At 67.0% G+C, this 54,389-nt stretch carries 55 protein-coding genes and 3 tRNA genes (2 of these 58 cut by a window edge); 23 read left to right on the top strand and 35 right to left on the bottom strand.

Annotated features, from left to right (window positions below; translation table 11 throughout):
- On the bottom strand, positions 1-589 hold the 5' end (the start) of the coding sequence (locus CFB24_RS06840; RefSeq protein ID WP_158255114.1) for a tetratricopeptide repeat protein. It extends 1,073 nt beyond the left edge of the window; 589 of the gene's 1,662 nt are visible here — the first part of the coding sequence; its start codon is at positions 587-589; its stop codon lies beyond the left edge, outside the window.
- A gap of 115 nt (positions 590-704) precedes the next feature.
- On the opposite strand from CFB24_RS06840, the gene CFB24_RS06835 reads away from it, so the two are divergent.
- Positions 705-1,055: a RidA family protein gene (locus CFB24_RS06835; RefSeq protein WP_088520110.1), complete on the top strand. Its 351-nt coding sequence runs from the start codon at positions 705-707 to the stop codon at positions 1,053-1,055.
- A gap of 29 nt (positions 1,056-1,084) precedes the next feature.
- On the opposite strand, the gene CFB24_RS06830 is transcribed toward CFB24_RS06835, so the two are convergent.
- Together CFB24_RS06830 and CFB24_RS23580 are read right to left on the bottom strand one after the other, a co-directional pair.
- Entirely contained in the window at positions 1,085-1,912 is an 828-nt protein-coding gene (locus CFB24_RS06830; RefSeq protein ID WP_244593077.1) for a HesA/MoeB/ThiF family protein, read from the bottom strand.
- Positions 1,909-2,499 carry a 2-hydroxychromene-2-carboxylate isomerase gene (locus CFB24_RS23580; protein ID WP_244593078.1) on the bottom strand — a complete coding sequence of 197 codons (591 nt, stop codon included), beginning with the start codon at positions 2,497-2,499 and terminating at the stop codon, positions 1,909-1,911. Before CFB24_RS23580 ends, CFB24_RS06830 begins: the two co-directional genes overlap by 4 nt.
- A 165-nt stretch (positions 2,500-2,664) precedes the next feature.
- On the opposite strand from CFB24_RS23580, the gene CFB24_RS23575 reads away from it, so the two are divergent.
- Both CFB24_RS23575 and CFB24_RS06815 read left to right on the top strand, forming a co-directional pair.
- Positions 2,665-3,333 (top strand): phosphatase PAP2 family protein, encoded by a 669-nt coding sequence (locus tag CFB24_RS23575; protein ID WP_244593079.1) that lies wholly within the window; start codon positions 2,665-2,667, stop codon positions 3,331-3,333.
- A gap of 4 nt (positions 3,334-3,337) precedes the next feature.
- On the top strand, positions 3,338-4,525 hold the full coding sequence (locus tag CFB24_RS06815) for a urate hydroxylase PuuD (RefSeq protein ID WP_158255116.1): 1,188 nt from the start codon (positions 3,338-3,340) through the stop codon (positions 4,523-4,525).
- Positions 4,526-4,551: 26 nt separating this feature from the next.
- Here CFB24_RS06815 and CFB24_RS06810 read toward each other — a convergent pair whose 3' ends face one another.
- Positions 4,552-5,208, bottom strand: a complete 657-nt coding sequence (locus CFB24_RS06810; RefSeq protein ID WP_088519827.1) for a glutathione S-transferase family protein — start codon at positions 5,206-5,208, stop codon at positions 4,552-4,554.
- A 293-nt stretch (positions 5,209-5,501) separates the two neighbouring features.
- On the opposite strand from CFB24_RS06810, the gene CFB24_RS06805 reads away from it, so the two are divergent.
- Positions 5,502-6,719: a polyhydroxyalkanoate depolymerase gene (locus CFB24_RS06805; protein WP_088519826.1), complete on the top strand. Its 1,218-nt coding sequence runs from the start codon at positions 5,502-5,504 to the stop codon at positions 6,717-6,719.
- A gap of 1 nt (position 6,720) precedes the next feature.
- Here CFB24_RS06805 and CFB24_RS06800 read toward each other — a convergent pair whose 3' ends face one another.
- On the bottom strand, positions 6,721-7,416 hold the full coding sequence (locus CFB24_RS06800; RefSeq protein ID WP_088519825.1) for a carbonic anhydrase: 696 nt from the start codon (positions 7,414-7,416) through the stop codon (positions 6,721-6,723).
- 282 nt (positions 7,417-7,698) lie between these two features.
- Here CFB24_RS06800 and CFB24_RS06795 point away from each other — a divergent pair, with 282 nt between their 5' ends.
- From CFB24_RS06795 to CFB24_RS06780, 4 genes are all read left to right on the top strand, one after another.
- Complete coding sequence (locus tag CFB24_RS06795) at positions 7,699-8,580, top strand: HpcH/HpaI aldolase/citrate lyase family protein (protein ID WP_088519824.1); 882 nt, start codon at positions 7,699-7,701, stop codon at positions 8,578-8,580.
- A gap of 85 nt (positions 8,581-8,665) precedes the next feature.
- Positions 8,666-10,540: a hypothetical protein gene (locus tag CFB24_RS06790; RefSeq protein WP_088519823.1), complete on the top strand. Its 1,875-nt coding sequence runs from the start codon at positions 8,666-8,668 to the stop codon at positions 10,538-10,540.
- A 28-nt stretch (positions 10,541-10,568) separates the two neighbouring features.
- On the top strand, positions 10,569-12,134 hold the full coding sequence (locus CFB24_RS06785; protein ID WP_088519822.1) for a heme biosynthesis protein HemY: 1,566 nt from the start codon (positions 10,569-10,571) through the stop codon (positions 12,132-12,134).
- Positions 12,135-12,351: 217 nt separating this feature from the next.
- Positions 12,352-12,861, top strand: a complete 510-nt coding sequence (locus CFB24_RS06780) for a L,D-transpeptidase (RefSeq protein ID WP_088519821.1) — start codon at positions 12,352-12,354, stop codon at positions 12,859-12,861.
- Between the two features lie 175 nt (positions 12,862-13,036).
- On the opposite strand, the gene CFB24_RS06775 is transcribed toward CFB24_RS06780, so the two are convergent.
- The 8 genes from CFB24_RS06775 to trxA form a co-directional block, all read right to left on the bottom strand.
- Positions 13,037-14,551 (bottom strand): ammonium transporter, encoded by a 1,515-nt coding sequence (locus tag CFB24_RS06775; RefSeq protein ID WP_088519820.1) that lies wholly within the window; start codon positions 14,549-14,551, stop codon positions 13,037-13,039.
- Positions 14,552-14,617: 66 nt separating this feature from the next.
- Complete coding sequence (locus tag CFB24_RS06770; RefSeq protein ID WP_088519819.1) at positions 14,618-14,956, bottom strand: P-II family nitrogen regulator; 339 nt, start codon at positions 14,954-14,956, stop codon at positions 14,618-14,620.
- 236 nt (positions 14,957-15,192) lie between these two features.
- Positions 15,193-16,080, bottom strand: coding sequence for an acyl-CoA thioesterase II (tesB, locus tag CFB24_RS06765; RefSeq protein WP_088519818.1), 888 nt, complete (start codon positions 16,078-16,080; stop codon positions 15,193-15,195).
- 89 nt (positions 16,081-16,169) lie between these two features.
- The gene (locus CFB24_RS06760; protein ID WP_088519817.1) at positions 16,170-17,480 is read right to left on the bottom strand and encodes an ammonium transporter; all 1,311 of its coding nucleotides are present in this window, start codon (positions 17,478-17,480) and stop codon (positions 16,170-16,172) included.
- 17 nt (positions 17,481-17,497) lie between these two features.
- Complete coding sequence (locus CFB24_RS06755; RefSeq protein WP_088519816.1) at positions 17,498-17,836, bottom strand: P-II family nitrogen regulator; 339 nt, start codon at positions 17,834-17,836, stop codon at positions 17,498-17,500.
- A 132-nt stretch (positions 17,837-17,968) separates the two neighbouring features.
- Complete coding sequence (locus tag CFB24_RS06750) at positions 17,969-18,217, bottom strand: Trm112 family protein (RefSeq protein WP_088519815.1); 249 nt, start codon at positions 18,215-18,217, stop codon at positions 17,969-17,971.
- A gap of 8 nt (positions 18,218-18,225) precedes the next feature.
- Positions 18,226-18,897, bottom strand: coding sequence for an LON peptidase substrate-binding domain-containing protein (locus CFB24_RS06745; protein ID WP_088520108.1), 672 nt, complete (start codon positions 18,895-18,897; stop codon positions 18,226-18,228).
- 11 nt (positions 18,898-18,908) lie between these two features.
- Entirely contained in the window at positions 18,909-19,808 is a 900-nt protein-coding gene (trxA, locus tag CFB24_RS06740; RefSeq protein WP_088519814.1) for a thioredoxin, read from the bottom strand.
- A gap of 208 nt (positions 19,809-20,016) precedes the next feature.
- On the opposite strand from trxA, the gene CFB24_RS06735 reads away from it, so the two are divergent.
- Both CFB24_RS06735 and CFB24_RS06730 read left to right on the top strand, forming a co-directional pair.
- Positions 20,017-20,091 (top strand) — tRNA-Gly (locus tag CFB24_RS06735).
- A 236-nt stretch (positions 20,092-20,327) separates the two neighbouring features.
- A tRNA-Gly gene (locus CFB24_RS06730) sits at positions 20,328-20,402 on the top strand.
- 78 nt (positions 20,403-20,480) lie between these two features.
- Here the strand turns inward: CFB24_RS06730 and cysQ are convergent.
- Entirely contained in the window at positions 20,481-21,290 is an 810-nt protein-coding gene (gene cysQ / locus CFB24_RS06725) for a 3'(2'),5'-bisphosphate nucleotidase CysQ (protein WP_088520107.1), read from the bottom strand.
- Positions 21,291-21,482: 192 nt separating this feature from the next.
- On the opposite strand from cysQ, the gene cysD reads away from it, so the two are divergent.
- Together cysD and cysN are read left to right on the top strand one after the other, a co-directional pair.
- Positions 21,483-22,385 (top strand): sulfate adenylyltransferase subunit CysD, encoded by a 903-nt coding sequence (gene cysD / locus CFB24_RS06720; protein ID WP_088519813.1) that lies wholly within the window; start codon positions 21,483-21,485, stop codon positions 22,383-22,385.
- A complete protein-coding gene (cysN, locus tag CFB24_RS06715; RefSeq protein ID WP_088519812.1) occupies positions 22,385-24,232 on the top strand; it encodes a sulfate adenylyltransferase subunit CysN in 1,848 nt (615 codons plus the stop codon). The genes cysD and cysN overlap by 1 nt, the downstream gene beginning before the upstream one ends.
- Positions 24,233-24,257: 25 nt before the next feature.
- On the opposite strand, the gene lepA is transcribed toward cysN, so the two are convergent.
- Together lepA and CFB24_RS23010 are read right to left on the bottom strand one after the other, a co-directional pair.
- A complete protein-coding gene (gene lepA, locus CFB24_RS06710; RefSeq protein ID WP_088519811.1) occupies positions 24,258-26,063 on the bottom strand; it encodes a translation elongation factor 4 in 1,806 nt (601 codons plus the stop codon).
- A gap of 87 nt (positions 26,064-26,150) precedes the next feature.
- A complete protein-coding gene (locus CFB24_RS23010; protein WP_104469609.1) occupies positions 26,151-26,582 on the bottom strand; it encodes a hypothetical protein in 432 nt (143 codons plus the stop codon).
- A gap of 173 nt (positions 26,583-26,755) precedes the next feature.
- Between CFB24_RS23010 and rph the strand changes: the two genes are divergently transcribed.
- Positions 26,756-27,466, top strand: coding sequence for a ribonuclease PH (rph, locus tag CFB24_RS06700; RefSeq protein WP_088519810.1), 711 nt, complete (start codon positions 26,756-26,758; stop codon positions 27,464-27,466).
- Positions 27,463-28,086 carry an RdgB/HAM1 family non-canonical purine NTP pyrophosphatase gene (rdgB, locus tag CFB24_RS06695; RefSeq protein ID WP_088519809.1) on the top strand — a complete coding sequence of 208 codons (624 nt, stop codon included), beginning with the start codon at positions 27,463-27,465 and terminating at the stop codon, positions 28,084-28,086. Before rph ends, rdgB begins: the two co-directional genes overlap by 4 nt.
- Before the next feature lie 26 nt (positions 28,087-28,112).
- Here the strand turns inward: rdgB and CFB24_RS06690 are convergent, their stop codons facing one another.
- The 5 genes from CFB24_RS06690 to CFB24_RS24050 all read right to left on the bottom strand — a co-directional run bounded on the left by CFB24_RS06690 (position 28,113) and on the right by CFB24_RS24050 (position 30,916).
- Positions 28,113-28,346 (bottom strand): hypothetical protein, encoded by a 234-nt coding sequence (locus CFB24_RS06690; protein ID WP_088519808.1) that lies wholly within the window; start codon positions 28,344-28,346, stop codon positions 28,113-28,115.
- A 169-nt stretch (positions 28,347-28,515) separates the two neighbouring features.
- The gene (locus CFB24_RS23570) at positions 28,516-28,839 is read right to left on the bottom strand and encodes a hypothetical protein (RefSeq protein WP_244593080.1); all 324 of its coding nucleotides are present in this window, start codon (positions 28,837-28,839) and stop codon (positions 28,516-28,518) included.
- Positions 28,840-28,900: 61 nt separating this feature from the next.
- On the bottom strand, positions 28,901-29,113 hold the full coding sequence (locus tag CFB24_RS06680) for a cold-shock protein (protein WP_088519806.1): 213 nt from the start codon (positions 29,111-29,113) through the stop codon (positions 28,901-28,903).
- 610 nt (positions 29,114-29,723) lie between these two features.
- Positions 29,724-30,617 carry a tRNA glutamyl-Q(34) synthetase GluQRS gene (gene gluQRS / locus CFB24_RS06675; RefSeq protein ID WP_088520106.1) on the bottom strand — a complete coding sequence of 298 codons (894 nt, stop codon included), beginning with the start codon at positions 30,615-30,617 and terminating at the stop codon, positions 29,724-29,726.
- Positions 30,618-30,664: 47 nt separating this feature from the next.
- Positions 30,665-30,916 (bottom strand): DUF1674 domain-containing protein, encoded by a 252-nt coding sequence (locus CFB24_RS24050; protein ID WP_088519805.1) that lies wholly within the window; start codon positions 30,914-30,916, stop codon positions 30,665-30,667.
- Between the two features lie 88 nt (positions 30,917-31,004).
- On the opposite strand from CFB24_RS24050, the gene CFB24_RS06665 reads away from it, so the two are divergent.
- From CFB24_RS06665 to CFB24_RS06645, 5 genes are all read left to right on the top strand, one after another.
- Positions 31,005-32,423: an RsmB/NOP family class I SAM-dependent RNA methyltransferase gene (locus CFB24_RS06665; RefSeq protein ID WP_088519804.1), complete on the top strand. Its 1,419-nt coding sequence runs from the start codon at positions 31,005-31,007 to the stop codon at positions 32,421-32,423.
- Between the two features lie 76 nt (positions 32,424-32,499).
- Positions 32,500-34,212, top strand: coding sequence for a heparinase II/III family protein (locus CFB24_RS06660; RefSeq protein WP_088519803.1), 1,713 nt, complete (start codon positions 32,500-32,502; stop codon positions 34,210-34,212).
- Positions 34,213-34,426: 214 nt separating this feature from the next.
- A complete protein-coding gene (locus tag CFB24_RS06655; RefSeq protein ID WP_158255117.1) occupies positions 34,427-36,112 on the top strand; it encodes a methyl-accepting chemotaxis protein in 1,686 nt (561 codons plus the stop codon).
- 121 nt (positions 36,113-36,233) lie between these two features.
- Complete coding sequence (gene purH, locus CFB24_RS06650; protein WP_088519801.1) at positions 36,234-37,823, top strand: bifunctional phosphoribosylaminoimidazolecarboxamide formyltransferase/IMP cyclohydrolase; 1,590 nt, start codon at positions 36,234-36,236, stop codon at positions 37,821-37,823.
- A 198-nt stretch (positions 37,824-38,021) separates the two neighbouring features.
- Positions 38,022-38,450, top strand: a complete 429-nt coding sequence (locus CFB24_RS06645; RefSeq protein ID WP_141098378.1) for a hypothetical protein — start codon at positions 38,022-38,024, stop codon at positions 38,448-38,450.
- Positions 38,451-38,582: 132 nt separating this feature from the next.
- Here CFB24_RS06645 and CFB24_RS06640 read toward each other — a convergent pair whose 3' ends face one another.
- Genes CFB24_RS06640 through CFB24_RS06625 form a run of 4 tightly spaced genes read right to left on the bottom strand, consistent with a single transcriptional unit; the run spans position 38,583 to position 41,991 of the window.
- Complete coding sequence (locus tag CFB24_RS06640; protein ID WP_088519799.1) at positions 38,583-39,587, bottom strand: adenosine kinase; 1,005 nt, start codon at positions 39,585-39,587, stop codon at positions 38,583-38,585.
- A 51-nt stretch (positions 39,588-39,638) separates the two neighbouring features.
- Entirely contained in the window at positions 39,639-40,220 is a 582-nt protein-coding gene (locus CFB24_RS06635) for a Smr/MutS family protein (protein ID WP_244593081.1), read from the bottom strand.
- Between the two features lie 5 nt (positions 40,221-40,225).
- Positions 40,226-41,347, bottom strand: a complete 1,122-nt coding sequence (mltA, locus tag CFB24_RS06630; RefSeq protein WP_088519798.1) for a murein transglycosylase A — start codon at positions 41,345-41,347, stop codon at positions 40,226-40,228.
- A complete protein-coding gene (locus CFB24_RS06625) occupies positions 41,344-41,991 on the bottom strand; it encodes a Tim44/TimA family putative adaptor protein (RefSeq protein ID WP_158255118.1) in 648 nt (215 codons plus the stop codon). Before CFB24_RS06625 ends, mltA begins: the two co-directional genes overlap by 4 nt.
- Positions 41,992-42,107: 116 nt before the next feature.
- Here CFB24_RS06625 and CFB24_RS06620 point away from each other — a divergent pair, with 116 nt between their 5' ends.
- Positions 42,108-42,569: an FxsA family protein gene (locus CFB24_RS06620; protein WP_158255119.1), complete on the top strand. Its 462-nt coding sequence runs from the start codon at positions 42,108-42,110 to the stop codon at positions 42,567-42,569.
- 162 nt (positions 42,570-42,731) lie between these two features.
- Positions 42,732-43,199 (top strand): protein-export chaperone SecB, encoded by a 468-nt coding sequence (gene secB / locus CFB24_RS06615; protein ID WP_088519795.1) that lies wholly within the window; start codon positions 42,732-42,734, stop codon positions 43,197-43,199.
- 95 nt (positions 43,200-43,294) lie between these two features.
- Here the strand turns inward: secB and CFB24_RS06610 are convergent, their stop codons facing one another.
- A complete protein-coding gene (locus tag CFB24_RS06610; RefSeq protein WP_244593082.1) occupies positions 43,295-44,650 on the bottom strand; it encodes a M48 family metalloprotease in 1,356 nt (451 codons plus the stop codon).
- Between the two features lie 132 nt (positions 44,651-44,782).
- Positions 44,783-45,577: a thermonuclease family protein gene (locus CFB24_RS06605; RefSeq protein ID WP_088519793.1), complete on the bottom strand. Its 795-nt coding sequence runs from the start codon at positions 45,575-45,577 to the stop codon at positions 44,783-44,785.
- Between the two features lie 102 nt (positions 45,578-45,679).
- Between CFB24_RS06605 and CFB24_RS06600 the strand changes: the two genes are divergently transcribed.
- A tRNA-Arg gene (locus CFB24_RS06600) sits at positions 45,680-45,756 on the top strand.
- A gap of 135 nt (positions 45,757-45,891) precedes the next feature.
- Here the strand turns inward: CFB24_RS06600 and CFB24_RS06595 are convergent.
- From CFB24_RS06595 to CFB24_RS06575, 5 genes are all read right to left on the bottom strand, one after another.
- On the bottom strand, positions 45,892-47,067 hold the full coding sequence (locus CFB24_RS06595; protein ID WP_088519792.1) for a carbohydrate porin: 1,176 nt from the start codon (positions 47,065-47,067) through the stop codon (positions 45,892-45,894).
- Between the two features lie 278 nt (positions 47,068-47,345).
- Positions 47,346-48,053 (bottom strand): MgtC/SapB family protein, encoded by a 708-nt coding sequence (locus CFB24_RS06590; protein WP_088519791.1) that lies wholly within the window; start codon positions 48,051-48,053, stop codon positions 47,346-47,348.
- A 37-nt stretch (positions 48,054-48,090) separates the two neighbouring features.
- Complete coding sequence (locus tag CFB24_RS06585) at positions 48,091-48,993, bottom strand: cation diffusion facilitator family transporter (RefSeq protein ID WP_088519790.1); 903 nt, start codon at positions 48,991-48,993, stop codon at positions 48,091-48,093.
- Positions 48,994-49,272: 279 nt separating this feature from the next.
- Positions 49,273-49,779, bottom strand: a complete 507-nt coding sequence (locus CFB24_RS06580) for a DUF1269 domain-containing protein (protein ID WP_088520104.1) — start codon at positions 49,777-49,779, stop codon at positions 49,273-49,275.
- 136 nt (positions 49,780-49,915) lie between these two features.
- Positions 49,916-50,305 (bottom strand): helix-turn-helix domain-containing protein, encoded by a 390-nt coding sequence (locus CFB24_RS06575; RefSeq protein ID WP_088519789.1) that lies wholly within the window; start codon positions 50,303-50,305, stop codon positions 49,916-49,918.
- A gap of 159 nt (positions 50,306-50,464) precedes the next feature.
- Here CFB24_RS06575 and CFB24_RS06570 point away from each other — a divergent pair, with 159 nt between their 5' ends.
- A complete protein-coding gene (locus CFB24_RS06570; RefSeq protein ID WP_088519788.1) occupies positions 50,465-51,619 on the top strand; it encodes a PQQ-dependent sugar dehydrogenase in 1,155 nt (384 codons plus the stop codon).
- Here CFB24_RS06570 and truB read toward each other — a convergent pair whose 3' ends face one another.
- The 3 genes from truB to infB form a co-directional block, all read right to left on the bottom strand.
- Complete coding sequence (gene truB / locus CFB24_RS06565; RefSeq protein WP_088519787.1) at positions 51,620-52,525, bottom strand: tRNA pseudouridine(55) synthase TruB; 906 nt, start codon at positions 52,523-52,525, stop codon at positions 51,620-51,622.
- Positions 52,522-52,935 (bottom strand): 30S ribosome-binding factor RbfA, encoded by a 414-nt coding sequence (gene rbfA / locus CFB24_RS06560; RefSeq protein ID WP_088520103.1) that lies wholly within the window; start codon positions 52,933-52,935, stop codon positions 52,522-52,524. Before rbfA ends, truB begins: the two co-directional genes overlap by 4 nt.
- Before the next feature lie 167 nt (positions 52,936-53,102).
- Positions 53,103-54,389: the 3' end of a translation initiation factor IF-2 gene (gene infB, locus CFB24_RS06555; protein WP_088519786.1), read on the bottom strand. 1,428 nt of this gene lie beyond the right edge of the window; 1,287 of the gene's 2,715 nt are visible here — the last part of the coding sequence; the start codon falls outside the window, past its right edge; the stop codon is at positions 53,103-53,105.

The raw sequence follows: 54,389 nt of genomic DNA, 5'->3' as shown, positions 1-54,389 counted from the left end.
CCTCGTCGTAGCGTTTCAGCTCTTTCAGAACGATGCCGCGATTGTTGAGCGCGTCGGCGAAGCCGGGCCGCGCGGCGCAGGCGCGCTCGAAACTCGCCAGCGCCTCGTCGATCCGGCCGAGATGCTTTAACGCCAGGCCGCGATCGTTCCAGGCCCCGGCGTGGTCCGGCGCCCGCGCCAGCACGGCGTCATAGGCGGCGAGCGCCGCCTCCCAGCGTTCCGCCGCCAGCAGGGCGATGGCCCGGTTGTTGAGAATGGCCGGCGAGAACGGGTCGAGCGCCAGCGCGCGGTCAAAATCGGCCAGCGCCGCGTCATAGCGCCGCAACTCCTTGAGAATCACCCCGCGATTGTCGAGCGCGATGGGGTGGTTGGGCTGCAACGCCAGCGCCTCGCCCAGCAGAGCCAGCGCGCGGGCGCGGTCGCCCTTTTGCGCCGCCAGCACGCCCATCAGCCGCGCCAGTTCGGGATGCGGGCCGAAGTCGCGCCGCAGCGATTCATAGGCGCGCGCGGCGCCGGCGAGATCGCCTTGCACATGGCGGGCCACGCCCTGGTTGAAGCGGCTGGGAAAGCCGCCGGCGGCATGCGGCATGGCAAGCTCCCGAAGGTGAGACAATGCGGCCGACTTTCGCTCGTCCGGCTTTCTCCAACCTTGTGCGGCGGCGCGCCTTGGTCTATCGCGGGCGCCGACGGAAAAGGAGAGTTTGATGAGCCTCAAGAGACTGCACCCGGGAAAACGCATGAGCCAGGGCGTCGTGCGCGGCGACATCGTGTTCCTGGCCGGCCAGGTGGCCGAGACCAAGGGCGGCGCGCCGGTGGCCGAGCAGACCAAGGAAGTGCTCGGCCAGATCGACAAGCTGCTCGCCGAAGCCGGCACCGACAAGACCAAGATCATGATGGCGACGATTTATCTGGCCGACATCAAGACCTTCGCCGAAATGAACTCGGCCTGGGACGCTTGGGTCCCCCAGGGCGCCACGCCGGCCCGCGCCACCGTCGAGGCCAAGCTGGCCGCGCCGGAATACAAGGTGGAAGTGGTGATCGTCGCGGCGATCTGATCGGGCGGGCGTCCGAACGGACGCCCGGCTTACGCCTGACGGGTCGGGGCGTTTGACGCGCCCTTGCCGTTGAGGGGATTGTCCTCGTCCCAGCCGTAGCTCACGGTTTCGAACCGCATGGCGGCGAGGTCGAACAGAGCGAGGCGCCCCACCATCGAGCGGCCGAAGCCGACGATCTCGCGGATCGCCTCCAGCGCCATCAGCGCCCCGACCATGCCGGTCAGCGCCCCGAGCACGCCGGCCTCGGCGCAGGTCGGAATCGCGCCCGGCGGCGGTTTTTGCGGAAACAGGCAGCGATAGGTCGGGTTCGGCGTTCCGTCCGGCGCGGTCTCGAACGGCCGCAGCGTGGTGAGCGAGCCGTCGAACTGGCCGACCGCCGCCGTCACCAGCGGCTTCTTCGCATAATAGCAGGCGTCCGACACGAGATAGCGGGTGTCGAAATTGTCGGAGCCGTCGGCGACCACATCGCAGTCCTCGATCAGCGCCCTGACATTGTGCTGCGTCAGCCGCACCGCCTCCACCTGACAGACGACATTGGGATTGAGTTTTTGCACCGCCGCCGCCGCCAGGGCCGCCTTGCCCGCGCCCACGTCCTCGTCGGCGAACAGGATCTGGCGTTGCAGATTGGACAGCGACACCTTGTCGTCGTCGATGATTTTCAGCCGGCCGACGCCCGCCGCCGCCAGATACAGCAGCAAGGGCGCGCCCAGCCCGCCGGCGCCGACCACCGCCACCGAGGCGGCCTTGAGTTTGCGCTGGCCGGGGCCGCCGATGTCGCGCAGCAGGATGTGGCGCGCATAGCGTTCGATTTCTTCCGGGGTGAGTTCGGGCAAGTCGGTCATGCCCGAAAAAGTCATGGCCGCCTGGCCCAGTCAAGCGCCTGTTCGAGCCGGTCGTCGCCCCAGAACAATTCGCCGTCTTCCGTCACGAAGCTGGGCGCGCCGAACAGGCCGAGTTTGCGCGCCGTCTCGGTCTCCTCGCGCAAGCGTTCGCGAATCGGATCCGATTGGGCCTGTTCCAGCAGGTCGGCCGGCAAGTCGAGATCGCGCAGGATGCCGGCGAGCACGGATTCGTCGGAAATCACCTGTCCGCGCGCGAATTCCGCCAGGAACACCTCGCGCGAAAAGTCCGGCCGCGCCGCGTCCCCGACCGCCAGCGCCAGCCGCGCCGCTTTCACCGAATTTTGCGGAAAGCCGGCCGGACGTGTGAAGGGGTGTCCGCGCGCGGCGCAATTGCGTTCGAGATCGCGCCACATATAGCGCCCCTTGGCGGGGAAAATGTTGAAGGGCGAATTCATCCAGCCCTGAGCCGTGAAAATCGGCCCCAGCAGAAACGGCCGCCAACGCAGCTCGACGCCCGCCGCTTGGGCCAGAGTCTCGACGCGGTGGATCGTAAGATAGGAATAGGTGCTTGCAAACTCGTACCAGAAATCCAATCGGGGCAATGTCGTCTCCGCAAACAAGGACGGCGGGTTCGCTGCGGGGCCGCGCGAAAAAGCGGACCCATCGGTCAGTTTCGGCGGTTTGAGGCGTTCCGGGGTGGAGCTTGGCTCAAAACACCGATAAACGCTAGTCGTTCCGGTTCCGGCAAAAAATCGAGGCTCCCGCGCGTGTCGCCAAAATCGACCCTTGTTCTCGTCGCCTTTCTCACTCTGGCGGGTCTGGCGCTGTTCGCCTGGGCGCCCGAGCTCGATCTCGCCGTCGCCGGGCTGTTTTTCAAGGACGGCGCCTTTGTGGCCGCCTCGACGCCGGCGGGCGACGTCTGGCGGCGGGTGTTCTGGGACGCGCCCTATGCGGCGCTCGCCATCTGCCTCGTCGGCTACGTTCTGCGCCGCTCCGGCCGTTCTATGCGCGGGCCGGACGGCAGGGCTACGATCTTTCTGATCGCCACGCTGGCGCTGGGGCCGGGCCTGCTGCTGAACGGCGTGCTCAAGGAGCATACCGGGCGGCCGCGCCCGGTGCAGACCGATCAATTCGGCGGGGACTGGACGTTCCGCCCCTATTACCGCATCGACGGGGCCTGCCCGAGCAATTGCTCGTTCGCTTCCGGGGAGGCCGGAACCTCCGCCTGGACGCTGGCGCCCGCGCTGCTGGCGCCGACGCCGGCGCGGCCCTATGCGGTCGCCGCCGCGCTGGCGCTGACGGCGGCGACCGGGGCGTTGCGCATGGCCTATGGCGGACACTATCTCTCCGACGTCACGCTCGCCGCGCTGTTCACCATTCTCGTCGTTCTCGGCGGCTATTGCTGGTATGCTCGCGGCGGCTCCCGCTGGATCTGACCTGATGCAATTCGACCTGCTGCTTGACGACGCCGCCTTTTTGCTGCGCTGGCTGCATGTGGTCGCGGCGATGGTGTGGGTCGGCTCGGCCTTCGCCTTGCTGCGGCTCGACCTCGCGATGCGGCCGCGCGCGGGAGATGGCGCGGCCCAGAGCCTGTTTTTGAACGGCGGCGCCGCCTTCCGGCTGGCGCGCACGGCGGAGGCCGATCCCGGCGAACCCGCCCTGCATTTCAAATTCGAGGCCTACGCCACCTGGTTCAGCGGCTTCGCCTTGATCTGCCTGATCTATTGCGCGGAGCCGCGCCTGTTCCTGATCGACCCGCAGCTGTGGGACGCCCCGCCCTGGGCCGCGATCACGCTCGCTTTGGCGCTGCTGCCGGGCTTCCTGCTGATTTATGAGATGTTCTTCCGGCGGACCCGGCTGGAGGGCGACGCCGCGCTGTGGGCTTTGTTCGGCCTTTGCGCCGCGCTTTGCGCCGGCCTGTGCCTGCTGTTCGCCGGCCGCGCCGCCTTTCCGCTGATCGGGGCCAATCTTGCGACGCTGATGGCGGGCAATATCGCCCATGCGCTGTCCCCGGCGCAGCGCCGCCGCCTCGCCGCCCTGCGCCGGGGCGAGACGCCCGACGAGGCCGAGGCCAAACGGGTGGCGGGGCGCGCGCTGCACAATCAATATCTCGTTCTGCCCGTCGTTTTCTTCATGCTGTCCGGCCATGCGCCGCTGCTGTTCGCGGGGCCGCAGCGCATCGCGGTCGCCGTGCTCGCGGTCGCCGCGGGCTTTCTGATCCGCCGGCTGTTTCTGCAACGGGCGCGGGGTCTGGGCTGGAACGGGCGCCTGATCGCGGCGGCGGCCGTCGCGCTGGCGGCCCTGTTGGCGCTGGCCTGGCCGAAGCCGCCCGAGGACAGACGCGCGGAAACGGCGGGACAGGCGATCGCCCAGCTGATCCGGCCGGGACCGGCGGCGGCGCAGGCGCTGATCGACACGAAATGCGCCTATTGCCACGCCGCCGCGCCGCTTTGGCCCGGCCTTTCGCGCGCCCCGGCCGGACTCGATTTCACCGACGGCGCGGGTGTGGCGGCTCATGCGGCGGAGATTTTACGCGCGGCCGCGCTCACCTCGGCCATGCCGCCGCCGGGCGCCGCGCCGCCGCTCGACGACGAGGACAAAGCCCTGTTGTGGCGGGCGTTGCGCTAGCGCGGAGTCCCGAAAATCATCGCGCCCTAGAACTCGACGTCGAGCTCCTCCATTTCGTCCGGCTCGACCCGGGCCGCTTCGGCCCATTCCACCATGGGCGCCCAGTTGAGGATGTGATCGCGATAGCCGGCGGCGTCGGAATCGAGCGCCACGCGATAGGTGGCGAACCGCGAGCAGACCGGCGCGAACATGGCGTCGGCCAGGGTGGGGCGGGCGCCGAACAGGAACGGGCCGCCATATTGGTCAAGGCACTCGCGGAAAATCTGCACGACGCGCGCGATGTCGGGCCGGGCGCCCGACCAGATGCGGAAATTGGGAAATTCCGCCTTGATGTTCATGGGCAGGGCCGAGCGCAGATTGGCGAAGCCGGAGTGCATTTCGCCGGACACCGAGCGGTTGTGGCTGCGCCCGGCGCGGTCGGCCGGCAGAATCCCCGCCGAGGGACAGATTTCGGCGAGATATTCGGCGATGGCCAGCGTATCCCAGATATGCAGGCCGTCATGGTCGAGCGCCGGCGTGCGGAACGAGGGCGACAGCAGCAGCAGTTCGGCGCGGGCGCTGGCGTCCTCGATCGGCAGGAGCCGCTCCTCGAACGCGATTCCCGCGATTTTGCACAACAACCAGCCGCGCAGCGACCAGGACGAGTAATTCTTGCTGCTGATCGTCAGGACCGCCTTGGCCATCGTTTCGCTCCCAAAGCAGGATCGCCGAAGTGCGGCCGCCGATTTTTCGGTCGAAAATCCTGCTGCAACAGAGTATGCCAACCATGAATGGGTCGAAAGTGCGCCTATTCACGCGTGCGGGCCGAGGTTAGCACTCCCCGGCTTCAAGGCAATGCGCAAATTTTCAACTTGCAAGCCATGCTTGCCTATTCGCCCTAGCCAAAAGTATGCGACCATCTGTCCATCGTGACAGTTTTGACATAATACAAAAATGCTAAGCTCCTCATCGCCGGGGCGCGCGAAGGGGACCGCGAATGCTGTATCATGCTTATCAAGCCCAATCGGACCTGATGGCGCCGGTCAAGGCCTACGCGCGGCTGGCCGCCCAGATGCTGAACGGGTCGATCGGGCCGCTGCGCGACACGCTTCTGGTCCGCAACATGTCCGCCGCCTACCAGATGGTGGACCGCGTCGGCCTGACCCATCAGCGGCCGGCCTATAATATCAAGAGCGCGCCGGTCGGCAACGAGCAGGTGGAGATCGTCGAGACCGCCGCGCTGACCACGCCCTTCGCCACCCTGCTGCACTTCAAGAAACATGTCGCGACGCCGCAGCCGCGCGTGCTGGTGATCGCGCCGCTGTCCGGCCATTTCGCCACGCTGCTGCGCGCGACCGTGCGCACGCTGCTGGCCGACCATGACGTCTTCATCACCGACTGGCACAACGCGCGCGACGTCAGCCTGGCCGACGGCGCCTTCGGCTTCGACGATTATGTCGCCCATGTCATCCGCTTTCTCGAACATATCGGCCCGGGCGCGCATATTGTCGCGGTGTGCCAGCCCTGCGTGCAGGCGCTGGCCGCCGCCGCCGTGATGGCCGAGGACGACAATCCGGCCCAGCCCGCCTCGATGACGCTGATGGCCGGGCCGATCGACACCCGCATCGCGCCGACCAAGGTCAACGAGCTGGCCAAGGAAAAGCCGATGTCCTGGTTCGAGTCCAATCTGATCGCCCGCGTGCCGCTGCGCTACAAGGGCGCGCGGCGGCGGGTCTATCCCGGCTTCATCCAGCTCTCCGCCTTCATGGCGATGAACATGGACCGCCATGTGAAGGCGCATGTCGAGCTGTTCCACCATCTCGCCGGCGGCGATGTGGCCAAGGCTGACCAGACCAAGGCGTTTTACGACGAATATTTCGCGGTGCTGGACCTGCCGGCGGAATTCTATCTGGAAACCGTGCGCTGGGTGTTCCAGGAGCATCTGCTGCCGCTGGGCCTGCTGAAATATCGCGGCCGAACGGTCGATCCCAAGGCGATCCGCAAGACCGCGCTGCTGACGGTGGAAGGCGAGCGCGACGACATTTGCGCCGTCGGCCAGACCATGGCGGCGCATGATCTCGCCGCCAGTCTGAAGCCTTATCGCCGCAAGCACCACATGCAGGCCGGCGTCGGCCATTACGGCGTGTTCAGCGGCCGCAAATGGGAAAACCAGGTCTATCCGATCGTCCGCAACATGATCCTGCAGAACGATTGAGTCAGAACCTCGGGGCGTCGGCGAACAGGTCGCGATAGGCCTCGGCGGCGATCTGGTGGAACTGGCCGGTGGCCTCGTTCAGCACCAGCAATTCCCCGGTGGCGACGCCAAAATAGGCGCCGTGCAGGCTGAGCCAGCCGCGCGCTTCGAGCGTGGCGATATAGGGGAAGCTGCGCAGGTTGGCGAGGCTCGCCTTGATCGACTCGTGGTTCAGCCGCTCCGACCAGTCGCTCAACGGTTCGCTCGGCGCGCCCAGGCCTTCGGCCGCCGGGGCGAGCAGCCGAATCCAGCGGCCGATGAAATCGCCCGGCGCCAAGGGCCGCATATACGGATCGGCCTCCATTTCGGTATAGGCGCGCACGCCGCCGCATTGGGCGTGGCCCATCACCACGATATGCTTGACCTTCAAGCCCATCACAGCGAATTCGATGGCCGCGGAGGTGCCGTGATAATCGTCGTTCGGCTTGTAGGGCGGGGCGAGATTGGCGACATTGCGCACCACGAACAATTCGCCCGGCCCGGCGTCGAAGATCACCTCCGGCGGGACGCGCGAATCGCAGCAGCCGATCAGCAGGGTGTCCGGGTTCTGTCCCTGTTCGGCCAGTTCCTGGTAGCGCGCGCGCTCCCGTCCGAAACGCCCCTGAAGGAAGCTTTGATAGCCTTCAGCCAGCCGTTTCGGGAAAATCTGCTCGCTCATCGCAAATGCCTCCGCGCCGCTTGGGCGGCAACCGGGCGCATGTATTGCCGGATTGCGGCGGCGGGGGCAAGCCGCCGGATGCGCGCGGCGTCCCGACGAAAGTCGCGGCGTCCCGCCAAATTGCCGATGGCGCGAACGGGGGCGAGCGATTATGCTCGCCCGCACAAGCTTGGACGCCGGGGCGGGCCGCTGAAACGCGGCCGGCGCGGCGACGCTTTTATTCAACGCGTCCGAACGCGAGCGGTCCGCTCGCATGTTTCGCGGCGCCATTGAGGAGAACGCATGACCAGCCTTCGTCCCCGCCGCAGCGTGCTCTACATGCCCGGTTCGAACGCCCGCGCGCTGGAAAAGGCCAAGACGCTCGCCGCCGACGCGTTGATCCTCGATCTGGAGGACGCCGTCGCGCCCGACGCCAAGGAGGCTGCGCGCGATCAGGTCATGGCCGCCGTCAAGGCCGGCGGCTTCGGCCGCCGCGAGGTGGTCATCCGCGTCAATGGAACGCATACGCCCTGGGGCAAGGCGGATCTCGCCGCCGCCGCCGCCGCCGGCCCGGACGCCATTCTGATTCCGAAGGTTTCGACCCCCGGCGACATCACCCTCACCGCCAAGGCGATCCGCGATTTCGGCGCGCCCGAGCACACCAGGCTCTGGGCGATGATGGAAACGCCGACCGCCATTCTCAACGCCGATTCCATCGTGCGCACGGCGCTCGATCCCGCCGCGCGGTTGTCCGTGCTGGTGATGGGCACCAACGACATCGCCAAGGAAACCCGCGCGCGGCTGACGAAGGGGCGGCTGTCGATGCTGGCCTATCTGTCGATCTGCGTCGCCGCCGCCCGCGCCCACGGGGTCGATATCGTCGACGGCGTTTACAACGATTTCTCGGACGAGGCGGGATTCCGCGCCGAATGCGAGCAGGGCCGCGATCTCGGCATGGACGGCAAGACGCTGATCCATCCGAAGCAGGTGGAGATTTGCAACGAGGTGTTCGCCCCGGCCGAGGCCGAAATCGCCTTCGCGCGCCGGGTGATCGAAATCTTCGATCTGCCCGAGAACCAGTCCAAGGGCGCGCTGCAGGTCGACGGCAAGATGGTCGAGCGTTTGCACGCCGACATGGCGCGGCGCACCGTCGCGATCGCCGAGGCGATCTCCGCTCAGACTTGAGAGAAAATGCCGGTCGCGTGTCGAACTGGGGTTTTCCCGATCCGCGCGGCCGCTATAATGCCGCGGAACGGCAGGGAACCGCAGAATGAACGCGCAGAACGGACAAGGCGAGGATCACCAGACCCCTGCGAAGGCCGCCACCCCCGCGGAGCCTGCGGCTCCCGGCGCGGCGCCGCAGCCTTCGCCCAAGGGACAAGCCACGCCGGCGGTCAATCCGTCGCTAGCCAAGCCCGAATCGTCCCCCGCGCCCGCGCGCCCCGCCGCCGCGAGCGTAGTGACCGGCAAGAAGACCGAAGCGCCCGCCGCCAAGCCTTCGGTTTCGCCTTTAGCTTCGGTTTCGCCCGCGCAGGCCGTCGCGCCGAAGAAGGCTGAGGCGCCCGCAGCCCCCGCCAAACCTGCGCCCGCCAGCCCAGCCGCGCCGGCTGTGGCCGAAAAGAAAATTGAAACGCCTGCCGCCAAGCCTGTGGCTGCGCCCGCGCCGGCCGTTGTGGAAAAGAAAACGGATGCGCCCGCCGCCGCCAAGCCGGCGCCCGTGAGCCCAGCGACGCCGCCTGCGGTGGAGAAGAAAGCCGAAGCGCCGGCGCCCGCCAAACCCGCCGCCGAAAAGAACGATCCGCCGCCCCCCTTCCGAACCGCTCCGGCCCAGCCTACGGCTGCGCCTTCCACCCCGGCCAAGCCTTCCACGCCAGCCACGCCGGCCAAGCCTTCGACGCCGGCCAAGCCCGTCACGCCGGCCAAGCCCGTCACGCCGGCCAAGCCGGGGCCGTTGGGCGGCGCGCGTCCGCCGTCCGAACCCCAGCCCGAACAGCCCGCGAAGCCGAAGAGAACCGGTCTGCGTCTGGTCGCCTTGCTGGGCGTGGCGGCGCTCGGCGGCGGATATTATCTGTCGACCCAGAATGGCGCGCCGGATCTGCTGTCTCCGCCCGCCGACACCGACGCCGCCAAGCCTGCGGCGAAGACCGCCGCCCCGCCGCCGGAGGGCGAATCCGCCGGCGCCAAGGGCGGCAAGAACGAAGCCGCGGATTCGGAGAGCGGCAAGGCCGCGACCGCCGAGTCCGAGAAACCCGCCGTGGAGACCGAAAAGCCGGCCGCTTCTGCCGAGCCGACCGCGCCGTCTCAGGCGGAAGCGCCCGCCGCCCCGAGCGAAGCGCCGGCGCGTCAGCCGGCCGCCGAGCCTCCGGCCACGGCCGCGCCTGACAAGGCTGGAGCGGGCGACGGGCCGAGCCTGCGCGAACGCGAACTGGTCGAGCATCTGGTGGAGACGCGGACGGAACTGTCCGACACCCAGGCGCAGGTGGCGCAGGCGCAGACGCAATTGTCCGAATTGACGCGCCGTCTGGCCCAGGCCGAGGCGAAGCTCGCCGCTCCGCGAGAGACGCCCAGGGCCGCGCCGGAATCGAAGCCGGCCGAGGCGGCGGCGCGGCTGCTGATGGCGGAATCGGCGCTGGCCGCGCTGCGCCAGGGCGCGGATATCGCCGCTTTCGCCGGCGCGCTCGAACATCTGGGCGGCGACGCCGGCCGCGTCGCGCAAATGCGGGCGGGCGCGAAGGCGCCCGGCCTCGTCAGCCTCGCCGCCGATTTTTCGGCGCTGTCGCCGAAAATCGCCGCCGCCGCCGCACCGCCGAAACCGGCCGGGACCGAGGCGAAAACCACCGGCGAGAAGGTGATCGCCTATCTCGAAACCCATGTCGGCAAGGTGGTCAAACTGCGGCCGGCGGGCTCGGCCGCGCCCCCCGCTTCGCCGGAGGATCAGGCCGCCGCGCATGCCGAAAAGGCGCTCAAGCTTTTGAAGGCCGGTGATCTCGCCGGCGCGGTCGCCGAGGAGGCGCTGCTGCCGGAGGCTTCGCGCGCGGTGACGGCCGATTGGGCCAAGGCCGCCGGCTTGCGCCTCGCGGCTGAAAACGCGGCCAAGGCTGAATTTGAAGCCGCGTTGCAGAACGTGGATAAAGTTAACAATTGACGTTTCTCTGTCATTTCGGGCGTCTCCCATGATCAAAACGCTGCTGTTTCTCGCCTTGATCGCCGCCGCCGCCTGGGGGCTCGGCATTCTCATGGAGACGCCCGGGTCGCTCGCGGTCGAGTGGTTCGGCTACCATATCGACACCTCGCCGCTGGTGGGCTGCGCCTTCATCCTCGCGACGGCCGTCGTCCTCGGTCTGGTTTGGAGCCTGATCCGCTTCCTGTTCAACATTCCCTCGTTCATGGCGCTGGCGCGCCGCGCCCGGGGCCGCGAGCGCGGCGTCGAGGCGCTGTCGCGCGGCATTGTCGCGGCCGGCGCCGGCGACCTGCAGCGCGCGCGGCGCGCCAGCCAGGAAGCCAAGCGGCATCTGCCGGAGGAGCCGCTGACGCTGCTGCTTGAGGCGCAAACCGCGCAATTGGCGGGGGACCGCGCCCGCGCGGAGGAGGCGTTCCGCGCCATGTCTCTGCGCGCCGACACCAAATTGCTCGGCCTGCGCGGCCTGCACGCCGAGAGCCTGCGCCGCGGCGATCAGGAGGCCGCGCACGCGCTGGCGCTCCAGGCCCAGGACACGCGTCCCCTCAGCTGGACGGGGCAGGCGGTGTTCGACCGCTATACCGCGACCAAGGACTGGGAGGCCGCCCAGCGTTGCGTCGCCCAGAACATTCGCGCCAAAATCGTCGATCCCGAGACGGCGCGCCGCCAGCGGGCCGTGCTGGAGACGGCCATTGCGATGGACGTCGAGCAGACCGATCCGGTGCGCGCCATCAAGCTGCTGCGCGCGGCCCTGCAGAAGGAGCCGGCGCTGACGCCGGCCGCCGTCCTGCTGGGACGGTTGCTGTCGCGCAAGGGCGATCTGCGCGCCGCCTCGAAACTGCTGGAGACGGTTTACGCCCGGGCGCCGCATCCCGAACTCGCCCGCGCCTATCTCGAGGTGCGCTCGGGCGATTCGGCCGCCGACCGCCTCAGCCGCGCCAAGGCGCTGGCGCGCTGCGCGCCCGAGCATCCCGAAAGCGCCATGCTGGTCGCGGTGGCCGCCATTGGCGCCCGCGAGTTCACGCTGGCGCGCAAGTCCATGGCGCCTCTGGTGGCCTCGGGCCAGCGTCCGACCGCGCGCATGTGCGTGATCATGGCGGAACTGGAAGATCGCGAGCACGACGCGCAGGGGCTGGTGCGCGAATGGCTGTCCCGCGCGTCGCGCGCGCCGCGCGACGCCATGTGGTTCGCCGACGGCCATTGGTCGAAGCATTGGGCGCCGATTTCTCCGGTCACCGGCAAGCTCGACGCCTATGTCTGGGCCGAGCCGCAAGAGGAATTGACCGGCCCCGTCGAGGATCCGCCGCCTGCTTTCGCGGCGTCCACGCTCAATGGAGCGGCGCCCACCTCGCTGCAGGGACCCTCCGATACGCCGCAACCGCCGTCCGCCGCCGCGCCGCCCGCGCCCCCCGCCGCGGACGCGCCGGCGAAGGCCGGCGAGTCGGCCTCCGCTCAGCGCCATTCGCCGCAGCCGGTGGTGTTCCCGCTGGCCTCGCCGCCGGACGATCCCGGCCCGAAGCCCAAGCCCGTCGGCGCGGCGGCGCCCGCGCGCATGTTCTGAGCCGCGCGCGACGCGCGATGATTTGACGAGCGGCCCGGCGAACCTCGCGTTCGCCGGGCCGTTTTGCGTTAACGGATGATTATGCGTTAACGCCCTGTTAGCGCTCGTGACCAAATTTTCCGTGACTGTGGCGCCGGCGCCCTAGCTCCGCGCGTTTCCTGGCGGCATTTTCAAAGCTCTACCTGCTCCGCTCCAGCCCGCCGCCCAGGAGTCTTTCATGCGCTCGCTTGCCTTCGCCGCCTTCGCCGCTCTCGCCGCCGCCGCGCCGCTACCCGCCGTCGCCAGCACCCATCTGGTCAATTTCCGCCCCGGTTACGATGCGGGAACCGTGGTCATCAGCATGAGCGAGCGCAAGCTCTACTACGTGCTCGACGACGGCCGCGCCATCCAATATCCCGTGGCGGTCGCCAAGCCCGGCAAGGAATGGCTGGGCTCGGCCCGCATCGAGGGCAAGTATTTCCGTCCCGACTGGACGCCGCCGGCGGTGGTCAAGCGCGACCACCCGAACCTGCCCGATTTCGTGCCGGGCGGATCGTCGCGCAACCCGATGGGCGCCGCCGCGCTCACGCTGGACCGGTCCGAGATCGCCATTCACGGCACGTCCCCGACCATGCGCGGGTCGATCGGATCGCGCGCCTCCTACGGCTGCATCCGCATGCTCAACGAGGACGTGTCCGATCTTTACAGCCGGGTCAGCGTCGGCACGCCCGTGGTGATGACGCCCTGAACGGCGGAGGCTCGCCGGGAAGCCGGCGCGGACTTGGGATCAACCCCGTCGGTTCGGCGGGGTTTTTCTTTGCGGCGCGGTTCCGTACGTAAAAAAAGCCCCTGGCTTGCGGCCAGGGGCTTTTCTATTCGGTGCGGACGGCGGGTTTCCCCGCCGCCCTCGATCCGGGATCGGATCAATAATTGTAGGCGCGTTCGCCGTGATCGGTGACGTCGAGGCCTTCGCGCTCGTGATCCGGGGCGGGACGCAGACCGACGACGAGATCGACCAGCTTGTACAGGATCGCGGAGCCGACGCCCGACCACACCAGGGTCGTGCCGACCGCCTTGGCCTGGATGATGAGCTGGGCGATCATGTCGAACGGCGCGGTCGAGGCGTTGCCGTTGGCGAAGTTGGTGTAGTCGGTCAGGCCGACGCCGCCGAGGGCCGGGCTCACCAGGATGCCGGTGGCCAGAGCGCCGACGATGCCGCCGATGCAGTGCACGCCGAACACGTCGAGCGCGTCGTCATAGCCGAACGTGTTCTTCACGGTGGAGACGAAGAACAGGCACAGCGGCGAGACCGTGAGGCCGAGCACCAGCGAGCCGATCGGGCCGGCGTAGCCGGAGGCCGGAGTGACCGCGACGAGGCCGGCGACGGCGCCCGACACCAGGCCGAGCAGCGAGGGCTTGCCCTTGACGGCCCATTCGACCAGCAGCCACGACAGGGCGGCGCCGGCGGTGGCGACCATGGTGTTGACGAAGGCCAGGGCGGTCACGCCATTGGCTTCGAGGTTGGAGCCGGCGTTGAAGCCGAACCAGCCCACCCACAGCAGGGCGGCGCCGATCATGGTCATGGTCAGCGAGTGGGGCGGCAGAGCCTCGCGGCCGTAGCCGATGCGCTTGCCGACGATCAGGGCGCCGACGAGGCCGGCGATGCCCGCGTTGATGTGCACCACGGTGCCGCCCGCGAAGTCGAGCGCGCCGGACTGGAACACGCGGCCCGCGTCGAGGTTGACGGCGTCGAGCTTGGCCTGCGCGGCCGCCTTGGCGGTCTCGTCAACGGCCTTGGCCAGTTCCTTGGCGGCGTCGCCGATCGCGTCCGGGCCGGCCCAGTACCAAACCATGTGGGCGATCGGGAAATAGATCACGGTGACCCACAGCAGCACGAACAGCATGACCGCGGAGAACTTCATGCGTTCGGCGAACGCGCCCACGATCAGCGCCGGCGTGATCATGGCGAAGGTCATCTGGAACACGAAATAAGCGAGTTCCGGCACCACGACGCCATTGGAGAAGGTGGCGGCGGTGGAGCTGGCGGTCACCCCGTTCAGGAAGATTTTCGAGAAGCCGCCGACGAAATCATTGGCGATGCCGCCATTGGTGAAGGCCATCGAATAGCCGTAGAGCGTCCAGACCACGCCGACCAGCGCGACGATGGCGAACACCTGGGTGAGCACCGACAGCATGTTCTTGGTGCGGACGAGACCGCCGTAGAACAGGGCGACGCCGGGAATGGACATCATCAGCACCAGCACGCTGGACACCAGCAGCCAGGCGGTGTCGCCCTTGTTGGGAACGGGCGCGGCCGCGGCGGTCGCCGCGGCGTCGGGCGCCGGCGTCTGGGCGTAGGCCGCGCAAGCGCAAACGGCCACGCCCGCAAGGGCGAGGCCGAGCGCTTTCAGCCCGGTCTTGGTGGGAACACAATTCATTCTCTAACTCCTGGACACATGAAGTCGTGCGCGGGGCGCTCGGGGGAGGCCATCGCGGGGGAGGGATCAGAGCGCGTCGGAATCGCGCTCGCCGGTGCGGATGCGAATCGCCTGCTCCAGCGGGCTGACGAAAATCTTGCCGTCGCCGATCTGGCCGGTGCGGGCGGCGCTGGAAATGCCATCGACCGCCGCCGCGACGAGATCGGCGGGCACGGCCACTTCGATTTTCAGCTTGGGCAGGAAGCTCACGGCATATTCCGCGCCGCGATAAATTTCAGTGTGGCCCTTCTGGCGGCCGTAGCCCTTCACTTCCGTCACCGTGAGGCCGTGCACGCCGACCGCGGTCAGCGCATCGCGGACCTCGTCCAGTTTGAACGGTTTGATGATCGCCGTTACGATTTTCATCTGATGATCCCTGTTTTTTGGCGAAATGAACCATTTCGCTTCTTGGGCGGGCCGGCCGGGCGCAGCCGGCGGCCTCCTAAGCCTTAACAAGGACCGTGCCAAAGACGCAGGCGCCGTGAGTCCTTGGGGAATCGTCGCAATTTTACCCGAATGGGCGGGAAGGCCGCCTGTTGAACAGGCATATGGCTAAAATCTGGGCGGCAATGGTTGACGGCTATGCGGCGCTGCCTGTTCCCTCACCATTGCTCCAGGCCGGCGCCGGGGTCGCGCCGCAACCGGATCAGGCCCTCCTGCGCCACCGAGGCGATCAGCGCGCCGTCGCGGCTGTAGAGGGCGCCGCGGCTGAAGCCGAGGCCGCCGCGCGCATTGGGGCTGTCCTGCACGTAGAGCATCCATTCGTCGGCGCGGAACGGGCGATGCAGCCACAGCGCGTGGTCGAGGCTGGCCGCCTGGATGTCCGGGTGGAACACCGAGCGGGCGTGGGCGATCAGCGCGGTGTCGAGCAGGGTCATGTCGGAAAAATAGGCCAGCGTGGCGCGATGCAGCGCCGGATCGTCGGGCAGCTTGCCGGTGGCGCGCACCCAGACTTTTTGCACGGGGTCGTCCTGTTTGCCGCGCGCAATGAAGCGTCCGGGATCGACCGGGCGCATTTCGATCGGACGCTCGCGCTGGAAATAGCGCCGCACCGGTTCGGGCATTTTTGCGCCATAGGCTTCGATGAAGGCGTTCTCGTCGGGCAGGGATTCGGGCGGCGGGACGTCCGGCGGCGAAAAGGCGTGTTCGAGGCCTTCCTCCGAATTGAAGAAGGAGGCGGCCAGGGTGAAGATGACCCGGCCATGCTGGATCGCGTGGCAGCGGCGGGTCGAAAAACTGCGGCCGTCGCGCAGTCTTTCGACCTGATAGACGATGGGGGTCGCGGGGTCGCCGCCCAGCAGGAAATAGGCGTGCAGCGAATGGGCCGGCGCCTGCGGAACGGTGCGCTGCGCCGCCACCAGCGCCTGCGCGATCACCAGCCCGCCGAACACGCGCTGCCAGCCGACCTGCGGGCTGCGGCCGCGAAACAGATTTTCCTCGATCTTTTCGAGATCGAGAATGTCCAGCAAGTCCGTGACCGCGTGCGTCATGATGCCGCCCCATGAAAAAGCGCCGCGGCCTGGGCCGCGGCGCGATGGTTTACAGTTGAACGCCAGGGGCGCGTCAGGTCAAGCCGGCGTCAGGCGTGCAGCGTCTCGCCATGCAGGGCGAGGTCGAGGCCCTCGCGCTCCTGATCCGGGCTGGCGCGCAGGCCGATCAGCACATCGACGATCTTCAGCACGAGCGCCGTGCCGAGCGCGCACCACAGGCCGACGACGACTACGCCGATCCCCTGGACCGCCAGTTGGTGGGCGTTGCCTTCGATCAGGCCGGAGATCCCCGGCTGGCCGTCGGCGGCGCTCACCGAAGCCGTGGCGAACACGCCGGCCAGCAGCGTGCCCAGAAAACCGCCGACGCCGTGAACGCCGAACACGTCGAGCGAATCGTCGTAGCGCAGCCGCATTTTCAGCACGGTCGAGGCCCAGAAGCAGATGATTCCCGCCGCGACGCCGATCACCGCGCCATGCCAGGGCAGCACATAGCCGGAGGCCGGGGTGATCGTGCCCAGGCCTGCGACGGCGCCGGAAATCAGGCCGAGCACCGAGGGCTTGCCGCGCTGCGCCCATTCGAGTCCGCCCCACACCAGCGCGCCGGCGCAGGCGGACAGATGCGTGGCGGTGATGGCGTAAACGGCGCGCGGGCCGGCCGCGAGGGCCGAGCCGCCGTTGAATCCGAACCAGCCGACCCACAGCAGGCCCAGGCCGACGAACGCCATCGACAGGTCGTAGGGCGACAGGTTTTCGCGGCCATAGCCCATGCGGTTGCCGACCATCAGCGCCGCGACGAGGCCCGCCACGCCCGCGTTGATATGCACGACGGTGCCGCCGGCGAAGTCGATCACGCCGAGGCTTTGCAGGAAGCCGCCGCCCCACACCCAATGCGCGGTGGGGATATAGACCACGAACAGCCAGAGGATGGCGAACAGGGTGAAGGCCGAGAATTTCATGCGGTCGGCGGCGGCGCCGCCGACCAGCGCCACCGTGATGACGGCGAACGTCATCTGATAGGCGCAGAACAGCAGTTCGGGGATGGTTTTCGCCAGCGTGCTGATCGACTCAAGCCCGATTCCGTTCAGGAAAATGGCGGAAAAATCGCCGATCCAGGCGTTGTCGCCGCGAAACGTCAGGCTGTAGCCGATTCCGAACCACAGCAGCGACACCAGCGCCGTCGCCATCAGGCTTTGCGCCATGGTGGCGAGGACGTTCTTCTTGCGCACCATGCCGGCGTAGAACAGCGCCAGGCCGGGCAGGGTCATCATCAGCACCAGCGCCGTGCACAGGATCATGAAGCCGGTGTCGGCGGGGTCGATCTTGCCCTCGGCCGCGAAGGCGGGGCTGGCGCAAAGCGCGAACGCCCCGGCGAAGCCGAGGCGGGAGAGAAGGGATTTCATGGGAGCCTCGCGCGGCGTCAGACGGCGTCGTTGTCGGTTTCGCCGGTGCGGATGCGCACGGCGCGTTCGACCGGGCTGACGAAGATCTTGCCGTCGCCGATCTGGCCGGTGCGCGAGGCCGCCTGGATGGCGTCGAGCGCGATATCGACCTGTTCGTCGCGCACGACGATCTCGACGCGCAGTTTCGGCAGGAAGCTGACCATATATTCGGCGCCGCGATAGATTTCGGTGTGGCCCTTCTGGCGGCCGAACCCCTTGGCCTCGCTGACGGTCATGCCGTCGATCTTGAGGTCGAGCAGGCGCTCGCGGACTTCATCGAGCTTGTAGGGTTTGATGATGGCGGTGATCAGCTTCATGACGGGACCGTAGGTTATGCTCACAGACGTCGCGAAGCTGTGCCATTTCCAGGCAGTCCGCACAAGATGCGGTCAGGCGATCCGAGCAAACTTTGATCGATGCGATCAATTGTCGCACAAATCGCCTATTTTTCAAGCAGCGTCATCCTCCAGGCGCCTTGCCTCTTCCGGCAGCATGATCGGAATGCCGTCACGGATCGGATAGGCGAGGCGCGCCGCCAGCGACACCAGTTCATTGCGCTCCGAATCATAGCGCAGCACGGTCTTGGTCAGCGGGCAGACCAGAATTTCCAAAAGGCGCGGATCGATTCCGGCGGCGGCGGCCACGGATTTGGGGGCGCCCGCCTCGGGCGCGGTGTCTTGGGGTGTGTCCTGTGTCATGGCGGATCCTATTGCAACGGACGATCGGAATGGGTGGCGCGCGAAAGGGCGAGTTCGGCCAGCGCCAGCAGCAGGTCGGCGCGGCCCGCCAGCCCCGAGGCTTCCAGCAAGGCCTGCTTCTCCGACGGGCTGAACGGCCCGATCATGGAGAACACCGAAATCATGTCGAAATCCGGCATGGCCTCGATGTCCTTGCGCGCGATTTCCAGCTTGAGCGCCTTGGAGAGATCGAAGGCGACGACGTTGAGCACGTCGCGCCGATCCGACGAGATGGTCTCCTCCGGCGCGAAATCGTCGGAAAAATCCGAGAAATCGACCCGCGCCCGGCGATAGGGGGCCTCGACCGGCAGTTCCTCCACCAGCCGGAAACGGGCCACGCCGCTCAGCACCACGAAATAGCGGCCATCGCCGGTCTCGGACAATTGCGTGATGCGGCCGGCGGCGCCGATGGCGCGCAGCGGCGGCGTTTCGCCGGGCGCGCCGTCGCGGTCGTCGCTCGGCTGAATCATGCCGATCAACCGTTCGCCCTTCATGGCGTCGTCGAACATGGCGAGATAGCGCGGCTCGAAAATGTTGAGCGGCAATTGGCCGCCGGGCAGGAGAATGGCGCCGGTCAGCGGAAACAAGGGCAGTTCGGCGGGCAGTTCCGCGGGCGCCCGATAAGGCTTGTTCATCGACATGCGGGAGCCCATCAGGAAAACAACAATGCGGACAATTGCCGGCGCGCGGCGCGCGTGGCGGCGTCGGTCGGCCCCCAGCCCTCGAAGAACTCCAGCAGCAGCTTGCGCGCGGCCTCGTCGTTCCATTTACGGTCCTGCTTGACGATCACCAGCAGCTCCTGCGCCGCCGCCTCGCGCTTGCCGGCCGCATTCAGGGCGACCGCGAGATCGTAACGGGCCTGATGGTCGTGCGGGGCGCTCTCCACCCGCGCCAGCAGCAGGGCCATATCGCCGACGGAATTGGCTTTTTCCTCCAGCGCCAGCAGGGCGCGGACGGCGGCGACCGCCGGATTGCTGGCGTGCTTTTCGGGAATTTGCGCGAGAATCGCCTGGGCCTGTTCCGAATCGCCCTGCGCCAGCGCGCAACGGGCGAGTCCGGCGAGCGCGCCAGGATGTTCGGGGTCGATCTGGAGAATCTGGGCGAATCCGGCTTCCGCCACCGCGATCTGGCCGGCTTCGACCAAAGCCTGCGATTCGGCCAGCAGCGCGTCGATATCGGCGCCCTCCGGCCCGAGCAGGCGCTGGATGAAGGCTTTGATCTCGCTCTCGGGCAAGGCGCCGGTGAAGGCGTCGGCCATCTGTCCCTGCACGAAGGCGACCACGGCGGGCACGGACTGGACGCCCATTTTCTGCGCGATCTGCGGGTGCTCGTCGATATTCATCTTGGCGAGGCGAATCTTGCCGCCAGCCTGTTTGACGAGCTTTTCGAGACGCGGCGTCAGCTGCTTGCAGGGGCCGCACCAGGGCGCCCAGAAATCCACCAGCACGGGACGGCTGAGGGATTCCTGCATCACCTCCGCACGGAAGCTCTGCAAAGTGACATCGACGATGTCGGGGCCGGAAGCGGGGAGCGAAGGGGAAGGCTCAGGCATGACGCATCCAATGGCGCGGGACGAATTTGCCCTAAAATGGCGGTCGCGCCGGGCTTTCGCAAGCATTTCGCCGAGGCAGGCCCCGGAAAATATCGCTCAGGTCGAGCCCGATGACATTTTTACAAAAAAAGTCGTTTCCCCATGTTGCAATGCCGGAAGGTTTGCGGCATATAGCCGTCACGCCGCGCCGAGCGGCGGCTTGACGGAAGCGGGTGTAGCTCAGGGGTAGAGCACAACCTTGCCAAGGTTGGGGTCGAGGGTTCGAATCCCTTCGCCCGCTCCAGTTCAAGCAAAAGCGCATCTCCGGGGCCGGTTGTTTCGACAACCGGCCCCGCGCATTTTGGGGTGCCTTCGCCCCCGCAAGCCATCACATCGCTCCGTTCCGGTCCGCCCCCGCCAGCGGCCAACCCTTGGCTTGTGGAAACAGGAAAGACGCGCGATGAGAGCCTCGCCAGTTGCAATGCCGGAAAGTTTGCGGCATATAGCCGCCACGCCGCGCCGAGCGGCGGCTTGACGGAAGCGGGTGTAGCTCAGGGGTAGAGCACAACCTTGCCAAGGTTGGGGTCGAGGGTTCGAATCCCTTCGCCCGCTCCAGTCAAACCAGGCGCATCTTCGGGGCCGGTTGTTTCAACAACCGGCCCCGCGCGTTTTGGGGCCGTTCAATCCTTCGGTTCAGCCGTTTTTCGGCTTGCCGCGCGCGATAAAACCGGGATTGGCGTAGCCGTCGCCGGATTTGCCGTAAACGAAGGGCGCGCCCTCGACGGTTTCGGTGCGCCCCCCGGCCGCGCGCAAAATGGCGTCGCCCGCCGCCGTGTCCCATTCCATCGTGCGTCCGAAGCGCGGGTAGAGGTCGGCCGCCCCTTCCGCCAGCAGGCAGAATTTGATCGACGAGCCGGAGGGGGAGGCGTCGCAGCCCGTGCGGGCGATCCAGTCCTGCGTCTCCCGGTCGAGATGCGAGCGGCTCACCACGGCGACGGGCTTGTCGGCCTCGGCGCGGCAGCCGATGACGGTCCAGGCGATTTCGGCGGGGTCGGTCGCGCCGACCCGGATCGCGCCGCTGCGGGCGCGATCCGGCCAGCCGGCCCAGATGCGGCCCAGCGCCGGCGCGAAAACCACGCCGCAGACCGGCGCGCCGTCGCGAATCAGCGCGATATTCACGGTGAACTCCTCGGCGCCCTTGAGGAATTCCTTGGTGCCGTCGAGCGGGTCCACCAAAATGAAATTGTCCGCGCCTTGGGCGGCGGCGGGCGCGTCAGCTTCCTCGGAGACGATGGGAATGTCGGGCAGGGCGCGCGACAGACGCTCGAGAATCACCTGATTCGCCGCGAGATCGGCCGCCGTCACCGGGCTGCCGTCCGATTTCGACCGCGCCGGGGCGTCGTTGCGCCAATAGGGCAGAATCGCGGCGCCGGCGTCGAGCGCGGTCGCGACGAACAGATCGGCGAGCGCCGGCAGTTTCAGGGAAGTGTCCGATTCGGCCATGGCGCGCCCTTGCGAGGAGTTGGGGCCGCCGATGCGAACGGCCGCGCCGGCAGCAAAGACTCCGACCGCGCCCGCGTCAAGCCAGCCGGGCGAGAGAGAACAAATCTCCACCGCCTCGGACGAAGCAAGAAGGGTTTTCTAGACAAGCCGGCGCGTCCGGGCCTAACCTTGGCGGGAGGGAACGCGCGTTTCATGCCTTTGACCGAACATTTGCGCCGCCTGGAGGCCGAATCGATTTTCATTCTCCGCGAAACTGTCGCAGAGTTTCAAAACCCGGTTCTGCTCTATTCGATCGGCAAGGATTCCAGCGTCTTGCTTCATCTTGCGCGCAAGGCGTTCTATCCGGCCAAGCCGCCGTTTCCGCTGCTGCACGTCGATACCACCTGGAAATTCCGCGACATGATCGCCTTCCGCGACGAGACAGTGGCGCGGCTCGGCCTGGATTTGCGGATTCACGTCAACCAGGAGGGGATTTCGCGCGGCGTGTCGCCCGTTGCGTCCGGCTCCGCGCTGCATACCCAGGTGATGAAGACCGAAGGGCTGCGCCAGGCGCTGGACAAATGGGGATTCGACGCCGCGCTCGGCGGCGCCCGCCGCGACGAGGAGAAAAGCCGCGCCAAGGAGCGCATTTTCTCGCATCGCACCGCCGCCCAAGGCTGGGACCCGAAAAACCAGCGGCCGGAATTGTGGCGCGTGTTCGACACGCGCCTCGCGCGCGGCGAATCCATGCGCGTGTTTCCGCTGTCCAACTGGACCGAGCTGGACGTGTGGCGCTATGTCGCGGCGGAGAACATTCCCGTCGCGCCGCTCTATTTCGCGCGGCCGCGCCCGGTGGTGCGCCGCGACGGCGCGCTGATCATGGTCGATGACGACAGATTGCCGCTGCGCCCCGGCGAAAAGCCGGAATGGCGCAGCGTGCGCTTCCGCACGCTCGGCTGCTACCCGCTGACCGGCGCCATCGAGTCCGAAGCGGCCGACGTCGCCGCGGTGATCGCCGAAATGCGCGCCGCCACCACCTCCGAACGCCAGGGCCGGCTGATCGATTTCGACGAATCCGGCTCAATGGAGCGGAAAAAACGCGAGGGCTATTTCTGATGGCGCCGCCCGCCCTGCGCTTTCTCACCTGCGGTTCGGTCGACGACGGCAAGTCCACCCTGATCGGCCGGCTGCTTTACGAGCGCAGCCTGATTTGCGACGACCAGCTCGCGAATCTTGAACGCGATTCGAAGAAATTCGGCACGACCGGCGCGGCGGTGGATTTCGCGCTGCTGGTGGACGGGCTGGAGGCCGAGCGCGAGCAGGGCATCACCATCGACGTCGCCTATCGCTATTTTTCGACCGACAAACGGTCCTTTATCGTCGCGGACTGCCCTGGCCACGAGCAATACACCCGCAATATGGCGACCGGCGCGTCCCATTGCGATCTGGCCGTGCTGCTGGTGGATGCGCGCAAGGGGCTGCTGGCGCAAACCCATCGCCACGCCAATATTGTGGCGCTGCTCGGCGTGCGCCATGTCGTTCTGGCGGTCAACAAGATGGATTTGGTCGATTACGACCGGGCGGCGTTCGCGCGCATTGTGGCGCAGTTCGAGGCGGCGCGCGCGGCGCTGAATTTTTTGAGCGTAACGCCGATTCCGCTTTCGGCGCGCCATGGCGACAATGTTTGCCGCCCCTCCGCCAACATGCCCTGGCATGACGGGCCGGACCTGCTGGGTTTTCTCGAAACCGTCGATGTCGAGGACCGCGCGGCGCGGCCGCTGCGTTTCCCGGTGCAATGGGTCAATCGCCCCGACGCCGATTTTCGCGGGCTGGCCGGGACGCTGGCTTCGGGCTGCGTCGCAAAGGGCGATGAAATCGTGGTGGCGGCCTCGGGCGGCAGGAGCCGGGTGGCGCGCATCGTCGCCATGGGCGGCGATCTCGACCGCGCCGAGGCGCCGGACTCCGTCACTTTGGTCTTCGCCGACGAGATCGACGCCTCGCGCGGCGACCTTTTGTGCGATCCGCGCCATCGGCCTGAGGTGGCCGACCAGTTCGCGGCCGATCTGATCTGGATGAGCGAGGAGGCGCTCTATCCCGGGCGCTCCTATCTGTTGAAATGCGGCGGAAATTGCCTGCCGGCCAGCGTCACCGAGATCAAGTATCGGCTCGATGTCGAGACCCAGGCGCAGATCGCCGCCAAAAAGCTCGGCCTCAACGAGATCGGATTCTGCAATCTGGCGCTGTCGCGGCCGATCGCCTTCGACGCCTATGCCGACAACCGCGTCACCGGCGGCTTCATCCTGATCGACCGCGCCACCCATGGCGTGGCGGCGGCGGGGGTGATCCGCTTCGCCCTGCGCCGCGCCCAAAACGTGCATCCGCAGGCGCTGTCGCTCGACAAGGCCCGGCGCGCCGCCCTCAAGCGGCAGAAGCCGGCGCTGCTGTGGTTCACCGGCCTGTCCGGCGCCGGCAAATCCACCATCGCCAATCTGGTCGAGGTGGCGCTGGCGCGGCGCGGCGTCCACACCGCGCTGCTCGACGGCGACAATGTCCGCCACGGCCTGAACAAGGATCTGGGCTTTACCGAAGCCGACCGGGTCGAGAACATCCGCCGCGTCGGCGAGGTGGCCAAGCTGATGCTGGACGCCGGGCTGATCGTGCTATGCGCGTTCATCTCGCCGTTCGCCGCCGAGCGGCGCATGGCGCGGGAGCTGGTCGCGCGCGACGAATTCGTCGAGATTTTCATCGACACGCCGCTGGCGACCTGCATCGCCCGCGATCCCAAGGGTCTGTATCAAAAGGCGCTGGCCGGACAGATCAAGAATTTCACCGGCGTCGATCAGGCTTATGAGCGGCCCGAGGCGGCGGACATCGTCATTGGCGCGGATTGCGTGGAGGCGCAGCAGGCGGCCGACCGGATCGTCGGCTGGCTCGACGCGCGCGGATTTCTCGCGCCGGATTGACCGGCGCGGCCCACAGGCTCGCGGCTCAGCTGTCCATCTTCAGCGCGGCGATGAACGCTTCCTGCGGAATGTCCACCTTGCCGAACTGGCGCATCCGCTTCTTGCCTTCCTTCTGCTTGTCCAGCAGCTTGCGCTTGCGCGACACGTCGCCGCCGTAGCACTTGGCGGTCACGTCCTTGCGCAGCGCGCGGATGGTCTCGCGGGCGATGATTTTCGCGCCGATGGCGGCCTGAATCGGGATCTGGAACATATGCTGCGGGATCAGCTCGCGCAGCTTTTCGCACATGGCGCGCCCGCGCGATTCGGCGCGGGTGCGATGCACCAGCATCGACAGGGCGTCCACCGGCTCGGCGTTGACCAGCACCGACATTTTCACCAGATCGCCGGCGCGATAGTCGACGATGGTGTAGTCGAACGAGGCGTAGCCCTTCGAGATCGACTTCAACCGGTCGTAGAAATCGAACACCACTTCGTTGAGGGGCAGTTCATAGACCACCATGGCGCGCTTGCCGACATAGTTCAGGTCGACCTGAACGCCGCGCCGGTCCTGGCAAAGCTTCAGCACCGCGCCGAGATATTCGTCGGGGGTCAGGATGGTGGCCTTGATCCAGGGCTCCTGAATTTCGGTGATTTTCACGACGTCGGGCATGTCGGCGGGATTGTGCAGCTCGATCACATCCCCGTTGTTCATATAGATCTTGTAGATCACCGAGGGCGCGGTGGCGATCAGGTCGAGATTGAACTCGCGCTCCAGCCGCTCCTGAATGATTTCGAGATGCAGCAGGCCCAAAAAGCCGCAGCGGAAGCCGAAGCCCAGCGCCGCCGAGGATTCCATTTCGAAGGAGAAGCTGGCGTCGTTGAGCCTGAGCTTCCCCATCGCCGCGCGCAAATCCTCGAAATCGGCGGCGTCGACCGGGAACAGGCCGCAGAACACCACGGGTTGCGCCGGCTTGAAGCCGGGCATGGCCTCGGCGCAGGGTTTTCTTTCGTCGGTGATGGTGTCGCCGACGCGGGTGTCCGCCACCTGCTTGATCTGGGCGGTGATGAAGCCGATCTCGCCGGGGCCGAGCTTTTCGACATCCTGCATTTTCGGCCGGAACACGCCGATGCGGTCCACCTCGTAATGGGCGCCCGTGCCGAGCATCTGGATTTTCTGGCCCTTTTTCAGGGCGCCGTCGAAAATGCGCACCAGCACGACCACGCCGAGATAGGCGTCGTACCAGGAATCCACCAGCAGAGCCTTCAGCGGCGCGGTTTCGTCGCCTTTGGGGGCGGGCAGCTTCTTGACGATGGCTTCGAGCACGAGGTCGATGCCGATGCCGGTTTTGGCGGAGATCGGCACGGCTTCGGAAGCGTCGAGGCCGATCACTTCCTCGATCTGCGCCTTGATGCGGTCCGGCTCGGCGGCGGGCAGGTCGATCTTGTTGAGCACCGGCACGATCTCGTGGCCGGCGTCGAGCGCGTGATAGACATTGGCGAGCGTCTGCGCCTCCACGCCCTGCGAGGCGTCGACCACCAGCAGCGAGCCTTCGCAGGCGGCCAGCGACCGCGACACCTCATAGGCGAAATCGACGTGCCCGGGCGTGTCCATCAGGTTGAGAATATAGGTCTGCCCGTCCTGCGCTCGATATTCGAGGCGAACCGTTTGGGCCTTGATGGTGATGCCGCGCTCGCGCTCGATGTCCATGGAATCGAGCATCTGCTCGCTCATGTCGCGCGCCGCCACCGTGCCGGTGTCCTGGATCAGCCGGTCGGCGAGCGTGGATTTGCCATGGTCGATATGGGCGACGATGGAAAAGTTGCGGACGTTGTTAATGCTATGGGCGGTCATTGCCCGCAGATAGCAGGCGGATCAAGCGAAAGGAAGGGCGAAGCGCAAAAATTCGCTTCGCCCGACCCCACCTTTTAGCTGGGGCGGTCAGTCGCACCAGGCGCGGCGATAGCCGACCACATCGCCCCATTCGTCGTAAACCGGCCGGCGGCAGCGATAGCGTTGCGAGGCGGCGCCCGCCGCGATGGCCGCGCCGAGCACGCCAAGGCCGATGGCGGCCCCGACTCCCGCGCCGCCGCCGCCGTGATGACGATGGCCGCCGCCGTAATAACCGCCGCCGCCTCCGCCGCCGTAACGGCCTCCGCCGCCGCCATAGTGTTGGCCGCCGCCGCCGTAGTGCTGGCCGCCGCCGCCGCCGCCATAGTGCTGGCCGCCTCCGCCGCCGCCTTGGCGTTGGCCGCCAACGCCGGCGAAGCCGCCCTGCTGGGCATCCGCCGCCGTGCTGGCGAGGGCGAAGGAAAGCGCCGCCGCCAGGGCGACGATCTTGCCGAAGCTGCGTCCATGAGGCTGCTTGACCATTTACGTCTCCTTGTGTGTTGGCGTCGCCAAATCCAGCCCAATGCTAAACCTCCGCCCGCGCGGGCGCAATTCGACGCTCGGCTGCGGCGCCCGATTGCAACGGCGCCGTTTTGCGGTTTTGTAAAAGGCTTGGTATCAGAGCGGCCGACCGAACTCTGTTCCAGGAAAAAAATATGCGTCCGTCCAAACGCGCGCCCGATGCGATGCGCACTGTCTCCCTCGAGCGCAACGTCACGCGCTATGCCGAAGGCTCCTGTCTGGTGAAATTCGGCAATACGCATGTGCTGTGCACGGCCTCGCTGGAGGACAAGCCGCCGCAATGGCTGCGCGGCCAGGGCAAGGGCTGGGTCACCGCCGAATACGCCATGCTGCCGCGCGCCACCCACACCCGCACGCGCCGCGAGACCGCCAAGCCGTCGGGCCGCACGCAGGAAATTCAGCGCCTGATCGGCCGCTCCCTGCGCGCCGTCACCAATCTGCAGGCGTTGGGCGAGCGCCAGATCACCGTCGATTGCGACGTGATCCAGGCCGACGGCGGCACCCGCACCGCCTCGATCACCGGCGCCTGGGTGGCGCTGCACGATTGCCTGAAATGGATGCGCGACCGCTCCATGATCAAGGACATGCCGCTGAAGGACCATGTCGCCGCCGTGTCCTGCGGCATTTATCAGGGCTTTCCGGTGCTCGACCTCGATTATGACGAGGATTCCGTCGCCCATACCGACGGCAATTTCGTCATCACCGGAACCGGCGGGCTGGTCGAAGTGCAGGCGACCGCCGAGGGCGCGGTGTTCTCCGAGGAGGAGCTGATCAAGCTGCTCGGTCTCGCGCGCAAAGGCGTGTCGGAGCTGGTGCTGCTGCAGAAGCAGGCGCTCGGCGCATGACTCGGAAACTCGCCGGCGAAATCGTCATCGCCACGCATAATCCGGGCAAGTTGCGCGAAATGCGCGAATTGCTCGCGCCCTATGGGGTGGAGGCGGTTTCCGCCGGCGAATTGGGATTGGACGAGCCGGAGGAAACCGGCTCGGACTTTTTGAGCAACGCCCTGATCAAGGCGCGCGCGGCCGCCAAAACGGCCAATCTGCCTGCTTTCGCCGACGATTCCGGCCTGTGCGTCGAGGCGCTCGGCGGCGCGCCGGGGATTTATTCGGCGCGCTGGGCGGGCGAGAGCAAGGATTTCGCCGCCGCCATGGCGCGGATCGAAGCGGAGACGAACGCGTCGGGATCGCCGTCGCGCCGCGCCCATTTCGTTTCCGCGCTGGCCGTGGTCTGGCCCGACGGCGAAGAAGCGACGTTCGAGGGCAAGGTTTTTGGCGAGCTGACGTTTCCGCCGCGGGGGACGGCCGGTTTCGGCTACGATCCCTGCTTCACGCCGGACGGCCACAGCCGCACGTTCGGAGAAATGACGGCGGAGGAAAAGCACGGCCTTCCCGCCGATGGGTCGGAAGCCCTGTCGCACCGGGCGCGGGCGTTCCAGATGTTGGCGAAAGCGTTGTTGGGGTAGGGCCCGCCGCAGGGCGCGCTCAGGCCTCAGTCGCGATAGGGGGGAACCTGCACCAAAGTGCCGATCAAGCGCAGCAAGGCCTGGTGTTCAGGCCCGTTGGCGTTGGCTTTCAGGAACGCGGCCAGTTCGATATGCGACAACCGGCCGCCCGAGGGCGCGTTGGGCTGGTGAATGATGAAAGCGCGCCCATCGGCGGGCTCGCGCGCCAGAAACCACGTGTCCCCGTTGGGGCTCCGGTATAATTCGCGCCTGTCTGACATTTTGGCTGCTCCCTTGATTTTCGTTCCCGCCGGCCTGGGGCGATGATCCGCGCGATTTCCCGATCTTGCGCATCAAGACAGGCCAGGGCGGGCGCCTCGCCAAGGTTTCAGATGTCCGACCCGCGGAGGATGTGACGGCTCGAATGGAAAAGTCGCGCGGTGGTTTCGGTCACCCGCGAGCCGCTGTCAGCAGTCTTTCGACCACGACGCGTTCATAACCTTCCTGCTCGTTCTTGATTCTATATTGAAGGCCTGATCCTCCGTCGGGGAGGAGCCTTGTGATCTTGAACACGGCGCCGTCGGATTTTCCATCGAGGAGCACCTGGGCGTTGAGCGCGAATTTGTGCTTCGCAGTCGCGGCCATCGGCCTTGCGTGGGTTGAACTCTGCGATTTGTCGCGCACGATACGTCCTTTCGATCGCCTGTCCGAATATCTGTCAAACAGAAAACTGAATAAAAAGAAAAAGCCTCGGGTATAGGCCCCGAGGCTCATTGATCTCGCAACGCATCGCGCCAGTACATCCGTGGACTGCGACGCGTTTGCGAGAAAGAACTTATTCGACCGCTTGCAGGCGCGAGGCGGACGTCTTGCCCGTGCGGCGATCCGCCATCAGCTCGTAGCTGAGCTTTTGGCCTTCGTTGAGGCCAAACATTCCGGCCTGTTCAACGGCGCTGATGTGCACGAACACATCTTTGCTTCCGTCGTCGGGCTGGAGAAAACCAAAGCCTTTTTGGCCGTTGAACCACTTCACAATGCCGGTTGCCATGCTGAGACTCCTTAGCGCAGGCTTAAACAGGCCCATCGTCGGGCGATGCGCCATTTTCATCGATATTTTTGGAGGAGGTCGTCAGCAGCTGCGTGGTAAACGCGGGGCCAAGGCATCGGCCTAAATTTTCGATATTCAATATGTAGGCGATATTGGCTCAGAATACAAGGCGATAATATTTTATTTCTATTTGCTTTCCCCGGCGTGGGGCGTCGCGATTTCGCTCATGGATCGCCCTGCCGCGGCCATCGCGGCTCCGGCTGGGCGATGGCTTTACGCCATGTCTTGCGGTTTGATCGGGGCGCTTCGTTGCATGAGGTTTCCTTTGGGAAATTCGACCAGGGGTTGCAATGAGTCTGCGTAAAACTGAAGAAGACCGCGATATTTCCTGCGATTTTCGTGCGAAAACCTGCGCAAATCGGTCGATTCTTGCGCATGCAGCTTGGCGGTTGCGTACGAAATTTGGGGGACGCAGGCGCGCAGACTGGCCGCGCCGCGTCGGGCGCGGCGTCTATTTATCTTTTATGAACAAGTCGTTATGTCAAGTCGCGCGGCGACGCTCGTTTCACGTGGAACATAGCACGAACAAGATCTTGTGCTTTTCGCATTTTCACTTTTGCGCGGGAAACGACCGGGGATCCGCGAAATCGCCGCCCATCCGCTCGTTGAGCAGCGCCAAAAGGCCGGCGCGGGTCAGGCCCGCCGCGCGCAATTCCCGCAGCGTGGTCGAGCCTTTGCTCTTGGCCAGCTTGCCGCCGTCCGAATCCAGCACCAGCCGGTGATGGCGGTAATCCGGCGTGGGATAGTTCAGCAGGCGTTGCAGCAGCGCGTGCAGGGCGGTCGCCGGCGCGAGGTCGGCGCCGCGCACGACATCGGTGATCCCCTGCGCGGCGTCGTCGTGGACGCAGGCGAGATGATAGGAGGCGGGGGTGTCGCGGCGGCCGATCACCACATCGCCCCAAAGCTCGGGGCGGCCGGTCATGGCGTGAGGCGTCTCGCCCTCGAAAAACTCGCGCCAGCGCGGCGGGGTGGGGACGGCCGCCAGGGCGCGGGCCATGTCGAGCCGCAAGGCGAAGGTTTCGCCCGCCGCGATCCTTTCCGCGCGCTGGCGCGGCGACAGGGCGCGGCACAGGCCGGGATAAAGCGGCGAGCCGTCGGGGTCGCGCGGCGTCCCGGTCTTGTCGGCGAAATGGGCGGCGATCGCGCCGCGCGTGCAAAAGCAGGGATAGGCCAGCCCGCGCGCGACGAGTTGGTCCAGGGCGGCGCGATAAGCGGCGAAAAATTCGGATTGGCGGCGCTCGGGCCGGGGCCAGTCGAGGCCGAGCCAGGCCAGATCCTCGCGGATCGCCTGCTCGAACTGCGGTTTCGAGCGGGCGCGGTCGATATCCTCGATGCGCAGCAGCAAGGTTCCGCCATGGCGTCGCGCCAGCCGCGCGTTCATCAGGGCTGAATAGGCGTGGCCCAGATGCAGGAAGCCGTTGGGCGAGGGCGCGAAGCGGCAGATCACTTCAAATCTTCTTCTTGATACGCGGGCGCGCCGGGGCCGCGCCGTCAGAAATCGCTGGCGATGCCCTTGCGCTCCCAATCGCCGTAGCGCACCGGCTCAGGGCCGGAGGGGCCGTGAAATTCCGGCGGGCGCTCGGGCGCGGGACCGGCGGCGCGCCGGCGCGCTTCGGCCTCGGCCAGAGCCCGCTGCGCCTCGGGCGTCAGTTTTCTGCTCGCCGCCGCTTGGTCTTCGGGGCGTCGCGGCGCGTGGCGTTCCGGGGCGCGCGGCGCGTGGGGGTCGGACTGCGGATCGCTCATTTTACTCGCCCCGTCGCTGTGCTAGACAAACGTTCGGCCGATTCATAATGGAAACCCGCCGCCGCGCAACTCCCACCATCACAGGCGCATGACTAAAGACAAGGGCAGAAGTTTCGGTCGACCCGTTCACAAAACGGGACCGGCGGGCAAGGCCAGACCGCACACCGCCGAACAGGCCGCCGCCGAGGCGCTGGCCCATCCCGGCCTCGCCGCGCGCGTCGCCGCCGCCGCCATCATCGGCGATGTCGTGCAGGGCGGCCATACGCTCGACGAGAAATTCGCCGCCGAGACCGCGCCGTCGCGGCTGTCGGGCGTGGCCGAACGCGACCGGGGGCTGGCGCGCTCCATCGCGACCGTTGCGCTGCGCCGCCTTGGCACGATCCGGCTGGCGTTGAGCCAGCTGGTGGAAAAGGGGCTGCCGCGCAATTGCGGGGCGCTGGAATGGATTCTGGTCGCCGGCGCCGCGCAAATCCTGTTCCTCGACATTCCCGACCACGCGGCGGTCGATCTCGCCGTGCGCGCGGCCCGGCTCGATTCCAAGAGCGCCGGTTTCGCCAATCTGGTCAATGGCGTGCTGCGCAACCTCATCCGCCGCCGCGACGAATTTTTGGAGCAGTCCGACCCGCTCGAGGACGATACGCCGCATTGGCTGGCGGCGCGCTGGCGGCGCATCTATGGCGAGGAGCGCGCCCTGGCGATCGCCGCCGCGCATCGCGACGAGCCGACGCTCGACCTCACCGTCAAAAGCGATCCGGAGGTCTGGGCGGAAAAACTCGGCGGCCGCGTGCTTCCCACCGGCTCGGTCCGGCTCGACACCCACGCGCCGATTCCCGAACTGCCGGGCTACGCCGAGGGCGAATGGTGGGTGCAGGACGCCTCGGCCGCCCTGCCGGTCCGCGTGCTCGCCGTCCTGCCGGGCGAGCGGGTGCTCGACCTCTGCGCAGCGCCGGGCGGCAAGACCGCGCAGCTCGCCAGCGCCGGCGCCAAAGTGACGGCGCTCGACCGTTCGGCCGAACGGCTAAAAGTTCTCGCCGCCAATCTGGCGCGGCTGAAGCTGGAGGCGACCATTGCGGTGGGCGACGCCGCCCAGTTCAAGGCCGAGCCGTTCGACGCCATTCTGGTGGATGCGCCCTGTTCCGCGACCGGAACCGCGCGCCGCTGCCCCGACGTGCCCTGGATCAAGAAGCCCGGCGATATCGCCGCGTTGGCGGCGATCCAGGCGCGCATCCTCGACCACGCGCTGACCCTGCTCAAGCCGGGCGGCCGCATGGTCTATTGCACCTGCTCGCTGGAGCCCGAGGAGGGCGAGGCGCAGATCGCCGCGCTGTTGCGGCGCAATCCCGACGTGTCGCACCAGCGCATCGACCCGCTGGCGCTCGGCCTGCCGGAGCAGGCGGCCACGGCGGAGGGCGGCCTGCGCCTGCTGCCCGACTTTCTGCCCGATCCCGATCCGCGCCAGCGCGGACTCGATGGTTTTTACGTCGCCAGCCTCAAAAAGCTCGGTTAAGATCTCTTTAAGCCGGATCGGCGACGCTGCGGCTGCGGGGCTTCGCCCGCATGCTAAGCCTTGAGTTTAAACGCCTTTGACGCAACCGAGCGCGCCGCCCCGTGCGGAAAATCTTCTCCTCCTGCGCCTGCTCGCCGGGCGCGGGGCTCGGAAGGCGCGCGCTGCATTCGCCGCGCCCTTTCAAGCGCTGGCGCGATGGACCGCGCCGGCGCCGGAGCGTCTGCTGATCGCGCCGCAGGACATCGGCACCGGCGATCCCACCATCGCCGCCGACATTTATGCCGGATTTTTCACCTTCGCCGGCAAGATCGTCGATTGCCGGGGCGTGTCTCCGTTCGCGCTGCGGCCGCCCTCGGCGCATTGGGCGCGCGCGCTCTATGGGTTTAGCTGGCTGCGGCATTTGCGCGCCGCCGAAACCGCGCTGGCCCGCGCCAACGCCCGCGCCCTCGTGCTGGAATTCATCGCCTTGCGCGGCCGTCCGTCGGGCTCGATCGCCTGGGCGCCCGATGTGGTCGCGCGCCGCACCCTGTCCTGGCTGAGCCAGTCGCCGATGCTGCTGGAAACGGTCGAATATGAGGACTATCGCCGATTCGTCGGCGTGCTGGTCGAAGGGCGACGGCTGTTGCAGCGCTGCCTCGCCGAAGGCTTGTCCGGCGAGACGCAGCTGACCGCCGCCGTCGCGTTGACCGCCTTCGCGCTTTGCGCGCAGGGCGGGGCCTCGCAACTGGCCGAGGCCTGCGCGGCGCTGTCGCGGCAACTGAGGCTGCAAATCCTGCCGGATGGCGGCCCGATCACCCGCAATCCGCAGACGCTGGTGGACCTGCTGTTCGATCTGCTGCCTCTGCGGCAGGCCTTCGCCGCGCGCGGCCTGCCGCCGCCGCCGGAACTGCTCAACGCCATCGACCGGATGAATCCGGCGTTGCGCATGTTCCGCCATGGCGACGGCTCGCTGGCCCTGTTCAACGGCATGGGCGTCACCGCGCCCCACCGCGTCGCCACGCTGCTCGGCTACCAGGACGCTCATTCGGGGCCGCTGGTCAACGCCCCGCATGCCGGCTACCAGCGGTTGACGGGGGGCGAGGCTCTGGCGATCATGGATGTGGGCGCGCCGCCGCCGCCGCTGTTTTCGCGCGGCGCGCATGCGGGCTGCCTGTCGTTCGAATTTTCGCTCGGGCGCGAACGCGTGGTGGTCAACTGCGGGGCGCCCAGCGGCAATCGCGCCGATTTGCGGGCCAGCGCGCGCATCACGGCGGCCCATTCCACCGTCACGATCGACGACGCCTCCTCGTGCCTGTTCGCTGGAAACCAGGGACTCGAAGGCTATTTCGCCGGGGAAATCCTCGCCGGCCCCTCCGCGCCGGCCTGCAATCGGGAGGAACGTTCCGAGGAAATCGTGGTGACGGCGAGCCACGACGGCTATGTCCGCCGTTACGGGCTGCGGCATGAACGCCGGCTGGGCCTGAGTCGGCAGGGGCTGTGGCTGCGCGGGCGCGACCGTCTGCTCGGGCCTTCGGACGCGGCGCCCGGCGATTTCGCCTATGCGCTTCGTTTTCACCTTCATCCCAAAATCACGGCGAGCGCGCTCGACCAGGGGCGCGGCGCGCGGCTGCTCTGCGCCGACGGCGCGATCATGACGTTCGAGGCCGGCGGGCTGCCGGTCTCGATTGAGGAAAGCATTTTCTTCGCCGGGCCGGAGGGGCCGCGGCCTTGCGCGCAATTGACGATCCAGGGCAATGCCGCGGATATCCCGGAAATCGTCTGGTCCTTCAGCCTGCAGCGGCCCGATTGAGCCCGGCCCTTCGCCGCATCAAAAGACCGCAATCCGCGAACAGCCAGTTTTGCACAAGCTTTCTCGATGGATACTCATCGCGCAGCGCATTTCCGCAAGCGGGGGTGGGCTGCCTCGCATGGCGTCGATCGTCCGGGCGGAGCGGCGACGGACGCCGCCCGCCTCATGTTTGTCGCGTCCTGCGAATTCGTGGAATATTATCGAGGCAATCATCATGTCGCTCTCTCGATTTCGTGAGCATATTTCCGTCGTTCACATGGTGATGGCGCTCGCTGCGTTTTCCATCGGCGTGACGGCGATCGGCGCCGGCGTCGCGCTGTACCACTTCAATTCCGCCCTCTATACGGCGAGAGAGCATGAGTTGCGCCACCAGGTCGAAGCCGCCGCCTCGATCGCGCGGGGGTTGTTCCAGAAAAACGGCCCGGGCGCCGCCGATGAGACGGTCGCCTTGTTGCGGCCGGCGCGCTTTGGCGAGCATGGCTATTATTTCATTCAGGGTTTCGACGGAGCCGCGCGCTTGCTGCCGACCAAGCCGGAGCTTGAAGGCAAACAGCTCGATCAGGTGCATGACGCCCAGGGCCGCTATCTGTTCAACGACCTGCTGGCCATGGCGCGGAACGGGCGAAGCGGCAAGGTGGAATATTCCTGGCCCAAACCGGGCGAGACCGCGCCGTCGGAAAAATTCAGCTATGCGGCGCCGGTGCCGGAACTGGGATTTTATATCGGCTCCGGCGCTTATACCGACGACATACGCGGCGAAGTCCTGGGCATGTTCCGCAAGTTCGGCATGATAACGGGGCCGTTGCTGCTGGCGCTCTGCATCGTCGCCGTTCTGATCGCGCGCACGATTTCCCGGCAATTCCAAAGCGCGTCGCAAGCCATGGAGCGACTGGCCGGCGGCGATCTCAGCGTGGTCCTGCCGGGCCTTCACGCAAGGACCGAAGTGGGCGAGATCGCGCGCGCCGTCGAGAAATTCAAGGTCAAGGCGGCGGAAATCGCCCGCGAGGAGGCGCTGGCGCAGGACAGGGGGCGGCAAGCCGCCGCCGAGGCGCGGCGGAAGGATATGCTGGCTCTGGCGCAGCAATTCGAAAGCGCCGTCGGCGCCGTGGTCAGCAGCGTCGCGAGTTCGGCCCAGGAGCTGGAGGCCGTGGCGCAATCCCTGGTGCAAAACGCCCATCAGGCGGGTGAGCAGGCCGAACAGGGATCGGCGGCCGCGATGATGACGTCGCAGAACGTGCAGTCGGTCGCGGCCGCGGCGGAGGAACTGTCGCATTCGGCGCAGGAGATCGGCGCGCATATGGCCCGCGCGCAGGGCGTGTCCACACAGGCCGCTGAAAGCGCCGAACTCACCAAGTCCCGCATGGCGGAGCTGGACGCGATGATCGGCTCCATCAGCGGCGTCGCCGACCTGATCTCCGGGATCGCCGAACAGACCAACATGCTCGCGCTCAACGCCACCATCGAGGCGGCGCGCGCCGGCGAGGCGGGCCGGGGCTTCGCGGTGGTCGCGTCGGAGGTCAAGACGCTGGCTGACCAGACCCAGAAGGCGACGGCGGACATTTCCGAGAAGCTCGGGAGCATCCAGAGGGCGTCGCGGGAGGCGAGCGCGCGGATCGATGACATGAGCGGCTCGACGCATGAAGTGAACGGCATCGCCGCTTCGGTGGCGGGGTCGATCGACATGCAGTGTCAGGCGACGTCGGAAATCGCCCGCAATGTTCACGACACGTCGAGACTCGCGGTGGATCTCGCCCGCATCATCGACACGGTGCAGAGCGCCTCGCAACATACCGGCGTTTCGGCCGAGGAATCGCTGCGCGCGGTGTCGCAACTGGCCGAACAGACCGAGCGGCTGCGGGTCGAATGCGACGAATTTCTGCGGCACGTGCGCGCGGCGTGAGGCGTTTGCGTCGGTCGATTGTTTGATTCGCGGCGGAAACATGCTAATCGCGGCGCCAGAATGGCCTGATGGCCCAAAGCCGCCGCCCGACCGCGGAACAAATTACGAAAAGAGAGACAAGATGACTGACGCTCGTGTCCTGAAACGCGCGCTGCTTTCCGTTTCCGACAAGACCGGCCTGATCGATTTCGCCCGCGCCCTCGCGTCCCGCGGCGTGACGCTGATCTCCACCGGCGGCACGCGCAAGGCCATCGCCGAGGCCGGCGTCCCCGTCATCGACGTCTCCGACGTCACCGGCTTCCCGGAAATGATGGACGGCCGCGTCAAGACGCTGCATCCGAAGGTCCATGGCGGCCTGCTGGCGATCCGCGAGAACCCCGAGCACGAGGCGGCCATGCTGGCCCATGGCATCGAGCCGATCGACCTGCTGGTGGTCAACCTCTATCCGTTCGAGGCCACCGTCGCCAAGGGCGCCGGCTGGGAGGAGACCATCGAGAATATCGACATTGGCGGCCCCGCCATGATCCGCGCCGCCGCGAAAAACCATGACGATGTCGCCGTTGTGGTCGATGTGGCCGATTACGGCTCCATTCTGGAGGCGCTCGACGCCCATTCCGGGGCCACCACGCTCGCCCTGCGCAAGAAGCTCGCGCAGAAAGCCTACGCGCGCACCGCGGCCTACGATTCCGCCATTTCCAACTGGCTGGCCCAAGCCATTGGCGAGGATACGCCCGAATATCGCGCCGTCGGCGGCAAGCTGTCCGAGCCCATGCGTTACGGCGAAAACCCGCACCAGAAGGCCGGCTTCTATCTCACCGGCGAGAACCGCCCCGGCGTCGCCACCGCGCGGCAGGTGCAGGGCAAGCAGCTGTCCTACAACAATGTCAACGACACCGACGCCGCCTTCGAACTGGCTGCGGAATTCGACCCGACCCGCACGGCCGCCGTGGCGATCATCAAGCACTCCAACCCCTGCGGCGTCGCGGAAGGGGCGAGCCTGACCGACGCCTATCTCAAGGCGCTGGCCTGCGATCCCGTCTCCGCCTTTGGCGGCATTGTCGCGCTCAACAAGAAGCTCGACGCGCAAGCCGCCAGCGAAATCGTGAAGATCTTCACCGAGGTGATCATCGCACCCGACGCCGACGAGGAGGCCATCGCGCTGATCGCCGCCAAGAAGAACCTGCGCCTGCTGCTGACCGGCGGCTTGCCGGACCCGCGCAAGGGCGGGCTGACCGTGCGCTCGGTGTCGGGCGGCTTGCTGTTCCAGGGCCGTGACAACGCCGTGGTCGACGACATGGAGTTGAAGGTGGTGACCAAGCGCGCCCCGAGCGCGCAGGAGCTGGCGGATCTCAAATTCGCCTTCCGCGTCGCCAAGCACGTCAAGTCCAACGCCATCGTTTACGCCAAGGACGGCGCGACCGTGGGCGTTGGCGCCGGCCAGATGAGCCGGGTCGATTCCTCGCGCATCGCCGCCTGGAAGGCCGCCGAAGCCGCCAAGGCGGCGGGACTGCCGGAAAGCCTGGCCAAGGGCTCGGTGGTGGCCTCGGACGCCTTTTTCCCCTTCGCCGACGGCTTGCTGGCGGCGGCGGAGGCCGGCGCGACGGCGGTGATCCAGCCCGGCGGCTCCATGCGCGACGAGGACGTGATCAAGGCGGCCGACGAAGCCGGTCTCGCCATGGTGCTGACGGGCCACCGCCACTTCCGTCACTGATCCCCGGCCGTCTCACGGTCGATTTCGTCGGCGGACGCTCGCGCCCGCCGGTCGGTTCGTTGCGCGCCGCGATGGGCGCGGCGCCAAGATGTGTGTATGGTCTCCGGTCTGCTTGAACTTCGCCTTTGATTTGACCCAATTGTCGCAAATCATTGGCATAATGACCGGTGACCTCAGAGTATGGCGTAGTATAGAGTTATGGCCGAGTCCCTTCCCCGCTTTCCCCTTCCCAGCTTCCCTCTTCCCCCCGTGGCCCCGCGCCGATCTCCCGACGATCTGACGTCGTGGAGCGAAGCCGCGGTCTGCGACCTGCTGGTCGGATATTATTCCACCGCTTTCGCTGAGATCGACCGCGCCCGTCAGGCGGCGCGGCTGCATTGGGCGTGCTGGCGCGCTTATCTCAGCCAGGCGGCCAACCAGGGCCGCGCCTCGCGGCTGGCTCTGGCGCGCATCGTCGCCGAGTTCCGGCTCGATCCCGCGCTGATCGACCGGGGCGACGCGCTGGTGGTGGATGAACTCACCGATCTGGTGTTGCACCGCTACCGCCGCGCCCCCGAGCAGGCGAAGACATATATGACCCGCCTGGTCTCCGCCGCCACCCAGATGGCGCTGGGGCGCACCCACTAAGACAATCGTTTATGCGCGCCGCCCGCGTTTGAGGACGCGGGCGGGGTGTTGAATAGCGTGAATCCGCGCCGGGCCTCAATTGTGTCCGGCGCGAGTTCTGAAGCTCAGGCTGAAGCGCGCAACGCTTCGCGTTCAGAGCGCGTGAACGTAGCCGCTCTGTTCGGCGAGGCGCGCCAGATCGACTTCGGGCCGGGCGCCAAAATGCTGGATGATTTCCGCCGCCGCCAGCGCGCCCAGGCGGGCGCAATGGTCGAGCGGTCGTCCCCGCGTCAGTCCGGCGAGGAAGCCGGCCGCGAACAGGTCGCCGGCGCCGGTCGTGTCCACCAGCTTTTCAATCGGCGCGGCGGGAACCGAAACGATTTCGCCGCCCTGCGCGATCACCGCGCCCTTTTCGCTGCGCGTCGCCGCCGCCAGCACCTTTTCCTGCCGCAGCGCCGCCAGCGCGACGTCGAAATCGGAGGTCTGATAGAGCGCGTGCAGTTCGGATTCGTTGGCGAAGACGATATCGACCACATTCTCGCGGATGAGCTGCAGGAATTCGTCGCGGTAACGGTCGACGCAGAACGTGTCCGACAGGGTCAGCGCGACCCGCCGCCCCGCGCCATGGGCGATCTTCGCGGCTTCGACAAAGGCCTGCTTGGCGTGCGGCGGATCCCAGAGATAGCCTTCGAGATAGAGGATCTGCGCCCCCTTGATGGCCTCGGCGTCGAGATCGGCCACGGTCAGGTTCTGGCAGGCGCCCAGATAGGTGTTCATGGTGCGCTGGCCGTCCGGCGTGACCAGCACCAGGCAGCGCGCCGTGCTCGGGCCTTCGCTGGCGGCCGGCGTGGCGAAATGGACGCCCACGGCCTTGATGTCATGGGTGAAGGCGAGGCCGGCCTCGTCGTCGCGCACCTTGCCGACGAAAGCGGCCTTGGCGCCGAAGCTGGCGAGGCCCGCCACCGTATTGGCCGCCGAGCCGCCGGAGACGATGGTGGTCGCGCCCATGGCGTCATAGAGGGCGAGCGCCTGCGCCTCATCCACCAATTGCATCCCGCCCTTGCGCAGACCCTGCGCGGCCAAAAAAGCGTCATCGACCGGAGCGAGAACATCGACAATGGCGTTGCCGAGCGCGAGAACGTCAAAACTGCTGGACATGGGCGGATCCTTGATAATTTCTATCGGTCTTGCGGCGCCGCGCGACATTGGTCAAGCCGGTATATCCCCGCGCCCCTTGCGCCGGAGTCGCACATAGAACGCGCCTTCACCGCCGTGCGGCCGCGCCGCCTGCTCGACCGCCGCCACCAATGGCCGCAGCGATGGCTCGCGCAGCCAGAGCGGGGCCAGCCGCCGCAACACCCCGCGCTCGACGCCGGGCGTTTCCGCCGCCGGCCCGCCCTTGCCGGTGATCACCAGCACGATCCGGGCGTGCTCCGCCACGGCGCGGTGGATGAAGCCGATCAGCGCCTGATGCGCTTGCGCCTGGGTCATGCCGTGCAGATCGAGCCGGTCGTCGATCGGTTCGCGCCCGGAGGCGAGCCGGCGCCGCAGCTTTTTTTCAATCGGCGCCAGCGGCGGCGACTCGCGACGGAGCGGCTTGGCGGGAACGGTTGGCGGCGTCAGAACCATGGGCGTGGCCGGGGAGGGCATGGGCGGCGCGGCGTCGCCGCCGCCTGGCGCGCGCTTGCGTCCGGCCCGCGGGGCCACATCCGCGACCACATGGCGCCACAGCGCCAGTTCTTCGCGCGACAGCAGCCGCATAAACTTGTTCTTGCCGTCGGACGGGACCACGCGTCCTACTCCTTCGGCAGCAGCAGATACAATTGCCCGTGGTGACGCAAGGCGCCGGCCCGCAGGCCGGCCGCGTCGCCCAGGCCGAAATAGATGTCGGCCCGTCCCGGCCCGACAATGGCCGCGCCGGTGTCCTGCGCGATCATCACGCGGCGGAACGGTTCGGGCGCGTCGCCGCGCCAGGGCAGGGCGGCGTCGATGAGAAATGGCAGGCCATAGGGCCACATGGCCTTGTCCACCGCAATGGAGCGCAAGGGCGTCAGCGCGGCGCCGCTCGCGCCTTCGGGCTGTTTGGCGTCGCGGTCGATCGCGCCCTCGAAAAACACGAAGGAGCGGTTCTGGCGCAGCAATTCGTCGCCTTCCTCGCCCTTTTGCAGGCCATGCGCCCGCAACCAGGCGATCAGGCGCGGCATGGTCATTTCGGCGGGCGTGGCGACGCCGCGCTGAACCAGAATGCGCGCCAGCGCGGTATAGGGCTGGCCGTTGCGCCCGGCGAAACCCAGGCGATAGACGCGCCCGTCGGGCAGGCGCACCCGCGCCGAGCCCTGCACCTGCGCCAGGAACAGGTCGGCCCGGTCGCGCAGATAGACCAGCTTGCGCAAGCCGCGAACGGCGTCGAGCGCGCCGTCCTCGATGGCGGCGCGGTCGGGATAGGGTTCGAGGCCGCCGTTCCCGCGCCGGGCGGCGGTCAGGCCCGGGAGTTGCGACGTCGCCACCAGATCGGGCGGCCGGCCATACACCGGGGTCGGATATTCGCGGCTTTGCGTCAGCGATCCCGGAATTTCCGGCTGGTAATAGCCGGTGAAAAACGAGTCCGGCGCAGTGTCCGGAACCACCCGGTAGGGCTGGAAATGGCGGCGGAACACGTCCGCCGCGCCGGCTTGCGCGGCCGAACAGGCCTTTCGCCAGGCCGGCGCGCTCAGTTCAGGCAGGTTGGGCGCGACCGGAACCTTGCGGCACGTCTTGCGCCAGAGCGCGAGCGCCTCGCCGGGCCGCTCGTCGCCTGGCAAATCGCTCCAGGCCGCCGGCTCCAGCGCATAGCCGCGCCCTTCAGCGACGCAAGGGCAGGCGGACGCGCCAAATCCCGCAAACAGCGCCGCGAAGGCGATCGCGCGTGAAAAGATCATTGGCCCGGCGAGGTCGCGACCAGCGTCCAGTTCGGGGTCGTCGCATCGTGCGGCCGGGCGAAAGTCCAGACATCCACTACATTGGAGGCGGTGTGGGGATCGCCTTCGACCAGCGCGCCATCCGGCCCGTGCGTGGCGGTGATGAACTGGCCGTCGAACCGGACCGCGACAATGGCGAGGGTCTTGTCGACGCGCGCCTCGACGATTTTCGCGTCGTTCAGGCCGACCAGCGTGGTCTGCATGGTCTGGCCCTGCGCCTTTCGCTCGTCGAGCGCGGTCTTGAACCCGGCGAGCACGTCGGGGCTGGTGAGCGAACGCAGCGCCTCTTCGTCGCCATTGGAAAAGGCCTGGACGATCATCTCATAAGCCGAGCGCGCGCCGGCCAGAAAGTTCTTCGGCGAAAAATCGCGCTGCGCCCGCGCGATTTCCTCGAAACCGCGCCAGACGGGGCCGCCGCGCTCGGCGCACTCGGCCCATTCCAGCTCCATCGGCGAAGTTTGCTGCGGCGCGGCGGGCGTGGCGGCTGGCGGGCCGTTTTCAAATCTTTGTTCAAAACCTTCCCGCTCGCCCAGCACCGAACGCAACTTCCACAAGACAAAAACGGCGAGAACGACGAAAATAACGGTGACGGAATCAACCTGCATGGCGCCCCTCGTGACAGGCCGGCGTTGCGCCGCAGCGATTGCGCGGCCATATGATGCGATGGGTAGCATTGAGCGCCCCCGCCAGCAAGGCGGCGACGACGGGAGAGAGTGAGCGCATGAAAGGCTTTGCGGTCCTGTTCCGCTCGGTATTCGGACCGGTGCTGATGATCTGGGTGGCGGCCGAGCTTGCCGCCTTCTACGCGGTCGCGCGGGTCATCGGTCTCGGCGGCGCCTTGATCGCGGGCGTGCTCACGACGCTGTTCGGTTTCTCGCTGCTGCGGGAGAACGCCAATGTGGCGTTGAACCGCGTGCGCGCCGCCATTCAGGGAACGACGCCGCGCGAGGGCGCGGTGGCCGAGGGCCTGATCGGCGCTTTTGGCGCCCTGCTGCTGATTCTGCCCGGCTTTTTGTCAGATCTCGTCGGCCTCGTGCTCACCATACCGTCGGTGCGCGACGATCTCGCGCTGAAAATGCGGGCGCGCCCGGTTCGGCGCGGCGATCCTGAAATCACGTCGATCGACCTCAGGCCCGGCGAATGGCGAATCACCGACGCGTCCTCGGAGCGGCGCCGGCCCTGAGGCCCGCGCCCTGCCTTTACGTCCGCGCCTTGTTTTCGAGCCGCGTTTCGTGCTAGGCGCGACGCAGGCGGAGTCCCGCCGCCTTGCGTCCCGTCGAGAGAATTCGCGGCGGCGGAGGGTTCTCACCGACGCAGCGGGCCCAGCCCGAAACAGGAGATTTTCATGACCGAGACAAATGGCGCCCAGGCCAATGCGCCGGCGTTGAATTGCCTTGTCCAGTACTGCAAGGACCTTTCTTTCGAGAACCCCAACGCGCCGCGTTCGCTGGGGCCGCAGGAAAAGTCGCCCAATATCAACATCCAGGTGAACGTCAACGCCAAGCAGCTCGCCGAGCATGACTTCGAGGTCGAGATTCTGCTCGAAGGCTCGGCCGGCGAAGGCGCCGAAGCCCTGTTCAAGTTCGAGCTGACCTATGCCGGCGTGTTTCGGCTGGTCAATATTCCGGCCGAACAGTCGCATCCGGTCGTGATGATCGAATGCCCGCGCCTGCTGTTCCCCTTCGCGCGCCAGATCGTCGCCGAGGCCGTGCGCAACGGCGGTTTCCCCCCGCTCTATCTCGATCCGATCGATTTCGCCACGCTCTACGCCCAGCGCATGCAGCAGGCGGCCGAGCAGGGCGCGAACGCCTGAGGCGCCGCCGCGGGGTGAGGCTTCATCCCGACGAATTCGAACCCCTGGCGCAGGCCAGGGGTTTTTTCATGGGCCGCCCGGCTATTGGCGACGGCTCAATTGGCGATGATCTTGTAGCTGTCTCCGGGCTTCACGCCGGCGTCCCCGAGCGCGTTCAGCGTGTGGAACTGCTCGGCCGGGTGATCGATCGCCATCCGTCCCTCCAGCGTCGCCTCGGTATCCTTCGCCCCCGCGACGACGACGCGCAGGCGCAAGGCCGTGCTGAGCTTGACCTCCTCGGGCGCGAGCGCGCGGAAACTGGCGAATGAGGCGGCGAATTGCTGCTGCGCTTCGGGCGTCAGCGCCTTCACCGCGAAAATGATGCGATAGAGATCGTCGCGATAGGCGATCACGGCGACGCGGAAGTTCCATTCCCCGGCGCGCGCGTCGGCGAAGACGGCCGAAAGGCCGTTGACCTGGCCCGATTCAATGGTGGAAGCCAGCAGCCCGTCGATCCAGCCGGAGGTCAGATATTCGGCGAGGGGCTTGCCGGCGGGCGCGCGCACGCTGTCGAGCCGCAAGGCTTCGGCGCCGCCATTGGCGACGCCCAGCACCGCCGAGTGGGAGTTTTCCAGCGTGAATCCCTCGGGCGCCTCAAAGGTGAAGCCAAGGCGCGGATGCACGAAGCGGCGTCCGACGATGGCGCCGTCCTTGGGATCGTCGCCGAAGGTCATCCCGTCGATAGCGGCCAGATAGGCCCCCCGCGCCGCGTCGCCGATGCCGGGGGCGCCGATCTGCCGCGCCTCGCCCAGCGCGGCGGAAATGCGCTCCGGCGTGGAGGGGTGGGTTGAGAGCAGGTCGGGCTTGTCGCTCTTCTGGCCCGTCGCCTGGTCGCGCAGTTCGGAGGCGCGTTCCAGCGAATTGAGGAAACGCGCGGCGCCAAACGGGTCGTAGCCCGCCCGAGCCGCCGCCCTTATGCCGATGCGATCCGCCTCCAGCTCCTGCTGGCGCGAGAACCCGGCCAGCGACAAGGCGGATGAGGTCTCGACCTGTTCGCCCTTATGCCGGCTCTGGATCACCGTGGCGGCGCGCGTGATCACCTGCGCCGTCTTTTCCTGCTCGGCGCGCAGGAAGGCGTGGCGCGCGGTGACATGGCCGATCTCATGGGCCATCACGGCGGCGATTTCCGCTGTGTCATTGGCCAGCGCCAGCAGGCCCCGGGTGACGAACAGATCGCCGGAGGGCAGGGCGAACGCATTGATCGCGCCCGAATTGAGGATGGTGACGCGATAGGGCTGGCTGGGCGTGTCGCTGACGCGCGCCAGTTTGCCGAGCACCTCGTTCAGGTAATTTTCCGCCCGGGGCCAGCGATATTCGCCGCCGAACATGGCCACCAGCTTCTTGCGCTCGGCGGTGTCGGAGACCGGCGGCTTGGGGGCTGGCGGCGCGGGCGTCTCGACGGCGCCGGACATGCCCTGCCGCTCAAGGGTCGAGCACGCGGAAACCAGGAGCGGCGTTGCGAGGGAAAGTCCCAGACCGATGATGCCTCCAGGACTGCGCCACGCCGGCGTTCGCTTCGACATTTCCTCTTTCGTCCTGGGCCGTCAGAATTTCGGATCGGATGGTTGCGCCGCCGCGCGCGGCGGCTCATCCATAAACTCGATTTGCTCGGGATGGAACAATTCCATGTGGGGGGCGCGGTCCAAATCGACAATACCGCGCAGGCGAAGCTTTCGATTTCGAAGACTCGTCTCGGAAAATCCCGCGCGCTCGAACGCCGGCCAGTTACGCTGGGCCACGCTGGCGTAAAAGCCGCCCCAGCCGCCGAAGTTGAGATAAATGCGCGTCCGCGTGCGGCCGATGGATCCGACTTGCCCTTCGACCAGGGCCAGCGCGCCCTCGCGCCCGGAGAAATCCTGGGGACGGTTGGGCGCCAGCGCGTGGAAGGCCGGATCGGCCCAGAGGCCGACGCCCGCTTCGCGCGCGGCGTCTTCGGCGCGGCGCGCGCTTTCGGGGGCCGCCACGGCGGCGCGCATGGCGAGGCCCGCGGCGAGCAGGAGTTCATCGACGGAGTCTTCGGCGTCGGGCAGGAACAGCCGCGCCGGCACGCGGCCCCAACGGTCGGCTGCGCCGAGCGGCTGCAGCGTGAGGGTCTTGCCTTGCACCAGCGCCAGAACCTGCGCGGCGACGGCCTTGTCGCGCTCGGGCTCGGCGGCGCTGGCGCGCTGCGGTTCAAGCGTGGGCATGACGACCACGCGCCCATCGGCCAGACGCATCTCCAAGCGATCGCCAACGGCGACCACCTCGACATGCTCGCGCACGCTCTCGCGCCCCTCGGCGCCGAGCGCGGGATTTCCCAGGCCAGCGATCAGACAGGCGGCAATGACGGACAGGCGCATGGGTGTGAGCTTAAACAGGAGCCGTTGCGCGAAATGTTTTTTTATGAACATTTTTGTGCTAGAGCGTGAAGCGCAATGGCGGCTGGACGCTTGGCGGCCTGCGTCCCGGTAGCTCAGCAGGATAGAGCAACGGTTTCCTAAACCGTAGGTCAGGGGTTCGAATCCCTTCCGGGACGCCAGTTTTTCAAGATTTTCACCGGCGCCCGGTTCGAGGGTGCGGATTCGACGCAACGTCCTCCAATCCGCCGGAATCGGAAATCGGCCCAATCGACGGATAGGCGCCCAAGCCTCATGCAGTTCGGTTGAGCTGGCGCTCAATACTGAACCGTCGTTCGCACGCCGACGACGAAAGCGTTGGGAATGGACCGAAGGGCGATCGGTTCGTTCGGGGCCGGCGCGCCGCCGCCGGGATGAATGACATACTGCAGGCTCGGTTGGACGAGAACGCCCGTGGCCGCCTTGAACGAATAGGTCGCTTCGAGAATCGACTCGTAAGTCCGCGCGGCGCGGTTTGCCTCGGTGAAGGCGTTGGCGTCGAGGTCGGCGGCGCGGGCTGCGGCGCCGACCCGCGCGAAAGCGCCGAGAAACGCCAGCTGGTCGTCGGGACGATCCGGGATCATGCCCAGAAAGGTCAGGCCTCCGTCCACGTATAAATCAATCGTGTTGCGGTCCGACGGCGCCCAGGCGATGCGTCCGAAGGCGAACACGCCGTCATCCGTTTTGTCGGGCCTTTGCAGCACTTGCTGGTCGAGGACGCCGTAGATGGCGATATCGCCGCGATGTTGCAGCGGCGCGCCGCTCCCGCGCGGGTCCCAGATCGACCGCCCGTCGCTGGCGAACCGTTCGTCGGCGAACCGTCCGAAATGCCGCCAGCCTCCGATCCGCAGCGTGCCCGGCAGGACCGAACCCGTCTCCGCGCCATATTTGATTTGCGCCTCCCCGATCACGAAGGGCGCGTCGGCGATGCGGAAATTGAGGCCGTAGGCGTTGCGCTTCTGCGGGTCGCCGGCGCCGGGACCCGCGGGATCGCCGTTGAACACGGCGGCGAGCAGCGCGACCCGATCGTTCGCCGTGATCTTGATGCGCGCCGCCGGCGCGGCCAGGGGATAGACGATGCCGCCGCTCGGCAGGTTGGCGGTTGCGATCGCCGGCCATCCGAAGGTTCCGCCAATGCCGATTCCGAGGTAGGGCGTGAGGAAAAACTCGCTATCGACCGCGAGTTGGCCGACCCGCAGCGACAGATGGTCGTTGAGCTTCTGTTCGAGCCAGACTTCGTTGAGACGCGTCGTGGCGAGCGCCTCGATGTCGGAGACGGTGGCGTAGGAGCCGATAGACGCGCCCGTCAGGCCGACCCCGTGGATCTGATAGATCGACGCGTGCGCCAGCGCGCCCGTCCAGCCGATGAGCGGTTCGGGATTGAAGTCCGCCGCCGCCTGCGCGCGGCCGATATAGCGCGCGCCCGTCCGCAATCCGCCGGAAACATTGGCCATGGGGTCGGCTTGGTAAGTGAAGGCGAAAGCCAGGCCCTTCTGGGCCAGAGCGGGGCGCAGGCCGTTCCAGCTCGCCAGAGGTTCGGGCAGCAGCGCGCCGACGGATTGCTGGCCGATATTGGCGGCGGCGGACAGAGGCGTGTTGACGTCGTCGGAGGGATCGCGCTCGGCGGCTTGCTGGGCCGCCGCCGTCGCCGCGCCGACCGTAACGAGCGCCGCTGTCGCGAACCAGCGAAGGCGGCGGGGGTCAAAGGCGCGCGGAAGAATGTTTCACCCCGTCACTCCTCGGCGTTCGACGACCAACTGGCGTGGGACACGCGGGGCGAGGTCGCGATTTTCTCCGCCGCCGCATCCAGTTCCGCCGGCTCGACCGCCGTGCTGACGAGGGTGGCGACCACTTCGGTGATCTCGTCGGACCGTTCGACCACCTCGACATCGCGGATCGGATAGCTCGCCGCCTCCAGCACCTCGATGACATGTTCGCGCACCGCGCCGACATGTTCGGCTTCGGTCATCACATGCACGGCGTAGGTCGCTTCCGACGTCCGCTCGTCAAAAGGCGCGCGGTTGATGGCGTCGACCAAGGGCCGCAGCAGCGTGTTGCCGGCCAGCACCGCCGCCGTGACGACGGCGGCCTCGACGACGAGGCCATAGCCCGACAGCGCGCCAATCGCGGCGGAACACCACAGCGTCGCCGCGGTGTTGAGACCCCAGACCTTGCTGCCCTCCTTCATGATCGCGCCGGCGCCGAGAAAGCCGATGCCGGACACCACATAGGCCGCGATCTGCGCCGCGCCCGCCGGGCCGCTGATGCGAAAGCCAAGCGAAACAAATGTCGCCGCGCCCACGGCGACCAGAACATTGGTCCTGAGCCCTGCGCTGCGCTGGCGGTACTGCCGTTCGGCGCCGATCAGCGTCGCCAGCGCGAAGGCCACGGCGACGCTGATCGTCAAATCCATCGCAGGCCCGATTTCGACCTTGATCATGATGCCGCCCCTCGCGAATTCGGCGCAGCGCGCGTTGCTATGTCGCGGACGTCAAGGGGCGAGGGACCGCCGCCGTCTCGGCCCTGTCATGCGGCTCGACATGGATGGTGACGACGGCTTCCAGCAAAGCCTGCGTCAGCGCGGCTTCGATCCGGTCGCAGATTTCGTGCGAGCGGGCGACGGTCATCTCGCCGGGAACGACAAGATGCAGATCGATGAAGGTGGCTTTGCCGGCATAGCGCGTGCGCAAATCGTGAAACTCGATCGCATCCTGGGCGTGATCGGCGAGAACCTGCCGAATGGTCGCAAGTTGATCGTCAGGAACGGTCTCGTCGAGCAGGCTGCCGGAATTTTCCTTGAAAACCTCCCAGCCGCTCCAGAGGACGTGGAGCGCGACCAGGCCGGCGACCACCGCGTCCAGAACATGAATTCCCGTGACGATCGCCAGTCCGACGCCGGCCGCCACGCCGGCGGACGTCACGACATCCGCGAGCAGGTGTTTTCCGTCCGCGACCAAAGCCGCGGAATGGTGTCGCCGCCCCTGCCGGACCAGCACGGCGCTCCAGGCCGCATTGAGAACAGTGGCGACGCTGCTGATGGCGACGCCGAGCAGAGGCGCGTCGATTGGCTTGGGCGCGAGCAGGCTGTTGTAGGCTTCATGGAGAATGGCGACGCCGGCGAGCACGATGAGAACGCCGACCACGACGGCCGAAAGATATTCCGCCTTTTGATGGCCATAAGGATGTCTGTCGTCCGCCGGTTCAGCGGCGAAGCGGATCGCGCCGATGGCCGCGAGGGCGGTGATGACGTTGATGACGCTTTCCAGCGCGTCGGAGAACAGCGCGACGCTGCCGGTGACGCGATACGCCAAGCCCTTGATCAGCAGCACGATCAGGCTGACCGCCAAGCTGCCCAAAGCGATTTTGCGGGAAAGGGGCATCGGGAATCTCAACGTCCGCCTGGAGTGCTGAAAGCAGGTTTTTGCGCGCATTCGCGGACGATGTCGATGCGCCGGGAATGTTTCGGTTTGATGACAATTGGGATCGTCGCCCCGTTGCGCCGTTTAGGCAAGCGGCGAGGGCGTCGCGCGCGTCGGCGCGCGGCTTTTCGCGCGGGGCGATGCAAGAAGCCCGCCCCATCGAGGGCGTGATGGGACGGGCGGGTGACGACGTGGTGACGCGGTCGCCAAAGCTACAATATGTAAAATAAGGTTATAGTGTCAAGCGCCCGCGCCGGTCGCGGGGCGCGGGTGAAGCGCGTCCCGCAATTTCTGTTCTTTTTCATGGTCGAAGGAGGTGCGCAGCACCACGCCGCCGAGGCCCTTGATGCCGTCGAGCACCTTGTCGGCCGTCATCTTGCGAATCAGGACGAACAACACGGCGTTGCCGGGCTGAACCGTTTCCGTCAGATCCGTCATGAACTTGTCGTCGACGCCGAAGTCGGCCAGCGCGCCGCCGAGCGCTCCGGTCGCCGCGCCCAAGGCCGCGCCGGCGAACGGCATCAGGAACAGCGTCCCGATGAGCATGCCCCAGAAGCCGCCGGAGACCGCGCCGGCCGCCGTGGTGCTGAACAGCTGGTTCAGCTTCACCTGGCCGTCGGCGCTTTTCACGGCGATCACAGCGTCGCCGATCTCGATCAAATACTCTTTTTGCATCTCGAAAAGGCGCGTGCGCACCGTTTCGGCGTCATGCTCGTTGGGATAGACGATGGCGATAAGGTCAGACATGATGATCTCCTGACAATTCCCTGCGTCCTTGTAACGCCTCAGCCGCCTTCCGGTTTGGCCCGACGCCGCGCGGACGCGCATCTTGGCGGGGAGACGACAGTTAGGCGTCAGTGATGACGCCATCGCGACCGCCGCGTCACTGCGGCGAATTCGACAGGAAGGCGACGAATTTCAGAATCTCCGCGCGCAGGACCCGGTCCTTGACCTTGGAGAAGTTCTCAAGCAGCTCAATGACTTCAGAGATATCGTCCGCGCCATCGGACGCGCGGTCCGCCGGCTCCGGCGCGGGCTCCCGCACGATTCTGGCGTGATCCGGATCAAAAAAGGCATGCAATGAAATGTTGAGCGCCGCAGCGGCGGTTCGCAGCGTGCGCGGCGGAATGCGCTCCAGACCGTTCTCATATCTGTCGAGGGTTGTCGCGTCGATCCTCAAGGCGGCGCCCATCGTTTCGAGATCCAAGCCTTTCGAGACACGAAATATCCGCAAACGTCGCCCGACGATCGAATCGGTGGTCGAGTTCTGCATGGTCCTGACCCATGAAACGTGAGATCCGGTCAATTACGCCATTCGCCTTGCGGCGACAGCTTACCCAGTAAATTTACTTACGTAACCAAAAATGTCTTGCCGTCCGCCCGCCGAACCCGGACTGATGGGCGTTTCATGCGATCATGGGCGGGCATTCCGATGCAACGATGGGCAGCAACTCTGGTCGCGGTGGCTTTTATCGCGGCGGCCCCGGCCGCAGCCGACGAGGTCGGCGATATCGCGGCGGCGCTCGCGCGCGTCTCCCTCCCGCAAGGTTTCCACATCTCGGTCTTCGCGCTGGCGCCCGGCGCGCGCGCGCTGGCGGTGTCGCCGGATGGGAAGGTTGTGATCGTCGGCACGATGGCGGACGACGTCTGGCGCATCGCCCGCGCCGGGCCGGACGCCGGCCGCGCGCGCCGGTTCGCGCCCGGCTTGACCTTCAAACTGCCCAATGGCCCGTGTTTTGCGCCGGACGGCGCGCTCATCATTGCGGAATTCAACCGCATCCGCCGTTTTCCGGCGCTGGCGGGCGGCGGCTGGGATGAAGATCATCCGCAAGACGTGGTCGCGCCTGGCGGCTTGCAGCCCGACAGCGAATCCAGCCCGGTCCATGCGGCGCGGGTGTGCCGCTACGGGCCGGACGGCAAGCTCTATGTCGCCATCGGCCAGCCCACCAACATCCCGTCGCCGGCGCGGCAAAAGTTCAACGAAAAATGGGGCATGGGGGCGATCTGGCGGATGAACGCCGACGGCTCCGGCCGGCAGGTGTTCGCAAGCGGCCTGCGCAACAGCGTCGGTCTCGACTTCGATCCCGCCGACGGCGCGCTCTGGTTCACCGACAACCAGGCCGACCGCATGGGCGACGACATTCCCCCCGGCGAGATCAACCGCGCGCCGAAGCCAGGTTTGAATTTCGGGTTTCCCTGGTATGGCGGCGGCCATGTCCGCACCCGCGAATGGGCGCGCGAAACGCCGCCGGCGGATGTCGTGTTCCCCGAGGCGGAGGAAGCCGCCCATGCCGCCGATCTCGGCATGATTTTTTACCGCGGCGACAAATTCCCGGCGCAATGGCGCGGGATTTTCTCGGCGCAGCATGGCTCGTGGGACCGAACCGCTCCCATCGGGGCGCGCGTGATGTTCACCCCGGTCAAAGAGGGCAGGGCGGGCGCCTCCGTTCCCTTCGCGGAAGGGTGGAACCCCGGCCGTCTTCCCTATCTCGGCCGCCCCGTGGACGTGGCGGAGACGCCGGAGGGCGACCTTCTCGTCTCCGACGATCAGAGCGGGGCGATTTACCGGATCACTTATGACAAATGATCAAAACGGCAGGTTGAACACGCGATTGGGCAGGAATTCGCCGGCCTCGACCATGCCCGAGGCGATCGGAATCCCCGCGCAGACCGCATAGGCCGGTCCTTCGCAGGGCGCTTCGCGTCCGCGCAGGATCACCGATTGTCCCCGCCGCAGCCGCGCCGCGCCATTGCGGTCGAGCACGATGCAGGGCAGTTCCGACAGGCCGGCCTCGATCGAGAGCATGTCCTCATGCGCGGTCTCCGGGGCGTCCAGCAGATCGCCCAGCGGCGCCGATTCGGTTTCGAAGAACGGGCCGACGCGGGTGCGGCGCAGCGCCACCACATGGCCGTGACAGCCGAGTATGCGTCCGAGGTCGCGGGCGATGGCGCGGACATAGGTGCCCTTGCCGCATTCGGCTTCGAGCACCGCATGATCGCGGTCCCCGTCCACCATCCGCAGGCTGTGGATCGTCACCGGGCGCGGCGCGAGTTCGACCTTTTCGCCGTCGCGGGCGAGATCATAGGCGCGTTCGCCATTGATCTTGATGGCGGAATAGACCGGGGGCGTCTGCATGATTTCGCCGGTGAAGCGCGGCAGCAGCCGCTCGACGTCCTCGCGTTCGGGCCGCAGATCGCTGGTCTGCGTCACCGTTCCCTCGGCGTCGTCGGAATCGGTCTCAACGCCCCAGCGCACCGTGAACCGATACGCCTTTTCGCCATCCTGTACGAAGGGCACGGTCTTTGTCGCCTCGCCGAACGCGACCGGCAGGACGCCGGAGGCCAGCGGGTCGAGCGTGCCGGCGTGGCCGGCCTTCTTGGCGTTGAAAAGACGCTTCAGCTTGGACACGGCCTGGGTGGAGGTCAGCCCCACGGGCTTGTCGAGAATCACCCAACCGTTGACCTCGACGCGCTGCGAACGGGGCGCGCTCATTCCTCGCCCTCCGCCGCGGGCGGCGCCAGATCCTGCGCCACTTTGGGCGAATGCAGCAGGGCGTCGATGCGCTCGGCGTTCTCGAAGCTCTCGTCGATGCGGAAGCGGATGTCCGGCGCATATTTCAGGTTGACGCGCTGCGCGATCTCGCCGCGCAGGAATTTCTTGTGGCGGTCGAGCGCCGCCACAACCTTATCCCGACCCTGGCCGCCCATCGGCATGACATAAATGGTCGCGAGCTTCAGGTCGGGGCTCATCTTGACCGAGGGAACGGTCACGACAATACCTTCAAGCTCCGGATCGGAGATCTCTCCGCGGGAAAGCAGTTGCGCCACGGCGTGGCGGACCAGTTCGGCGACGCGCAGCATGCGCTGGCTCGGTTCGCCGCCCTTCTGATGAACCCTGGACATGAATGCCTCTTGCAAGCGCCGCGCATCCGGGCGGCGAAAGATCGGGCGTCGATGCGACGCAACGGCGAAGCCGGCGCGGCGGGCGCGAAACCCGCCGCTCGGAGCGCCCGTTCGGCGTCCGTCCGGCTTGCGCGGAAAGCGCCGCCCTCAAGGGGCGGCGCGTGGCATCACAGGGTGCGCTTGATCTCTTCGACGCGATAGCACTCGATCACGTCTCCAACGCGCATATCCTGATAATTCTCGAAGGCCATGCCGCATTCCTGGCCCGGCTGAACCACGGCGACTTCGTCCTTGAAGCGCTTGAGCGTGGACAGCTTGCCTTCGTGCACCACGACATTGTCGCGGATCAGGCGGACATGCTGGCCGCGCTCCATGGTGCCGTCGGTGACGCGGCAGCCCGCGACCTTGCCGACCTTGGTGATGGTGAACACTTCCAGGATTTCGGCATTGCCGAGCATGGTTTCGCGCAAGGTCGGCGCCAGCAGGCCGGACATGGCCGCCTTGATGTCATCCACCAGGTTGTAGATGATGTTGTAGTAGCGGATCTCGATGCCGAGCCGCTCGGACGCCTCGCGCGCTTCCTTGTGGGCGCGGACGTTGAAGCCGATGACGACGGCGTTGGAGGCCTCCGCCAGCGTGATGTCGGATTCGGTGATGCCGCCGACGCCGGCGTGCAGCACGCGGGCCGCGACCTCGTCCGTGCCGAGCTTTTCCAAAGCCGCGACAATGGCTTCGACCGAGCCCTGCACGTCGCCCTTGATCACCAGCGGCACTTCCTTGCGGCCGGCGGTGGCTTTGAGCTGGCTCATCATGTCGACCAGCGAGGAGCGGGCGCCGCTGCCGCGCACCGCCGCCTGCTCGCGCTTCTGGCGATCGCGATATTCGGTGATTTCGCGGGCGCGGGCTTCGGATTCCACGACGGCGACGCGGTCGCCGGCCTCCGGCGCGCCGTTGAAGCCGAGCACTTCCGCCGGGAAGGACGGCCCCGCATGGACGCAATTCTGCCCCTGGTCGTCGATCAGGGCGCGCACGCGGCCCCATTGCGAGCCGGCCACGATGATGTTGCCGACCGAGAGCGTGCCGCGCTGGACGAGGACCGTCGCGACGGGGCCGCGGCCGCGATCGAGGCGGGCCTCGATGACCGTGCCTTCGGCGGCGCGCTCGGGATCGGCCTTGAGGTCGAGCACTTCGGCCTGGAGGGTGATGGCTTCCAGCAACTTGTCGAGATTGAGCTTCTGCTTGGCCGACACCTCGACTTCGAGCGTGTCGCCGCCGAGGCTTTCAACCTGCACCTCATATTGCAGCAATTCGGTGCGCACGCGCTCCGGCTTGGCGTCGGGCTTGTCGATCTTGTTGATGGCGACGATGATCGGCACGCCCGCCGCCTTGGCGTGGCTGATGGCCTCGATCGTCTGCGGCATGACGCCGTCATCCGCCGCCACCACCAGCACGAC

The organism is Rhodoblastus acidophilus (assembly GCF_900187365.1).
GTDB classification, from domain to species: domain Bacteria; phylum Pseudomonadota; class Alphaproteobacteria; order Rhizobiales; family Beijerinckiaceae; genus Rhodoblastus; species Rhodoblastus acidophilus.
Note: the sequence above shows the minus strand (reverse complement) of the source record. Positions and strands in the feature narration are given on the sequence as shown.

What these genes read in the sequence shown, in the direction of transcription:
- CFB24_RS06645 (WP_141098378.1), top strand. Translation starts at nt 38,022, where the DNA reads ATGGCCGAGTCCCTTCCCCGCTTTCCCCTTCCCAGCTTCCCTCTTCCC.
- CFB24_RS06570 (WP_088519788.1), top strand. Translation starts at nt 50,465, where the DNA reads ATGCAACGATGGGCAGCAACTCTGGTCGCGGTGGCTTTTATCGCGGCG.
- tesB (WP_088519818.1), bottom strand. Translation starts at nt 16,080, where the DNA reads ATGACGCACGCGGTCACGGACTTGCTGGACATTCTCGATCTCGAAAAG.
- rdgB (WP_088519809.1), top strand. Translation starts at nt 27,463, where the DNA reads ATGACTCGGAAACTCGCCGGCGAAATCGTCATCGCCACGCATAATCCG.
- CFB24_RS06775 (WP_088519820.1), bottom strand. Translation starts at nt 14,551, where the DNA reads ATGAATTGTGTTCCCACCAAGACCGGGCTGAAAGCGCTCGGCCTCGCC.
- CFB24_RS06665 (WP_088519804.1), top strand. Translation starts at nt 31,005, where the DNA reads ATGACTAAAGACAAGGGCAGAAGTTTCGGTCGACCCGTTCACAAAACG.
- truB (WP_088519787.1), bottom strand. Translation starts at nt 52,525, where the DNA reads ATGAGCGCGCCCCGTTCGCAGCGCGTCGAGGTCAACGGTTGGGTGATT.
- CFB24_RS06770 (WP_088519819.1), bottom strand. Translation starts at nt 14,956, where the DNA reads ATGAAAATCGTAACGGCGATCATCAAACCGTTCAAACTGGACGAGGTC.
- CFB24_RS06760 (WP_088519817.1), bottom strand. Translation starts at nt 17,480, where the DNA reads ATGAAATCCCTTCTCTCCCGCCTCGGCTTCGCCGGGGCGTTCGCGCTT.
- CFB24_RS06785 (WP_088519822.1), top strand. Translation starts at nt 10,569, where the DNA reads ATGATCAAAACGCTGCTGTTTCTCGCCTTGATCGCCGCCGCCGCCTGG.
- CFB24_RS06595 (WP_088519792.1), bottom strand. Translation starts at nt 47,067, where the DNA reads ATGGCCAATGTTTCCGGCGGATTGCGGACGGGCGCGCGCTATATCGGC.
- CFB24_RS06585 (WP_088519790.1), bottom strand. Translation starts at nt 48,993, where the DNA reads ATGCCCCTTTCCCGCAAAATCGCTTTGGGCAGCTTGGCGGTCAGCCTG.
- CFB24_RS06605 (WP_088519793.1), bottom strand. Translation starts at nt 45,577, where the DNA reads ATGCGCCTGTCCGTCATTGCCGCCTGTCTGATCGCTGGCCTGGGAAAT.
- cysQ (WP_088520107.1), bottom strand. Translation starts at nt 21,290, where the DNA reads ATGGCCGAATCGGACACTTCCCTGAAACTGCCGGCGCTCGCCGATCTG.
- cysN (WP_088519812.1), top strand. Translation starts at nt 22,385, where the DNA reads ATGGCGCCGCCCGCCCTGCGCTTTCTCACCTGCGGTTCGGTCGACGAC.
- CFB24_RS06745 (WP_088520108.1), bottom strand. Translation starts at nt 18,897, where the DNA reads ATGTCGATGAACAAGCCTTATCGGGCGCCCGCGGAACTGCCCGCCGAA.
- CFB24_RS06795 (WP_088519824.1), top strand. Translation starts at nt 7,699, where the DNA reads ATGACCAGCCTTCGTCCCCGCCGCAGCGTGCTCTACATGCCCGGTTCG.
- CFB24_RS24050 (WP_088519805.1), bottom strand. Translation starts at nt 30,916, where the DNA reads ATGAGCGATCCGCAGTCCGACCCCCACGCGCCGCGCGCCCCGGAACGC.
- lepA (WP_088519811.1), bottom strand. Translation starts at nt 26,063, where the DNA reads ATGACCGCCCATAGCATTAACAACGTCCGCAACTTTTCCATCGTCGCC.
- CFB24_RS06830 (WP_244593077.1), bottom strand. Translation starts at nt 1,912, where the DNA reads ATGACTTTTTCGGGCATGACCGACTTGCCCGAACTCACCCCGGAAGAA.
- CFB24_RS06610 (WP_244593082.1), bottom strand. Translation starts at nt 44,650, where the DNA reads ATGTCCGGCGCCGTCGAGACGCCCGCGCCGCCAGCCCCCAAGCCGCCG.
- CFB24_RS06790 (WP_088519823.1), top strand. Translation starts at nt 8,666, where the DNA reads ATGAACGCGCAGAACGGACAAGGCGAGGATCACCAGACCCCTGCGAAG.
- CFB24_RS06755 (WP_088519816.1), bottom strand. Translation starts at nt 17,836, where the DNA reads ATGAAGCTGATCACCGCCATCATCAAACCCTACAAGCTCGATGAAGTC.
- rbfA (WP_088520103.1), bottom strand. Translation starts at nt 52,935, where the DNA reads ATGTCCAGGGTTCATCAGAAGGGCGGCGAACCGAGCCAGCGCATGCTG.
- CFB24_RS06810 (WP_088519827.1), bottom strand. Translation starts at nt 5,208, where the DNA reads ATGGCCAAGGCGGTCCTGACGATCAGCAGCAAGAATTACTCGTCCTGG.
- CFB24_RS06835 (WP_088520110.1), top strand. Translation starts at nt 705, where the DNA reads ATGAGCCTCAAGAGACTGCACCCGGGAAAACGCATGAGCCAGGGCGTC.
- CFB24_RS06640 (WP_088519799.1), bottom strand. Translation starts at nt 39,587, where the DNA reads ATGTCCAGCAGTTTTGACGTTCTCGCGCTCGGCAACGCCATTGTCGAT.
- trxA (WP_088519814.1), bottom strand. Translation starts at nt 19,808, where the DNA reads ATGCCTGAGCCTTCCCCTTCGCTCCCCGCTTCCGGCCCCGACATCGTC.
- CFB24_RS23570 (WP_244593080.1), bottom strand. Translation starts at nt 28,839, where the DNA reads ATGAGCCTCGGGGCCTATACCCGAGGCTTTTTCTTTTTATTCAGTTTT.
- CFB24_RS06800 (WP_088519825.1), bottom strand. Translation starts at nt 7,416, where the DNA reads ATGAGCGAGCAGATTTTCCCGAAACGGCTGGCTGAAGGCTATCAAAGC.
- CFB24_RS06780 (WP_088519821.1), top strand. Translation starts at nt 12,352, where the DNA reads ATGCGCTCGCTTGCCTTCGCCGCCTTCGCCGCTCTCGCCGCCGCCGCG.
- CFB24_RS06620 (WP_158255119.1), top strand. Translation starts at nt 42,108, where the DNA reads ATGAAAGGCTTTGCGGTCCTGTTCCGCTCGGTATTCGGACCGGTGCTG.
- rph (WP_088519810.1), top strand. Translation starts at nt 26,756, where the DNA reads ATGCGTCCGTCCAAACGCGCGCCCGATGCGATGCGCACTGTCTCCCTC.
- cysD (WP_088519813.1), top strand. Translation starts at nt 21,483, where the DNA reads ATGCCTTTGACCGAACATTTGCGCCGCCTGGAGGCCGAATCGATTTTC.
- CFB24_RS06575 (WP_088519789.1), bottom strand. Translation starts at nt 50,305, where the DNA reads ATGCAGAACTCGACCACCGATTCGATCGTCGGGCGACGTTTGCGGATA.
- mltA (WP_088519798.1), bottom strand. Translation starts at nt 41,347, where the DNA reads ATGATCTTTTCACGCGCGATCGCCTTCGCGGCGCTGTTTGCGGGATTT.
- CFB24_RS06690 (WP_088519808.1), bottom strand. Translation starts at nt 28,346, where the DNA reads ATGTCAGACAGGCGCGAATTATACCGGAGCCCCAACGGGGACACGTGG.
- CFB24_RS23010 (WP_104469609.1), bottom strand. Translation starts at nt 26,582, where the DNA reads ATGGTCAAGCAGCCTCATGGACGCAGCTTCGGCAAGATCGTCGCCCTG.
- purH (WP_088519801.1), top strand. Translation starts at nt 36,234, where the DNA reads ATGACTGACGCTCGTGTCCTGAAACGCGCGCTGCTTTCCGTTTCCGAC.
- CFB24_RS06580 (WP_088520104.1), bottom strand. Translation starts at nt 49,779, where the DNA reads ATGTCTGACCTTATCGCCATCGTCTATCCCAACGAGCATGACGCCGAA.
- CFB24_RS06680 (WP_088519806.1), bottom strand. Translation starts at nt 29,113, where the DNA reads ATGGCAACCGGCATTGTGAAGTGGTTCAACGGCCAAAAAGGCTTTGGT.
- CFB24_RS06655 (WP_158255117.1), top strand. Translation starts at nt 34,427, where the DNA reads ATGTCGCTCTCTCGATTTCGTGAGCATATTTCCGTCGTTCACATGGTG.
- CFB24_RS06815 (WP_158255116.1), top strand. Translation starts at nt 3,338, where the DNA reads ATGCAATTCGACCTGCTGCTTGACGACGCCGCCTTTTTGCTGCGCTGG.
- CFB24_RS06590 (WP_088519791.1), bottom strand. Translation starts at nt 48,053, where the DNA reads ATGATCAAGGTCGAAATCGGGCCTGCGATGGATTTGACGATCAGCGTC.
- CFB24_RS06805 (WP_088519826.1), top strand. Translation starts at nt 5,502, where the DNA reads ATGCTGTATCATGCTTATCAAGCCCAATCGGACCTGATGGCGCCGGTC.
- CFB24_RS06625 (WP_158255118.1), bottom strand. Translation starts at nt 41,991, where the DNA reads ATGCAGGTTGATTCCGTCACCGTTATTTTCGTCGTTCTCGCCGTTTTT.
- CFB24_RS06750 (WP_088519815.1), bottom strand. Translation starts at nt 18,217, where the DNA reads ATGACACAGGACACACCCCAAGACACCGCGCCCGAGGCGGGCGCCCCC.
- secB (WP_088519795.1), top strand. Translation starts at nt 42,732, where the DNA reads ATGACCGAGACAAATGGCGCCCAGGCCAATGCGCCGGCGTTGAATTGC.